Raw genomic sequence first — 57,671 nt, 5'->3', positions numbered from 1 at the left:
CCTGTGGCCGGGCCTGCAGCGCCTGTGCCAGCGCGGCAGCCGCGGCGCTCACAGGCGCGGGCGCGTGCCGGGCTGGGCTGGCCATCGGGCCACCTCGTTGCGTTCGGTGGTACGCAGCACGGTTTCGGTAAAGGAATTCACCGAGACATAGCGCGCGAAGAAGTGCCGCAGCACCGAAGCCAGCAGAAACGCGCCAGTGCCTTCGAAGGCGGCGTCCTCGCAGGTCAGCGTGATCTCCAGGCCGCGGCCGAAGGTGATCGGACCCGGCACCGGAATGCGCCGCACGATCGGTGTGCCGCTCACCTGCTTGACGCCTTCGATCTGCCGCTGCGCGGATGCGTCGAACGGGTCGCAATACAGGGTGAGGATCTCGCGTAGCGCAGCGGCGCCGTCGGGGCCATCTTCGAACAGCGACAGATAATTGAGCTGCAATTGACTGAGCAGGCGCCACGCAGTCTGCCCATCCGACAACGCCGGGCGCGGCTTGGTCGGCCCGGCCACGCAGCGCACGCTCCGTACCGGCACGCCGCTGTCCATGGTGAAATCGGTGGCGCCCTTGCCTACCGGCATATGCAGCGGCAGATCGCGGTTGCTGCACCACAGTTGCAGCCCAAGCTGCCGCAGGCGCGTGCTGTGGGCCTGATCGTCGGCATCGACCAGGCTGACGAAGACTTCGCTGCCCACATAGCTCGACCGCGCGCCATCGCGGCGCTGACGTGCCGATAGCATGCGCGGTTCACGGCGCATGCTGTAGAACGCGCCATGCCGTGCATGCCAGGTGCGTGCGTCGCCACCATAGAACGGGGTGAAGCATTGCTCGGGCTCCTGACGATCGCCGAAGCCTTCGACCTCGCCCAGGTGATGGATCTCGAAATCCATCGGCCGGGTGCGGTCGGCCAGCACGTGGTACTCGTGCAACCCGGCCTGCAGATGGATGCGATCGGCGCGGCGCGGGAACAGATTGATCGCCGGGGTGCAGAACAATTTGAAGTGCTCGGCGTCTACTGCCGCAGCCAGGCTGGGCAGGCTGCGTTGCAGCAACACCACCACCTCGAAGCTGCTGCCGTGCAACCGCCGCAATGGCGCGCGCAGCCCGGCGAGCTCTGCGAACAAAAAGCGCTCCGGGCAGGCGAAATACTCCTGCAGCAGGCGATAGCCACTGAACGAACGGCCGTCGTACGGAATCAATGCGTCGTCGTCGGCAAAGCCGCGCATCTGCACGGCATCGGCGTCCAGCGTCACCTCCAGCGTGCCACCGCGGGCATCGCTGCCACGCACCACCACGGCGGTGGTATCGGCATGCAGTTGTTCGTACAACCGCTTGGGCAGGCCGTCGGCGCCGGCCAGAAACAGCGGCAGCCGATCCAGCGCCAGCGCGTGCGTCTGCGCACCACCCACCAGCTCGAAGCGCAGCCGCACGCCGGCACGCACCACGCGCCCGGGCGGCAAAGCGATGCCGGCAGCGGCCAAGGCGGCTGGCGATTCCAGATACTTGGCCTCGGCCAGTTGCAACGGCCACAAGGTCACCGGATGCGCGGTGCGGAATTCGCAGGCGGTGCGCTCGCCGGGGCCGACCAGGCTGCGCAGCGCGCTGTGCCGCGACACGACGACGCCTGCTGCCAGCCCGCTGTCTTTCAGGTCCGGCTGCAATTGCACCACCGCCATCGACGGCAGCGGCGCTAGATAATGCGGGTAGACCATCTCCAGCAGGTGCTGGGTGAACACCGGGTACTGCGCGTCCAGCTTGAGTTGCACACGCGCGGCCAGAAACGCGAAGCCTTCCAGCAGCCGCTCGACATACGGGTCGGCGCATTCGAACGCGTCCAGGCCGAGCCGGCCGGCGATCTTGGGATACTCGCGCGCAAACTCCGCGCCCATGTCGCGCACGTGCTGCAACTCGCGGGTGTAGTACGGCAGCAGGCGCGGGTCCATGAGGTCAGCCGTTCCCTTCGACGACATCGAGCCGGCCTGTTTCCAGATCCAGTGCAGTCTTCAGATACAGGTTCAGTGGCAGCGGCTGCGCCCACATCTCCGATTCGATGGTGAACAGCAGCGAGCGCCGGTCCATGCGTGCGGCATCGGCATGCACGCTCACCCGCAGCGTCTCGGGAATCAGCCGCGGCTCGAAGGCCAGAATCGCCTGGCGAATGCGCTGTTGCAGCGCGGTCGCATCGATGCCGCTCACTGCGACGCCGGCCAGATCCGGGATGCCGTAATTCAGTACCGAGCTGCGCACCTGCGGATGCGCTTCCAGCGGGCGGCTGGTTTCCAGGTTCACGGCATTGAGCAACCACGACAGATCGCGAATGACGCACTCACGCAGGCGCGTGGCCGAAATCACGCATTGCTCGCGGCTCTCTTCGCGCTGACTGGGCGCTGCATCGGTGAGCCGGTCCAGCAGCGAAGGCTGCAAGCGTTCGGTGGTGGTGAGTTCGGCCATTGAAATCAGCCCGCGTCGAACCGCACATCGCGCACATCCAGCAGCGCAATCTCGCGCGACTCGGTGCTCCACATGCGCTGGCCCAGGCCGATCTCGCCTTGTGCGACATGGGTCCATTCGGTGCGGCGCGCCAGTTGCAGCTCGCCGGCATCCAGGTGCTCGCTGCCGGGGTAACGCACCGGCAGGTAGCCGAAGGCCTGGCCGCCGTTGCGCCACAGCACGCTCACCGGCGCCCACACGGTGTCGCGCAGATCCAGCGGCGCCTGCATGCGCAGCTGCTGGATCTGGCTGAGCGGGGCCCATGCATAGCCGCTGTCGAGCATGAGCTCGATACAGGGCCCGAAACGGGTGTCGGCATCTGCGAGCCATTGGAAGCGTTCGCCATCGAGCACGCCGGCACTGGCTGGTGCCCGTTCGAAGGCCTGCGCCCGCAACGCCGCTGCTTGTTCGCCATGCCCTTGCGCCGCCAGTTGCAGCGCCTGCAGATGCATTGCCAGCCACCCGGCCGGCTCACCCATCACGCGCGGTAACCGCTTACCGGCAAACACCTCGGCGCGCGTCTGCTCGCCCTGCAATACCGCCAGATAGGTGTGGACCAAGGGCTGCGTGGTGGCATCCAGTTCACCGCAAGCACGCAGCTGATCTGCGGCGCGCGACCACTGGCCGAGGACGGCCAGCAACTGAAACAGAAACACGCGCTGCGCTGCATCGGCCGGTTGCCGGCGCACCTGCTGGATCAGTTGCTGCAACGCCTGCGCCGGCTCGCCTTGGGCAAGCAGGGTCTGTGCGGTGGCATCCATCGCGCGGTTCCTTATCGAAGAAGGTGGCGGCGCCATGCGCGGCACCGCCAGTTATCGCATGACCGCCATCGGAGGCAGCCAACGTCACAGCGCCAACATCCGCTTGGCGCAGAGCAGCGTCTACACGCGCGCTGCGTGCCGCACCGCGTCGCCAAACGCACCTGCGTGGCGAAGGCGTCGTGGTTGCCTGCGTTCGCGTTAGGCCTTGGTCACACCCTGGATGTCGTAGGTGAATTCCTTCGCGCCACCCTGGGAGGCACCCTTGTCGTCCTGCGGCTGGAAGCCGTACTTGAACTTGCCGAAGTGCAGCGTCACGTTTTCGGTGAGGCGGTCTTCGCCACCGGAACCGCCGGTCGACAGCGAGGTAATCAGTACGCCTTCGCTCAACTCCAGGGTGAGAAAGTCGCTCTGCTCGCCGGTGGCGTTGGTGACGTACAGCCAGGCGTTTTCCACGCGCGCACCGGTGCACACCGCATCGAGCAATGCATTGGAGCAGCCATCCACGTACTTGGTGATGGAGATGTCCTGGACATGCGCCTTGCCACCGCTGGCCGAGCCGCCACCGGTGTGCAGGTCGCCGGAATTACTGGCGCCCCACGACCAGGCCAGGATCGGGATCTCGCCCTTGTGCTTCTTGTGGTTGGACGCGCCTTCGATCTTGACCTTGCCGCTGCCGAACTTGATATGCATGTCGAACGCCATGGAACCGCTCCTTCAATGAGAGTGACAACACGAGGTGGCGCGACGCGAAGACGTCCTCGCCATGACGCAGATGCGTCGGATCAGGCCTTGGCGGCCGAGGGCAACCGCGAGACCAACCGCAACGACACGGTCAGGCCCTCCAGCTGGTAATGCGGCTTGAGGAAGAACTTGGAGCTGTAGTAGCCCGGCGCGCCTTCCACTTCTTCCACCACCACCTCGGCGGCAGCCAGCGGCTTGCGCGCCTTGGTTTCTTCGCTGGAGTTGGACGGGTCGCCGTCGATGTATTGCGTCACCCAGCGCGTCAGCCAGCTCTGCATCTGCTCGCGATCGGAGAACGAACCGATCTTGTCGCGCACGATGCACTTGAGGTAATGCGCAAAGCGGCAGCACGCAAACATGTAGGGCAGGCGCGCGCCCAACGCTGCGTTGGCGGTGGCATCCGGGTCGTCGTATTCGTCGGGCTTGTTGAGCGACTGCGCGCTGATGAAGGCGGCCATGTCCGAGTTCTTGCGATGTACCAGCGGCATGAGGCCCATCTTGTCCAGTTCGGCGGAGCGACGGTCGGTGATCGCCACTTCGGTCGGGCACTTCATGTCCACGCCACCGTCGTCGGTGGGAAAGGTATGCGTGGGCAACCCTTCCACTGCGCCGCCGGACTCGATACCGCGAATGCGCGAGCACCAGCCGTACTGCTTGAACGAGCGGTTGATGTTCACCGCCATCGCATAGGCGGCGTTCTGCCAGGTGTACTTGTTGGAATCCGCGCCGGCGGTGTCTTCCTCGAAATCGAAGTCTTCCACCGGGCTGGTGGCCGCGCCGTAAGGTAGACGCGAGAGCGTGCGCGGCATGGCCAGACCGATGTACTTGGAGTCTTCGGATTCGCGCAGCGAGCGCCATGCAGCGTAATCGGGCGTGGAAAAAATCTTGGCCAGATCGCGCGGATTGGAGAGCTCGCTCCAGTTGTCCATGCCCATCAATTTGGGCGCGGCGGCGGCAATGAACGGTGCGTGCGCGGCAGCGGCCACCTGCGCAATGCCGTTGAGCAGTTCCACATCCGGCGGACTCTGGTCGAAGTAATAATCGCCGACCAGGCACCCATACGGCTCGCCGCCGAGCTGGCCATATTCCTGTTCGTAGACTTTCTTGAAGATGGGGCTCTGATCCCACGCGGTACCCTTGTAGCGTTTGAGTACCTTGCCCAACTCTTTCTTGCTGATATTCAGCACGCGGATCTTGAGCTGCTGGTCGGTCTCGGTGTTGTTGACCAGATAATGCAGGCCGCGCCAGGCGCCTTCGAGCTGTTGCAGATCGGCGTGATGCAGGATCTGGTTGAGCTGTTCGGTGAGCGTGCGGTCGATCTCGGCGATGTAGGCCTTGATGGTCTGCGATACGTCTTCGCCAACCACATCGCTTCGGTTGAGCACCTGCTCGGCGAGCGTGCGCACCGCCGATTCCACTTCTTCCTTGGCGCGCTCGCTCTTGGGACGGAACTCGCGATTGAGCAGCGCGGCAAAGTCGCCCCGCTCGGTTGTTTCGGTGCTACGGGTGGCCAGTGCGGCTTCGGTCGCGGACATGGCTCAGGTTCCTTCCGGTTCGGACGCGGGCTTGGCGGCCGACACCAGCGACTGCAGCAACGCCGGATCGCGGATGGCGTTGGCGATCAGCTGCTCTGCACCGGCCTTGCCGTCCATGTAGGTGTCCAGGTTGGCCAACTGCGTGCGCGCTTCCAGCAATTTGGCCAACGGCGCAACCTTGCGCGCGATGGCGGCCGGCGAAAAGTCGTCCATGCTTTCGAAGGTGATATCCACCGCCAGCTCGCCTTCGCCGGTGAGCGTGTTGGGCACCTTGAATTGCGCGCGCGGGCGCATCGACTGCAGACGGCTGTCGAAGTTGTCGACGTCGATCTCCAGTGCCTTGCGCTCATCCAGCGAGGGCAGCTCACCGGCGTTGGCGCCGGACAGATCCGACATCACCCCCATCACGAACGGAATCTGCACCTTCTTCTGCGCGCCGTAGACCTCCACGTCGTATTCGATCTGCACCCGTGGCGCCCGATTGCGGGCGATGAACTTCTGACTGCTGGCCATGCCTGATCTCCGATTGAGCTTGCCCGTTGCGCCAGCGTGCGGTGCACGTGCGCTGCGATGTGGCTTGGATGTCGCCGGCCCAGCCGAATGCCTGCAGCCTGCGTGCGACGCCGCTGCCGCGGGCTAGCCCGCAACCGCCGCGCACCACGCGGACCGAAGCGGCAGGCCGTGCGATGACGCTTTCTCAGCGCTGCGGCGAGGATAGGAATGCGCCTGTGGGCTCACCCGACAAATCGTCTCAATCGCCGCGATCGTGCAGACGCAGGCGCGGATGCGTGATCCAGCGCGTACTTTGTGAAAGAGGCGTGATGGGTTGGCGCTGCTTTTCTCGGTTGACCAGGGGACAGGCCCCGGGGAGTGGGCCGCAGGCAGCATCCGCATGAGCAGCAGCAGTCATTACAGCGCCATCGTTCCACGCGTATCCACGGCCGCGGAGGCGCACACGCCGCTGATGATCGATCTGCTGGCCTATATCGAGCAGCACATCGGCGAAGCGGAGCTGGGTACCGAGTCGTTGCAGCAAGCGTTCGCGTTATCGCGTGCATCGCTGTACCGCTTGTTTCAGTCGCGTGGAGGCGTGGCCAGCTATATCCGCGAACAGCGGCTAAGCACAGCGCACCGCTACCTGCAGGCCTACCCGGACTGCAGCCTGACCTGGTTGCTCTACGAAATGGGCTTTGCGTCCGAGCGCCAGTTTCAGCGTGCGTTTCAGCAGCGCTTCGGCATGCCGCCCATGCAGTGGCGTCGCCAGTGCCGCGCAGCACCGCATCTTCCTGCGCCACGGCGTGGTCACTACGTGCCGATGTGGCGCTTCATGCGCGAACTGAGTCAGCACGTACAACCCGAGTACGCGTCCACCCGCGGCGGCGCGGCCACGCCCACGCACGGCTCTCCGCTGGTGCATACCGAAGCACTGCGCCGGCTCGCCCGACCGGCACCGCGCTTTGCGGCACAACCGGAGCCGATGGAGAGCGAAGCACTTTGAGTTGCGTGGGAGCGCACCTGGGCGCGACGTGGATTACCTGGACGCCACAGCGCGCCCGGATACGCGCCTAGGCGAGACAAGGCAGTGGTCTCGGCATCAGCGAATGACCAGTACCGGAATCGCACTGTGGGTCAGCACTTCCACCGTCTGGCTGCCGAGCAGCATGCGCTGCATGCCGCGGCGGCCGTGCGAGGTCATGATGATCAGATCGCTCTTGCAGTCCTTGGCGGTCTGCACGATGCCCTCGGCCGCGAAGCGATCCAGCACATGCCGCGGCGTGGCCTTGATGTTGGCAGCGGCGGCCAACTCCAACGCCGGACGCAGGATCTTTTCAGCGGTCGCTTCGCGCTCGGCGCGGTATTCCGGGCTGGCCTCGTAGCCCACGCTCCAGCCCATTGCGTCGTACATGCCCATCGCCCACGGCTCGGACACGGTGACGATATCCACTTTGGCACCGGTCGCCTTGGCCAGCTCCAGGCCTTGAAACAGGCCGCGATGCGAGAGCTCGGATGCATCGATGGCGATCAGGATTCGTTTGTACATGATGACCTCCCGGATGGACCGGCAGCCTCGCCGGCGACTTGAGATTGACAGCACTCCGCAACGCAGACCTTGAGATGGATCAATCTTGCAGGTGACGGACTGTAGCGCTCGAAGCGGCTCAGCTGGTTGACGAGCGACCATCCCCGGCGCCAGTAACGCGTTCGATACTGCCCTGTTCGCGTATGCGCTGCATCGCACCGGCCGCGTCCGCCTGGCAGCTGCGCGATCGCTTTTGTAGCGGCTCTTCTTCGTTGCGTTCAGTCGGTGGGCGGCTCATCGGCAAGCCGGGGTGCGCGCACGCGCGCCGGATTGCCCACGGCGATCGCACCGGCCGGCACATCGCGCGTGACCACCGCACCGGCACCGATTACCGCATCGTCGCCGATGCTGACGCCCGGCAGGATGATCGCCCCGCCCCCAATCCACACATTGCGCCCGACGCGGATTGGCCGTCCGAACTCCAGTCCGCTGGCACGTCCGGCGGCATCGCGCGGATGGTCGGCAGCGTAGAACTGCACCGCTGGCCCCACCTGCGTGCCATCGCCGATGTACACCTGGCAGATATCCAGGATCACGCAATTGAAGTTGAGGAACACACCCGCGCCCAGATGGATGTTGTAGCCGTAATCGCAATGAAACGGCGGACGGATCACCGCATTCGCGCCCACTTCGGCGAGCCGCTCGACCAGCAATGCATGCCGCTGTGTGGATGGCTGCGCGCCAGTGGCGTTGTAGCGCTCCATCCACACCGCAGCTGCCGCCTGATCGGCCTGCAGCTGCGCATCGGCGGCGTTGTAGAGTTCGCCTGCCAGCATTTTCTGTTTTTCGGTCTGCATGCCGCCGGGTACCTATGCAATGAACTGCTGACAGGGTGGCATGGATGTAGCGCGGTATGCATCGAGCGATGCACCAATGGCCCCGATTGCCGGCTCAAAGTGGCTTAGGGAACCTCGCGATCTGGCCATGAGCTAAAGCTGCTGGCGCGCTCACCACCGGGGTGGAAGCGCCCAATGGAGATTTCGAGCACCGGCCTTGCCCGCGTGCGGCTATCTGGCCATTCCATTGCTTGCCGCATCCGTTGCAAGGCCGCGGCGCCAGCATCGATACTCCTGACCGTGCCCTTCCGGCACGACCACGGTCAAGGATGACGTCATGACACGATGTGTAGCCGCTTGCGTTGCGTTGTTGCTATGGGCATGCCTGAGCACCCCTGCGAGTGCGACTTCGTCGCTCTCGTTCGAAGGCGGCGCGACACGCGCGTGCCGCCCTTTACCCTGGTCGTGCTCGCGAACAGGTCGACACTGAGCGTGAACGGCAAGCAGATCAACGCAAGCTTCGGCTGGGAAATGTAAGCGCGCAACAGAGCAGCGCAGGCCACGCCTCATCCATCGATCATCTGTCGCAGATGATCACGCGATCTCGCTCGACGTGAGGTGCAGCAGCGGCCGGTTCCGCTTGCTGCATGCACAGTGCAACCGCACTACGCCCTGCTGCTGAAGAAAACGTAATCGCAGACGAGTGCAAACCTGACTAGACCACAGTCAGATTGGCGTAGGCCATCACCAGCCACTTGGCGCCGACCTCGTCGAACTGCACCTGCACGCGCGCATGCGCGCCAGCGCCTTCGTAATCGACGACCACGCCGCCGCCGAACTTGGGGTGTTCGACGTTGGCGCCGAGCTTGATCGGTGCCGTTTCCACGATGCCATGCACCGGGCCGCCGCGCGCCGCGCCCAGCGATGCGGTGCGCGAAACCTGCACCTTCGGGCGCACTTCGTTGAGCAGGTCGCGCGGAATCTCACGCAGGAAGCGCGAGGGCACGTTGTAATTGTCCTGGCCGTGGATACGGCGCGATTCGGCGTAGCACAGCACCAGCTTCTGCCGCGCGCGGGTGATGCCCACGTACGCCAGGCGACGCTCTTCTTCCAGCCGCCCGCTCTCTTCCAGCGAGCGCGCACTCGGAAACAGGCCGTCTTCCAGGCCGACCAGGAACACAATCGGAAATTCCAGGCCCTTGGCCGAATGCAGCGTCATCAGCTGCACACCTTCTTCGCCAGCCTGCGCCTGGCCTTCGCCGGCCTCCAGCGAGGCGTAAGCCAGGAAGGCGACCAGCTCGGTCATGCCCTGGCTGTCTTCATCGTCCGGGCGGGTGAAGCGCGAGGCGACCGACACCAGTTCGTCCAGGTTCTCGGTACGCGATTCCGAATCCAGCCCGCCGCGGCTTTCCTTGGCCCAATGCTCGCGCAGGCCCGAGCGCATCAGCACATGGTCGATGCGTTCGGCCAGTTCCATCTCGCCGGTTTCGGCATGCAGCTGGCCGATCAGGCTGAGGAAGGTGGCCAGGGCATTGCGTGCGCGCGCGGCCAGCGTGTTCTGCTGCGTGCACAGCATCGCCGCTTCCCACAACGACAGCGCACTGGCACGTGCCAGCCGGCGCACCTCATCCAGCGTCCGGTCGCCAATGCCGCGCGTGGGCGTGTTGACCGCGCGTTCGAACGCAGCGTCGTCGCTGCGATTGGTCAGCAGGCGCAAGTAAGCCAACGCGTCCTTGATTTCGGCACGTTCGAAGAAGCGCATGCCGCCATACACGCGGTACGGCAACTGCTCGGAAATCAGCGCTTCTTCCAGCGCGCGCGATTGCGCGTTGCTGCGGTAGAGCACCGCCACTTCGCCATAACTGCCGCCGTCGCGCACCCACTGCCGTGCACGCTCGACCACATAGCGCGCTTCGTCCACTTCGTTGTAGGCCGCATACAGATCGATCGGGTCGCCATTGCCTGAATCGGTCCACAGCTGTTTGCCGATACGGTCCGGGTTGTGCGCAATCACCGCATTGGCAGCGCCCAGAATATTCGCGCTGGAACGGTAGTTCTGCTCCAGCCGCACGGTCTGCGCACCGGGGAAATCCTTCAGAAAGCGCTGGACGTTTTCGACCTTGGCGCCGCGCCAGCCGTAGATGGCCTGGTCGTCGTCGCCGACCACGAACACATTGCCCGATTCGCCGGCCAGCACGCGCACGAAGGCGTACTGGATGGCGTTGGTGTCCTGGAACTCGTCCACCAGAATCTCGCGGAAGCGCGCGCGGTAATGCGCCAGCAATGCCGGCGTGTCGCGCAGCAACTCATGCGCGCGCAGCAGCAACTCGGCGAAATCCAGCAGCCCGGAGCGGTCGCAGCGTTCCTGGTAGGCCGCATACACCTGCCGGCGCACCTCGGTCCAATCGTCGTTGGGCTCGGGCTGGATATGCTGCGGACGGCGGCCCTCATCCTTCTGCTCGTTGATCCACCAGCTCATCTGCTTGGGAGGATACTTGCTCTCGTCCAGCTCCAGCGCCTGCACCACGCGCTTGACGAGCCGCAGCTGGTCGTCGCTGTCCATGACCTGGAAGCCTTCCGGCAGCCGCGCATCCTGCCAATGCAGACGCAACAGGCGATGTGCCAGCCCGTGAAATGTACCGATCCACATCCCGCGGCTGCCATTGCGCAGCTGCAGGTCGGTACGGTGACGCATTTCGCCGGCGGCCTTGTTGGTGAAGGTCACCGCGAAGATGCCGTGGTTGGGCACGCCCTGGACTTCATTGAGCCAGGCGATGCGATGGATCAGCACGCGCGTCTTGCCGGAGCCGGCGCCGGCCAGCACGAGGTAGTGCCCCGGCGGCGCAGAAACGGCCTCGCGCTGGGCGGGGTTTAAATGATCGAGTAAATGAGAGACATCCACCGGCACATTTTACCGGTTGTGGCGTCGTTGCGGCTGAGATTGCGATGAAGCGGTTGGGTAAGCCCCTCTCCCATCGGCAGAGGGGTTGGAGTGAGGGTACGGGGCGAAGCAGTCGGTGCATCACTTCCGAAGGCGCGTGGCGGCGCGTTTGTCACTGCAGGCACTGGCACATGCCTGAGGCTCCCTCATCCGGCGCGAGGCGCCCCCTTCTCCCGGGGGAGAAGGGAACAATGGGCCCCTCACCGCCCCAGCAATGCCAACACATCCCGCGCAATCGCCGCTGCCTGCTCACGCAACTCCGGCACTGCCAGGCTCTCCCACAGCGACCCGATCCGCAGGCTGCCTATCACCCGCAACCGCGGATTGGCGTGCCCCTCGGCATCGATCAGACAGCCATCGGCAGCGGTATCCACCCCGATCCCATGCGACCCGGCCACCGCAATGCCCTGTCCCAGCAGCTGCTGCAGCAGCGGGTTGCGCATCGCCTGCACGCGCATTTCCACGCCGGTGGCGTTGACCAGCGTCTGCACATCCAGCTGCAAGGCATGCCCAGCACTCGCGCCGGCACTGAGCCGCACGCAGGCGCCTGCCTGGAACGCCACATCCAGCCGCGCGCGATGCAGCTGCAACTGTCCGCGCGCGCGCATCGCCTGCAGTTGCGCATGCACCGGCGCGGCGATGCGGTGACGATGCACATCCCAATAGCGCACCACGTGGCGCAGGAAGCGGCGTTGGTCGGCAACCGACAGCGTTTGCCACAAGACCTGATTCAGCGGGCGCACACGCTCCATCACGCCCTGCCAGGACAGGCCTTGCGCCATCGCCACCCGCGCATGCTGCCGCAAGCTGCGCATGCGCGCACGCAGCGACAGCGCCAGCAACGGCTGCGGATCGAAGTCCGCCGCAACGCAGTGCGCCTGCGGCAACGGCAGCAGCCCATGCCGCGACACCACGTGCACCGCCCCGCGATGCGCCTGCGCGGCCAACGTCACCACCGTGTCGGCCATGCTCAGTCCCGAGCCGACGACGCACACCGCCGCGTCCTGCGGCAACGCGGCGACCGCCTCGGTATCCCAGGCTTCCAGCCGCTGGGTTGCCGACAGGCCGGTGGCTCCGCGCAGCGGCAACGGCCGCAACGCATTGCCCACCGCCAGCACCACGCTGGTGGCGTGCAGGGTCTGGCCATCGTCGAGCTGCAACAGCGCGCCATCGGCATCGGCGTGCAGCGTCTGCACGCGGGCGCTGTGCACGGTGAGCGTCGCCGGGCTCTGCACACGCGCGGTCTGCAGGCGATCGCGCAGGTAGGGCGCGTAGTGCCGGCGCCCCACGAAAGCCTGCGGCAGCCGTGCGTCTTCCAGCTCCGGGCAGCAGGCGTGCGCACGCAGATAATCGACGAAATCCTGCGGTGCCTCCACCAACGCACTCATCCGCGCGGCGGGCACATTGAGCAGATGTTCCGGCCGCGCGGTGGAGTAGGCCACGCCCTCGCCCAGCACCGCGTGCGGCTCGATCACCACGATCTGCACCGGCGCCACGGCCTGACGCAACAGCTGCAGCGCCACCAGCACCCCAGATGCGCCACCGCCAACGATGGCGATCACTGCATCGCCGGGATCACGCAATTCATTCATCCGGCAATTGTAGGCGATGCGTCGCGTCGCACCGGTGACAGCGGCCATGCCGCCGCGATGGCCGGGATAGCCCCGCGTACGCGCGCCGGCGCGACGCAGCCGTCCAACAAAGCGGTCACCGGACGCGTCCATTCGAGCGCGGGCGCGTTTGCATGCAGCGCGATCTTGCCGCCCCAGACGCGCCCCACTTCACCTCCCACCGCAGGCATCGCGCTGCGCCACAACGGGCACTGCGCGCGCATGGACCGCGCACGCCCTACATCAACGCATCGGCCAGCCGCGCAATGCCCTCGCGACTGCGGCGCCAGGCCGGGCGGCGACGCCACTGTTCCAACGTCAGTTGCCGCGCGTTGGCCAGATAGTCCTGCTCGATCTCGCGCAACCGCTGCACCACGCCATTGTCGTAGCAGAGCATGCCGATCTCGGCGTTGAGCGCGAACGAGCGGATGTCCAGATTGATCGAGCCCACCAGCGCGATGTCTTCATCCATGCTCAGGTGCTTGGCATGCAGAAAGTGCGGGCGATACAGCGCAATCTTCACCCCGCAACGCAGCAGCTCTTCGAAATAGGCCTCCTGCGCCCACGCGGCCAAGCGTTGGTTGTTGTGCTCGGACAGGATCAACTGCACATCCACTCCCGAGACTGCGGCGATGCGCAATGCGCTCAGCAAGGCTTCGTCGGGCACGAAGTACGGCGTGACCAGCACCACCTTGCGCCGCGCCAGATGGATCACCGCATTGATCGCATCGCGCGCATTTTCGAACGGATACGCCGGCCCGCTGGGCAGCAATTGCGTGGCGATATTGGCCTCGCACACCGGTGCATCGGGCCACACGTCCAGCCGCTCTCCGGTTTCGGTGAACCAGTCGCTGGCGAAGACCGCTTCCAGATGATTGACCACCGGCCCGCGCACGCGTGCCACCAACTCGCGATTGGGCACGCCATCAATGAAGCCGGCCTCGGCCAGATTCTGCGAACCGACAAACGCCACGCGGTTGTCGAGCACCGCAATCTTGCGATGGTTGCGCAGATCCATGCGGCCGCTGCGACGCCAGCGCAGGCCGCCCGGCAATACCGCCAGCACCTGCACGCCACCGTCCTGCAGGCGCTTGCGGTAGCGACGCAGGCCGCGCTTGGCGCCCACCGCATCCAGCAGCACGCGACAACGCACGCCCCGCGCGCTGGCGCGTTCCAGCGCCACGACCACCGCCTCGCCCACCGCATCGTCGAACATCAGGTAGTACAGCAAGTGCACACGTTTGTCGGCCGCGTCGATCGCCGCGATCAGGGCCTGCAACGACTGCGCATAGTCGTCGAGCAATTCCACCGCGTTGCCCAGCGTGGGCATGAAATCGCCTTCGCGTTCGATCAACGGCACCACTTCGGCACTGCTGGTGTCTGCCTGGGGCATCCAGCGCAACGCATGCAAGGGCAGTTGTTGTTCGCGAATCACCTGAGAGGCGGTGGCTTGCCGCTCCACCCGCAGCCGCGACAACCACGGGTGGCCGAACAACAGATACAGCGGCAGGCCGACCACCGGTACGAAGCCGATCAGCAGCAGCCAGCTGCGCGCCGCACCCGGCGTGGTGCGGGCGGGAATCCAGAGCAGCGCGGCCAGGCGGATCGCCCAGTCCAGTGCCAGCAGCCAAGTGCCTGTGACCCAATCGGGCAGCATCAGTGGTCCGTCTTCATCAGGAACCCGATTCTGACTTGGCCGCGCGTAAACGCAACGGCGGCTGCGCACAGGCAGCGGGGCAATAGCGAAACGGCCCGCCCTGGGCATCGGCAGGCTGCACGCGTTCGGCGCAGACCTGCCGCAACGTCTGCACGAAGGCCGACTGCATCCGGGTGGGATACCAGTCGCTGCGCGTGGTCATGCCGATCTGCCGGCGCAGCAGCGGCCCGGCGCTGCCGATCTCCTCCAGCAGGCCGGCGCGGCGCTCGAACAGGAACTGGTCGCGCGACATCAAGGTCAACCAGTCGCCCTCCAGCAGCAGGCCACGCACGGTCAGTTCGGCGCCGCATTCGATGCGCACCGGCGGCGGCTCCAGCTGGTGGTCGCCGAACAGCTGCTCCCAGCGCGCGCGCACCGGCGTGCCGGCGGCGGCGATCACCCAGGGATAATCGCGCAGTTGCGCAAACGCGTAGCCCTGCCCGGCCAAGGGGTGGCCGCTACGCGCCACGATCACCGGTTCGTCGTCGAACAGCGGCTCCTGCAGCACATCGCGTACCGGCAACGGGTCGCGCAGCGCACCGATCAACAGATCCAGGCCACCCTCGCGCAGATGCGCCAGCAATTGCTCGTACGGGCCCTCCACCACCTGGACGCTGGCGCCCGGGTGCGCATGCGCAAACCGCGCCAGCACCTGCGGCAACAGAATCGCGCGCGCCAGCGGCATCACCCCCAGGGTGAGGCGGCCGGCGTGCTGCGAACGCAATGCGGCCACCTCGTCCAGACCGGCGCGCAACTCGGCCAGCGCCAGCCGCACCTGCCGCAACAGCCGCAGCGCCACCGGCGTGGGCTGCATGGTCTTGCCGCGGCGTACCGTCAGCGGCACTTCGATCACATCGGCCAGCGCTTGCACCGCGCGATAGATCGCCGGCTGCGAAACGCCGGCGCGCACCGCCGCCAACGCGTAACTGCCTGCCACATCCACAGCCACCAGGGCCTGCAGCTGGCCCAGCGACACCCGCCGCTCCAGGCCAGCGCGCGCCGGCAGGCGCAGCGCGCGACGCGCGACCCCGATCCCCCGGCCCAGATGCGCCAGCGCCCGCTCGATACGCGGCACCAGCAACCCGGCAGCCTCGGTGGCCGACATGCCGCCTGGGTGCCGGTCGAACAGGCGCACGCCCAGTTGCTGCTCCAATCGCGCCACGGCCTGGGTCAGGGCCGGCTGCGACAAATTCACCCGCGGCGCCGCCGCGCTGACGCTTCCGGCCTGGTGCACCACGACCAGCGCGTAAAGGTGACGCAGATTCGGTTCCGGGCTCGGCTGCATGCTCTAACTATAAGCAAAACCAATATGCATACCTCAAATGAATCTTGAGCCAGCTCGCTCTGCCCGGCCAGACTCGGCGTACTCTTAACGAGGATGGATGGATGAGCCAGGTCGTTACCCGGATCGAGCGTACGCCGTTGGCCATCGTCGACGGGCTGGCGCAGGCCGGCGTGGCGACCGTGCACGAAGCGCAGGCCCGCAGCGGCCTGCTGCACCATCGGCTACGTCCCATCTACACCGGCTGCCGCATCGCCGGCACCGCGGTCACCGTGTCGATTCCGCCCGGCGACAACTGGATGATGCATGTAGCCATCGAGCAACTGCATGCAGGCGATGTGCTGGTGGTCGCGCCAACCAGCGACTGTTGCGACGGCTACTTCGGCGACCTGCTGGCCACCTCGGCGCAGGCGCGCGGATGTCGCGGCCTGATCATCGATGCCGGCGTGCGCGATGTGCGCGATCTCACCGCCATGCAGTTCCCTGCCTGGAGCCGCGCCATCTGCGCGCAGGGCACCATCAAGGAGACGCTCGGCTCGGTCAACGTGCCGCTGGTGTGCGCCGGGCAACTGATCCAGCCCGGCGATGTGGTGGTGGCCGACGACGATGGCGTCTGCGTGGTGCCGCGTGCCACCGCTGTCGATGTGCTGACCGAAGCGCAGGCGCGCGAGGCACGCGAACTGCTCAAGCGCGAACGTCTGGCACGCGGCGAACTGGGCCTGGACATCTATGCGATGCGCGAACGTTTGGCCGCCAAAGGCCTGCGTTATGTCTGAGCGCGTGCGCGCGATGTGGATGCGCGGCGGCACCTCCAAGGGTGGATTCTTTCTGGCCGACGAGTTGCCCGCCGACACCGCCGCGCGCGACGCGTTTTTACTGCGCGCCTACGGCTCGCCGGATGCGCGCCAGATCGACGGCATGGGCGGCGCGGACCCGCTGACTTCCAAGGTCGCCGTGGTATCGCGCTCCACGCATGCCGATGCCGACGTGGACTATCTGTTCCTGCAGGTGGCGGTAGAACATGCGCAGGTCAGCGATGCCCAGAACTGCGGCAACATGCTGGCCGGCGTTGCCCCGTTCGCGCTGGAACGCGGCTTGCTGCCCACACGCAATGGCCAGACCCAGGTGCGCATCTTCATGCGTAACACCGGCACCCTGGCCACCGCCACCGTGCAGACGCCCGATGGCCAGGTGCGTTACGACGGCGATGCCCGCATCGACGGCGTCCCCGGCACGGCCGCGCCGATCGCGCTGGCATTCGCCGATATCGCCGGTGCTTCGTGCGGCGCGCTGCTGCCGAGCGGGCATGCGGTGGACACGCTCGACGGTGTGCAGGTCACGCTGATCGACAACGGCATGCCCTGCGTGGTGCTACGCGCCAGCGATGTCGGCATCAGCGGTTACGAAGACCGCGCCACGCTCGACGCCGATGCTGCGCTACGGGCGCGCCTGGAAACGCTGCGTCTGCAGGCAGGTCCGTTGATGCAGCTCGGCGATGTGCGCGACGCCACGGTGCCGAAAATGATGCTGGTCGCCGCCCCGCGCGCCGGTGGTGCGATCAGCGCGCGCTCGTTCATCCCGCACCGCTGCCATGCCTCCATTGGCGTGCTGGGTGCGGTCACCGTCGCTACCGCCTGTCTGTTGCCCGGCTCGCCCGCACACGCGCTGGCGCAGGTGCCCGGCGGGCGCAGCCAGCGGCTGGACGTCGAACACCCCAGCGGCGCAAGCAGCTGCCTGATCGATCTCGATGCGCAGGGCGCCGTGGTCGGTGCCGCGGTGGTGCGCACCGCGCGCAAATTGTTCGATGGTGAGCTGTATGGCTGAGTATTCCGCTGCGTCGCCAAGCTGCGGCAACCGCCATCGCAGCGGCACGTGCGCGTGTGTGCCGTTCGAGCAAGCCATTGCTACGCAGTGCGCCGCGATCCGCGCCCATCTGCACATCGGGACCACCACATCCGCCGCGACCTGCAGCGTCCGTGCACCCGGCCGCCCCACCTTGCGCACAGGCAATCGCTGGCGCGCCGCTTCCGCTGCAACACACACACCATCGCCATGATCATCGACTGCCACGGCCACTACACCACCGCACCCGCCGCGCACGATGCGTTCCGCAAGGCGCAGATTGCGCATTACAACGATGCGCACGCACCTGTGCCGGTGTATCCGTATATCTGCGACGATGCGCTGCGCGAAAGTGTCGAGCTGCACCAACTGCGCCTGCTGCGCGAGCGCGGTGCCGACATGACGATTTTTTCGCCACGCGCCAGCACCATGGCGCATCACATCGGCGACGAAGCGGTGAGCCAGGTGTGGACGCGCCATTGCAACGACCTGATCGCACGCGTGGTACAGCTGTATCCACAGACCTTCATCGGCGTATGCCAGTTGCCGCAGTCGCCGGGCGTGCCGATCGCGCACGCGATCGCCGAACTGGAACGCTGCGTCAACGAACTGGGATTCGTCGGCTGCAATCTCAATCCCGACCCGTCCGGCGGGCACTGGAATGGTGTGCCGCTGACCGACCGCGCCTGGTATCCCTTCTTCGAAAAAATGGTTGAACTCGACGTCCCGGCGATGGTGCATGTCTCCGGCAGTTGCAATGCCAATTTCCATGCCACCGGCGCGCATTACCTCAATGCCGATACCACGGCCTTCATGCAGTTTCTCGAAGGCGATTTATTCACCGATTTTCCGCAGCTGCGCTTCATCATTCCGCACGGCGGCGGTGCCGTGCCGTATCACTGGGGCCGTTTCCGCGGCCTGGCCGACATGCTGGGCAAGCCTGCGCTGTCTACGCACGTGATGCGCAATGTGTTCTTCGACACCTGTGTGTATCACCAGCCCGGTATCGACCTGTTGTTCGAGGTGATCGACATCGACAACATCCTTTTTGGCTCGGAAATGGTGGGCGCAGTGCGCGGCATCGATCCGCAAACCGGCCACTACTTCGACGACACCAAACGCTACATCGATGCGCTGGCGATTTCCGACGCCGACAAGCGCAAGGTATTCGAAGGCAATGCGCGGCGGGTGTACCCACGGCTGGATGCGCAATTGCGTGCGCGTGGGCTGTGATCCCCTTCTCCCTCCGGGAGAAGGTGCCCGTAGGGCGGATGAGGGTACGGGCGAAGCCTCGTGCACTCAGAATAATTGCGTAGGCTTCGCCCCGTACCCTCACCCCAACCCCTCTCCCGAGGGGAGAGGGGCTTTGTCACGCACCTTTGTCTCTCTTGGGCTTGGCTGGCAACCCGATAGTGGAAATCACACTGCCATCGGCGCCTACACGCATCAAGACCATTCCCCAACCCCACAAACGCAAACACCCGCCTTGCGGCGGGTGTTTGCTTGGATGCAGATCGCGTAATCGGTGGATTACTTGATCTTGCCTTCCTTGTACATCACGTGCTTACGCACGACCGGGTCGTACTTCATCATTTCCATCTTCCCCGGCGTGTTCTTCTTGTTCTTGTCCGTGGTGTAGAAGTGGCCGGTAGCGGCCGAGGAAATCATACGAATCTTGTCACGCTTGCCTTTTGCCATGACTGCTTACTCCTCAGACCTTTTCGCCGCGCGCACGCAGCTCTTTCAGAACGGCATCGATGCCGTTCTTGTCGATGGTGCGCAGTGCATGCGCGGAAACACGGAGCTTCACCCAGCGGTTTTCGCTGGCAACCCAGAAGCGACGCTCGTGCAGGTTGGGCAGGAAGCGGCGACGGGTTCTGTTGTTTGCGTGGGAGACGTTGTTACCCGTCTGCACACGCTTGCCGGAGACTTGGCATACGCGGGACATTACGCACCTCGATAAATGAATTGCCACCCATAGCCTGGGGAGCGGCGGCCCCGACAGCGCCAGGGCTGTCACGCAACGTTGGGAATCAAGAACTTACGCTGGAACAGGCCGGCAACCCCATTGCGCTGGGTACCGCCATCCGGAGCGATCCGGGCACAGCGAGCCGCGCATTATGCACGGCTTTCCTATGTGCCGCAAGCACTTAGCGGACCCAGGACCGGGCCGGGCCACGCATCGGACCCAAGCCTGCCTGGTCGCGGACGATTGCAGGTCTGGCTCACTGCCTGATCGCCCGACCATCCGCATGGCGGCGTACACGGCCAACCACGCCGTGCACCCGCGTGACGCCCGCTACTCAGGCGCTCCACGCTCCCGACGGGGCGCCCGCTGCCGATGCAACCAGCGATACAGCACCGGCAACACCAGCAGGGTGAGCAGGGTGGAGGAGACGATGCCGCCGATCACCACCGTGGCGAGCGGGCGCTGCACTTCGGCACCGGCACCGACGTTGAAGGCCATCGGCACAAAGCCCAGCGCGGCCACCAGGGCGGTCATCAGCACCGGTCGCAACCGCGCCAGCGCGCCTTCGCGCAATGCCCGCTCCAGCGGCATGCCGTCAGCGCGCAGGCTGCGCACGAGGGCGATCATCACCAGGCCGTTGAGCACCGCCACGCCCGACAACGCAATAAAGCCTACGCCGGCGGAAATCGACAAGGCCAGCCCGCGCAGGGCCAAGGCCAGCACGCCGCCGGTCAGCGCCAGCGGCACGCCGCTGAACACCACCAGCGCATCGCGCAGCGAGCCGAAGGACCAATACAGCAGCGCGAAGATCAACACCAAGGTGCCCGGCACCACCCAGGCCAGGCGCTGGCTGGCGGAGATCAGCTGCTCGAAGGTGCCGCCGTAGCCGATCCAGTACCCGGTGGGCAGCTTGACCTGCGTCTGCACGCGCTGCCGCACCTCGGCCACGAAGCTCCCCAGATCGCGATCGCGCACGTTCGCGGTGATCACGATGCGGCGCTTGCCGTCTTCGCGGTTGATCTGGTTGGGCCCCAGCACGGTGTCGATCTTGGCGACCTCGCGCAGCGGCACGGTGATCGGCTCGCCACTGCGCCAGCCTGCCGCGCGGCTGGACTCGTCCGCATCGGCACGCTCGCCATCGCCACGCAGCGGGATCGGCAGATCGGCCAGCGCAGTGGGGTCCTGGCGCAGAGATTCCGGCAGGCGCACCACGATGTCGAAGCGCCGGTCGCCTTCGAACAATTGTCCGGCCTCCTGTCCGCCCACTGCCGCGGCCACGGTGTCCTGCACCACACCGGGATTGAGCCCGTAGCCGGCCAGCGCGGCGCGATCGGGTACCACCGCCAGCATCGGCAGGCCGGTGGCCTGTTCCAGGCTCACATCGGCCGCGCCCGGCACCGCGCTGGCGATTTCCTGCACGCGCTGCCCGAGCCTGACCAGCGTGTCCAGATCGTCGCCGTACACCTTGATCGCCACATCCGCACGCACGCCGGAAATCAGCTCGTTCATGCGCATCTGGATCGGCTGGGTGAACTCGTAATTGTTTCCCGGCAACTGCTTCACCGCCTCCTCGATTTCGGCCAGCAACTGCGCCTTGCGCTTGCGCGGATCCGGCCACTGCGCGCGCGGATGCATGATCAGGAACGTGTCGGCGACCGATGGCGGCATCGGGTCGGTGGCCACTTCGGCAGTACCGAGCTTGCCGAACACATGCGCCACCTCCGGAAACTGCTTGATGCGCTTTTCCAGCGTGGATTGCATGGTGATGGCCTGTTCCAGGCTGGTGCCGGGAATGCGCAAGGCATGCAGCGCAACATCGCCTTCGTCCAGGTTGGGGATGAACTCGCTCCCCAGACGCGTGGCCAGTACCGCGCACAGCGCCACCGTCGCAAGCGCTGCAATGCCCACCCAGCGGCTGTGCCGAAGCGCCCGATCGAGCAATGGCGCATAGACGCCGCGCGCCCAGCGCATCGCGCGGTTTTCGTGCTCGGCCACCTTGCCGCCGAGCAGCAACGCAATCGCTGCGGGCACGAAGGTCAGCGACAGCAGCATCGCGCCGGTCAGTGCCAGCACCACGGTGATCGCCATCGGGTGGAACATCTTGCCTTCGATACCGGTGAGCGCGAACACCGGCAGATACACCGCAGTGATGATGCCCAGGCCGAACAGGCTGGGGCGGATCACCTCGGCAGTGGCTTCGGCAGTGAGCTCGAAACGCTCGTCGCGTTCGAGTACGCGCCCGAGCCGACGTTGCGCGTCGCCAAAGCGGCGCAGGCAGTTCTCCACGATGATCACCGCGCCATCGACGATCAAACCGAAATCCAGCGCGCCAAGACTCATCAGATTGCCGGACACGCCACCACGCACCATGCCGGTGAGCGTGAACAGCATCGCCAACGGAATCACAGCAGCCGTGATCAACGCTGCGCGCACATTGCCCAGCAACAGGAACAACACCACGATCACCAGCAACGCGCCTTCGATCAGGTTCTTGGCGACGGTGACGATGGTCCGGTCCACCAACGCGGTGCGGTCGTACACCGGCACCGCCTGCACACCCGCCGGCAAGCTGGCGTTGGCCACTTCCAGCCGCTGCGCAGCGGCCTGCGCCACGGTACGACTATTGGCGCCGACGAGCATGAAGACCGTGCCGAGCACCACTTCGCTCCCGTCCTGGGTGGCGGCACCGGTGCGCAACTCGCGTCCCTCGCCAACCTGCGCCACATCGCGCACGCGGATCGGCACGCCGGCGCGCCGATCCAGCACAACCGCGCCGATCTGCGCGATGTCGTCCACCTGCCCCGGCACCCGCACCAGAAACTGTTGGCCGTTACGTTCGATATAGCCGGCGCCGATGTTGCGGTTGTTGGACTCGACCGCTCGGGCAACGTCGTCCAGGGTAAATCCCAACGCGACCAGGTGCGCCGGATCGGGCGTGATATGGATCTGCCGCGCATACCCGCCGATGGTGTTGACCTCGGTGACGCCCGGCACGTTGCGTAGCTGCGGGCGCACCACCCAATCCTGCAAGGTGCGCAGATCGGTCGCAGTCCATGCACTGCCATCGGGCTTGCGCGCATTCGGCTTGGCCTCGACCGTGTACATGAAGATCTCGCCCAGGCCGGTAGCGATCGGTCCCAGCTGCGGCTCCAGATCGGCGGGCAATTGCGACTTGACCTGCTGCAGACGTTCGGCCACCTGTTGCCGCGCGAAATACAGATCGGTGCCATCGGCGAAGACCGCGGTGACCTGCGACAAGCCATAGCGCGACAGCGAGCGCGTGGATTCCAGACCCGGCAAGCCCGCCAGCACCGTCTCCAACGGAAACGTTATCCTCTGCTCGGATTCCAGCGGCGAATAGCCCGGCGCTGCGGTATTGACCTGCACCTGGACGTTGGTGATGTCGGGTGTTGCATCGATCGGCAAGCGCGAAAAACTCCACGCCCCGATCGCAATCAGCACGCCCGTCAACGCCAGCATCAACCATCGCTGCGCGATCGCAAACCGGATGATGTTGGTCAGCATGGCACGCCCCTCCGTGCACACCCGGCACCGCACCGCGCCGGTCGGTGCCCTCGCCCTGCCCCCGACCGAGCGCGCCGCCTCCCTACCGCGCAGCCGCGCAACACGCCAAAGAAGCCACCACCCACGCACCAGCGTTGCTGTTGCTGTTGCTGTTGCTGTTGCTGTTGCTGTTGCTGTTGCTGTTGCTGTTGCTGTTGCTGTTGCTGTTGCTGTTGCTGTTGCTGTTGCTGTTGATGTTGATGTTGCTGTTGATGTTGATGTTGATGATGTTGGCTTTCGGGGCCCCATACCGCAGCGGCAAGGCCGGCAGAGACAACCCGCAGGGCGGCGCGCATGGATGCGCGAGGTTTTTGTAAGGGACATGGACGTCCCTTACAAAAATTTCTGCCGGACTTGCGCACCCGCAGCGCCGCAGGCGCGGAGGGCGCGAGGACGGGGTGTGCTTTCTTTTTGGTTACTTTTTCTTTGCACAAGCAAAGAAAAAGTGACTCGTGCCCGACAGGGCGCGAAAGCCTTTGCTCTAGCCCGACAGGGTTCAAAGGCCTTTGCTCTAGGTCGGAAGGGCGCGAACACCTTGAACGTGGCACATCCCCCTGCACCAAACAAACGCCCCCACTTAACGACGCAATGCCGCCCACCCCAACGCGCTCAATGATCATGCGAAGCCCCCGACTTTTCGATATCGGCCTTCACCAGGTAACTCTGCTCCACCACCACCGCATCACCTGCCACCAGGCCCGATACCACTTCCACCTGCTGCGCATCGCGCGCGCCCAGCTTTACCGGGCGCACTTCGTAGACATCGCCCACCCGCACAAACACCACATCCCAGTCGCGGAACCGCTGCAACGCACCCACTGGCACCACCATCGCCGCCGGTTGCTGCGCCACCGTGACCCGCGCCTTCACCGCAGATCCCGGCCGCCACAACCCATCGCTGTTGCGCAACACTGCGCGCGCCACGGTGCTCTGGCTCGCCGTAGCGGTGCCAGGCAACACCCGCTCCAAGGCGGTCTGCGCCACCACACCATCGCTGATACGCGTGACCGCCACCGGTGCGCCGGCGGTGATATGCCCGGCGTCGGCGCCGAAGATGTGCAGATCCACCCACAAGGTGGACAGGTCGGCGATTTCGAACAGTGCCTGACCTTCGCCTGCGTTGCTGCCGAGGCTGGCATTGCGGGCAAGCACGACGCCGCTGATCGGTGCGCTCACCGAATAGGTGGTCAGGCTCAGATTGCTCTCCACCGTGGCCAGCACCTGACCGGCACGCACCCGGTCGCCCACGTTGACGCGCAGGCTGCGTACCGGCCCGGGAAAACGCGCGGTCGCCTGCGCTTGCGCGCCTTCTGCCGGCGTCAGTAGCCCCTGCACTTCGTGCTGGTCGGCAATGCTGCCGGCGCCGACGGCGGCCACACGAATGCCTGCGTCCTGCGCGACCTTCGCCGCGATGGTGGTGCGTCCCTCGTAGCTGGGATAGCGCCAGCGATGGGCCTTGCCCTGCACGGTGGCACGCACTTCCACATCGAACGAATGCGGCTCGACGACCGTGCTGTCGGCCAGCAGGCTGCCGTCGTCGCGCGGCCGCAATTGGTGCACTTCATTGATGCCGCCGAGCCGCTTCAGATGCACCTCCACCTTGCCGGCGGTGGCCGGCAACGGTTTGCCATTGCGGTACAGCCAGGCCTGGTACGTAGGCGGCGTGCCTTCTTCGGCGATGGCCAGCTCCACGCTGTCGCCGTCCTGGCTAAGCAACCGCCCGCCGTGCGTGCCGGTCTGGGCTTCATCACCGTGCGCATCGGCGCCCGCCTCGCCTTCGGCGGCACGCCCGGTGCGGTCATCGTGCGCGGCGTCGCTGTTGCGGCCGCAGCCGCCGAGCGCCAGCGCCAGGAGCAGCGGCGCAATCATGAAACGTGTCATCGACGGTGGTCCTGGTTGGCGCCGACGCGTTGGGTCGGGCGAACGAATGGAGGTGGCTGCATCGAAGGCGCGCCTGGCGTGGGTATTGCTTGGCGAGCACTGGGCGCGGATGCGGATGCGGATGCGGATGCGGCAGATTCAAGCGGGCACGTGCACACGGCACGACAACGCAATACGGAAACCGCGTTCATGGCGTCACCTGCGCAGCAGGATCGCGTACGAACGGCTGCCCGGTCAGGCGCTGGATTTCGATCAACGCGGTCTGCGCTTCCGACGCAGCAGCCAGTTGCTGCCGACGTGCCTCGCTGCGTTGCGCCTGCAGCTGCGCCCAGTCCAGATAACTGGTGGCGCCAGCACGATAGGCGCGCTCGGCGGCGGTATCGGCGCGTGCGAGCGCGGGCAGTACATCCTCGCGCATGCGCGTCACTTCCAGCTGCGCAGCGCGGTAGCGGCCATGCGCATCGGCCAGGGTTGCGTAGAGCACCAACGCCTGCGATTGGCGTTCGATATCCAGCAACGCCAGCTCGGCTTCGGCAGCGCGAATCTCCGGTTGCGCGCGTGCAGCGCTACCCAATGGCAGCCAGACGCTGCCGAGCAACGCAGTGGCGTCATTGCCTTCGAGCCGGCGCACGCCCACCTGCCAGTCCAGATCCGGGCGCGCCTGGCTGCGCGCCAGCCGCACACGGGCTTCGCGCACGCGCTGCTCGCCGTTCAAGCGCGCCAGTTCCGGCGTGGCATCGAGCAGTTGTGCCAGCACCTCGAACTCGGGAATCGCCGGCAGCTGCAACGGGTCGCCGGTGATCGCGCCGAACTGCGGCGTGCGCTCGCCCCACAGCACGGCCAACTGGCGGCGTGCCGCGTGCAGTTCCTGCTGGGCGCGGTCGCGTTCGAGTTCTGCGCGCGCCTGCAGCGCCTGGGCGGTCAGCAGCACCGATTCGGGCGATGCGCCGGCCTGCAGCCGTTGGCGCGCAGCGCTGACGGTGCGCTGGCGCTGGATCAGCAGTTCCAGCGCCGCCGCGTGCCGCTGCGCGGCCATGCCGATGGCCAGGTAACGCCGCGCCACCTCGGCCAAGACGTCGAGCCGGGCCAGGGCGCGTTGCGGTGCCAGCGCATCGAGACGCGCTTGCGCCAGGGTGCGGCGCGCGTCGAGCTTGCCGCCGCGTTCCAGCACGCCGGCCAGGGTGACGGTGAGTTCGGCCTGGTCCAGCGCGTGGGTGGGACCGGTGCCGAAGACGTTTTCCAGTTCGGCGCCGACGCGCAACGGCGGACGCAGCGCGTCGCGCTCGGCTTCGGCGGTGAGGGCTGCGCGTTGGCCATCGGCCAGGCGCACATCGGGGTGCTGGCGGGCGACGCGCGCAATGGCGTCGTCCAGCGTCAGCGCGGGTTTGGGCGGCAGGTCCTGCGCCTTGGCGCACGGCACCACCGCGAAGACGGCAAGCGCCGTCAGTCGCAACCACATGAGGGTGTCTCCGGAATCGGGATCGATGGACAGGCCGGCAGCTGCCGGCGATGCATCAGGCCGCGATCGGAGGACGCAATCCGGTCTCGCTCAGATGCGAGCGGTAGGCGGTGGTCAGCACGGGCGGCTGCCCGTGCGTGCGCGCAGGCAACGGACCCCAGGCCAACGCCGGCAGCATGGCCGGGCTGTGCCCGTGGCAGTAGCCGCTGTGCATCAAGGCATGCAGCAAACCCGCACCGTCGCGCTCGCCGGCATCGCCTTCGTCGGCGCCGTCATGGCCATGCGGTGCGGTGTCGTCCAGGTGCGCCTGGTCGTGCGCCAGCGTATGCACATCGCCCAGTGCGCAGGCGACCGGTGCGACCAGTACGCCCATGACCAGCACCAGCAACGCCATCAGGCGCAGCAAGGGAGGCAATCGACGGGCGCGGCGGAGCAGCATGGGCGCAGCGTATAGAGGCCGGGGGAGTTACACAATCGCATGCACGGTCTGGCGCGCAGCATCGTAGAGCGGAACTGGCCGCGACGCCGTCCGGGTCAGCGCGATGGCACTCTGCCTACATCCTGGTTGTTCGCAGACAGCGACCGGGCAGGCGAAAAGCGGCCGACGATGACCTGGAACTGGGATCGAGGCCAGAACGGCGCCAGGAGCGGGACGGCAGCGCGGCCGGGTCCGCTCCTACAGGGAGCGGACCGTTGGCCAGGGTCAGGGCGCGGCGGCGCTGGGCTTGTTGGACGTTGCCGGGCGCGCCTTGCTTTCGGCGATGAAGGCGCGCACCTGCTGCTCCAGCACCGGCAGGGTGACCGAGCCCTGGCGCAGCACCACATCGTGGAAGGCCTTGATGTCGAAGCGGTCACCCAGCTCCTTTTCTGCCTCGGCGCGCAGCTTGACGATGGTGATCTCGCCCAGCTTGTAGCTCAGCGCCTGGCCGGGCCAGGAGATGTAGCGGTCCACTTCGGTGGTGACTTCGTGCTCGCTGAGCGCGGTGCGGTCGCGCAGATAGGCCAGCGCCTGCTCGCGGCTCCAGCCGTCATGGTGCACCCCGGTGTCGATCACCAACCGGCAGGCGCGCCACATCTCGTAGGTGAGCCGGCCGAATTCTTCGTATGGGGTTTCGTAGATGCCCATCTCCTGGCCGAGCTTTTCGGTGTACAGCGCCCAACCTTCGCCGTAGGCGGAAATGTAGTTCTCGCGCCGGAACGCCGGTTGCTCGCCCTGCTCCAGCGCCAGCGACCCCTGCAGCGAGTGACCGGGCGAGGACTCGTGCAGGGTCAGCGCCGGCAGGTTGTACAGCGGCCGCGACGGCAGGTTGTAGGTGTTGACCCAGTAGGTGGTGGCACCGCCGCGGCCGGCGGTCCAGAACGGGGCGATATCGTCGGGCACCGGCTTGATGGTGAAGCGCCCGCGCGGCAGCGTGCCGATGAACTTGCCCACCTGCCCGTCCACGCGCTTGGAAATCCATGCGGCGCGATCGAGCAACTCCTGCGGAGTCTTGGCGTAGAACTGCGGGTCGGTGCGCAGGAAGGCCAGGAACTGCGCGAAGCTGCCCTTGAAACCCACCTGCTGGATGATGGCGTTCATCTGGGTCTGGATGCGCGCCACTTCGTCCAGGCCGATCTGGTGGATCTGCTCGGGCGTCAGTTCCAGCGTGGTGTATTCGCGGATCTGCTGGCGATAGAACGCCTTGCCGTCGGGCAATGCTTCGGCCGCCAGCGTGGTGCGTGCCTTGGGCATGTAGTCGTTGCGGAAGAACGTCAGCAGCTTGCTGTACGCCGGAAGGACGGCGGTGCGCAACGCGGCCTTGGCCTGTTCGCGCAGTTGCGCCTGCTCGGCCGCCGGGATCTGCGCAGGCAGTTGCTTGAACGGCGCGTAGAAGGTCGATTCGGTGGGGTCTTTGACATCGGCCACGGTGGCGATGGAGACATCGCGCCCGTCGAGCACGGCACGCGGCACGCTGAATCCGCGTGCCAGGCCGGCGCGCATGTTGACCGTCTGCTGCTCGAAATAGCGCGGTACATCGTTCAGGCGCGCGATGTAGGCGCGGTACTCGGCCGCGGTCTTCATCGGCCGCTGCGCCATGAAACCCAGATTCGACCAGAACGAGCTATCCGAATTGAACGGCATTTCGTACAGGCGCAGACGCACTTCGGCCGCCAGGTTCTCCACCTGCGGGCGGTAGATGGCGAAGTTGATCTGGTTGGCGGGCGAGAGCTGCTTGGGGTCGATGCCGTCGAGCTGCTTGAGTACGCCGTCCCACACGGCCAGACGCGCCTGCTGCGCGGTTGCGCTGACATCGGGCAGATGGGTGTTGTCGCCGGTGGTGTCGCTGTCTTCGTCGGCCTGGCCGGTCTCGGCCTGGCGCCAGGCCCACTCTTTCTCGTAGATGGCGCGGAAGCGCGCGTCGGCCGTTGCCTCGGCGGTGAGCGTGGCCGGGGCGGGTGGGGTGGCGGCCTGCGCCGAGGTGGCGGCAAAGCCTGCGCCCAGCAGGGCGAGCGAGAGTGCGGCGGCGAGCGGAGAGGTCACGTGCGGAAAGCCTGATCTGGAGCGAACGCTCGATCATGGCAGCCGCCGGCCGCGCTGCCATGGGCCGGAAGTCCCAACACGGGCTGGTGCAGGGGCATGGCCGGAGTGTCGGTGCTGCCCCCATCCGCCCTGCGGGCACCTTCCCCCGCAGGCGGGGGAAGTGACTTGGTGTGCTCGTCGAGGCAGGGGTTGGTGTGCTTGTCGAGCGCGGGGGAAGGGGCTGGTGTGCTTATCCAGCGAAGGCAGGCGCTGAGCTTGTCGGGAGCGCTGCTCGCTCCCTCTCCCGCCCGCGGGAGAGGGTTGGGGTGAGGGCGCTTCGAGAACGAACGGCTCAGCCCTTACGCACCACCACCAGATGCCGCTCGCCCTCCAGGCCGGGCACCTGCAACGGGTGCACCTCGCCCACGGTCCAGCCGGCCGGCAATGCGGCGATTTCCTCGTGCGGGTACACACCCTTCATCGCCAACAAACTGCCGCCCGGCCGCAGCAGGTGGCCGCCGACGGCGATGATGCCGGCCAACGTGTCCAGCGCGCGCGCGGTGAGGTGGTCGTAGGCGGCCGGCTCGGCCAGCGCTTCGGCACGGGATTCGGCCACGCGCGCGTTGCCCAGCTCCAGATGGCGCAAGGCCTCGCGCATGAAGCGCGCCTTCTTGCCGTTGCTTTCCACCAGCGTCACCTGCAGCTGCGGGCGGGTGATGGCGAGCGGGATGCCGGGCAGGCCCGGGCCGGTGCCCAGGTCGGCCAGGGCGCCGCTGGCGATGTAGGGCTGCATGGCCAACGAATCGAGCAGATGGCGGGTGACCATCTCGCGCGGGTCGCGCACGGCGGTCAGGTTGTAGGTCTTGTTCCAGCGCACCAGCAAGGCCAGGTAGCGCAGCAGCGGTGCGGCGAAGGCCGCATCCAGGGATTGGGCCTGCAGGCCGCGCTCGAGCGCGGCGGAGACATCGGGGGCGAGTGCGGCATCGTTCATGGCGCGATTATCGCAGCTGGGCTGGCGGGCATGCGCGGACCGATCTCGGCATCGCGGCTGGAGATGGCGTGGTTGCCTCCGCAGGCCGTTCCCCTGCCACGTACTGTCCGTCCGCGCCGTGGCTACCTGTGCTGAACCACCCACAGTGACGCTGCAACACGCGACACAAAACGGACATGTCCTGGCCACAGCATGGTCGTGTCTGCTTGCCTGCCGTTTGTCCATGCCCGTGATCGACCCGCCTGCCGCCTCACCCCTGCCTGATTGCGCTGCCACGCTTGTGCCACCGGATCCGAGCCGGCGGCGCATCCTCATCGCCGGCGCCAGCCTGGCTGCGGCGGGGCTGCTGAGCCCGTTCGCACGCGCCAGCGGCAGTGCCGATCCCTTCACGCTGGGCGTGGCGGCCGGCGACCCGTTGGCCGATGGCTTTGTGATCTGGACGCGGCTGGCACCCCGCCCGCTGGACCCGGACGGACGCGGCGGCCTGCGCGCAGCGGTGCCGGTGCGCTGGCAGGTGGCCAGCGACCCGCAGATGCGCACCGTCGTGCGCCAGGGCGAGACCATCGCCAGCCCCGTCTGGGGCCACGCAGTGCACGTGGAGCTCACCGGTTTGATGGCCGATCGCCCCTACTGGTACTGCTTTCAGGCCCTGGGTGCACGCAGCCCGATCGGCAGCGCGCGCACCCTGCCGGCAGCGCATCAGACGCCGGACGCAGCGCGGTTCGGGTTTGTTTCCTGCTCGCACTGGGAACTGGGGTATTTCAGCGCCTACCGCCACCTCGCCGCCGAGCAGCCGGACCTGGTGTTCTTCCTGGGCGATTACATCTACGAGTACAGCAACCACGGCGAGGCGACGAACAAGATCGTGCGCCCGCACGGCAGCGGCGAATGCCTGGATCTGGCCGGCTACCGCAATCGCTATGCGCTGTACCGCACCGACCCGGACCTGCAGGCGCTGCATGCCGGCAGCGCCTGCGCGGCGACCTGGGACGATCACGAGGTACAGAACGATTACGCCAATCGCTGGTCGCAGGACCCGTCGATTCCGGTCGATACCTTTCTGGCCCGGCGCGCTGCCGCCTACCGCGCCTTCTACGAACATTTCCCGCTGCGTGCGCGGCATCGCCCGCACGGCGCGGACATGCGCATCTACCGCTCGTTCGATTACGGCCAGCTGGCGCGTTTCTACGTGCTCGATGGCCGCCAGTACCGCAGCGAGCAACCCTGCCCGCAGGCCAATGGCTGGCGCGGCGGCCATGTGGTGGCCGACAGTTGCCGCGAGCGCACCGACCCGCGGCGCACCATGCTCGGCTGGGAACAGGAGCGCTGGCTGCATGGCGGCTTCGCGCAGTCGCCCGCCCGCTGGAACGTGATTGCGCAGGATCTGCTGGTGGCACCGATGCGACAGGCGGGGCGCGACGGCGTGGTCGGGCACTGGACCGACGGTTGGGACGGCTACCCGGCCACGCGCGAACGCATGCTCGATGCGATTGCGAAGACGCGCCTGCGCAACCCGGTGTTCTGGGGCGGCGACATCCACTCGTACTGGGTCACCGACCTGAAGGCCGATCCGGCCGACGACGCGTCGGCAACGCTGGCCACCGAATTCGTCGGCACTTCGATCACCTCCGACGGCCAGAGCAACGACGAACTGCATGCGACCATGGCAGCCAACCCGCATGTGCATTACGTGGACGGGCAAACGCGCGGCTATGTGTCGGTGACGCTCACGCCGGGCCGGATGGAAACGCGGCTGCAGGGCATCTCCGATCGGCGCGACCGCAACGCCACGGTGTCGACCACCAAGCGCTTCGTGGTGGAGGACGGCAGGCCCGGCGCAGTGGAGGCGTGATCCATTGCGGCAGCGGCGGACGCACTGCCCCCGAGATGCGGCGCGCGGCATCCCTGATTGCGGCGCACTGTGCGGCCCATCGCGTTAACGCGGCCAGGCGTGGTCACGGACACGTAGCGGTAAGACGGCGGCGCTACACCTGCATGCAGCCGCAGCTGCCTGAAGGACACGCATGACCGCCTCCGATCCCGCCCGTCGCCGCGTCCTGCAAGGCTTGGGTGCCGGTGTGTTGCTGCCGGCCACTGCCGGTTGGCCCACGCGCAGCCTGGCCGCGCCGTCGGGACGACCCACCATCACCGACGGCGTGCAGAGCGGCGATGTGCTGGACGACCGCGCGATGCTGTGGAGCCGTGCCGATCGCCCAGCGCGGTTGCGGGTGGAATGGGACACGCGTCCAAGCCTGCGTCAGGCGCGGCGCGTGGACGGCACGATCGCGTCGGCGGCGCACGACTTCACCGCACGTGCGGACCTGAGCGGCCTGCCGCGCGACCAGGACATCTTCTATCGCGTGCGCTTCGAAGATGCCGACAGCGGCGTGTTGAGCGCGCCCGTCCACGGCCATCTGCGCAGTGCACCGCAGGCGCGCGGCGATGTGCGCTTTGTCTGGAGCGGCGACACGGTCGGCCAGGGCTTCGGCATCAACCCGGACATCGGCGGCATGCGTATCTACAGCGCGATGCGCGAGCGCAATCCGGATTTCTTCCTGCACAGCGGCGATACCATCTACGCCGACAGCCCGATCCCCGCCGAGCTGACGGTGGAAGACGGCAAGCGCTGGCGCAATCTCACCACCGCGGCCAAAAGCAAGGTGGCCGAAACGCTGGACGAATTTCGCGGCAACTATCGTTACAACCTGCTCGATGAGCACGTGCGCCGCTTCAACGCCGAGGTGTCGCAGCTCTGGCAATGGGACGACCATGAAACCACCAACAATTGGTCGCCCGGCAAGCAACTGGATGCGCGCTACCAGGTGCGCGACATCGATGTGCTGGCCAGGCGCGCCCGCCAGGCCTTCCTGGAATATGCGCCGATGCGCGGCGTGCGCGCCGATGGCAACGGGCGCATCTACCGCAAGATTGCCTATGGCCCCTTGCTGGATGTGTTCGTGCTGGACATGCGCAGTGACCGCGGCGCCAACAGCGACAACCTGCAACCGCAGCCCGGCCCCGATGCCGCGTTTCTCGGGCCGGAGCAATTGGCGTGGTTGCAACGCGAACTGGCCGGCTCGCGTGCGCAATGGAAGGTGATTGCTGCCGACATGCCGATCGGCCTGCAGGTGCCCGATGGCGAAGATGCGAACGGGCGCCCGCGCTGGGAAGCGATCGCCAATGGCGACCCCGGCGTGCCGCGTGGCCGCGAACAGGAAATCGCCACGCTGTTGCGCTTCATCAGCCGCGCACGCATCCGCAATACGGTGTGGCTCACCGCCGACGTGCATTACTGCGCGGCGCACTACTACCACCCCGATCGCGCAGCGTTTCAGCAGTTCGAACCGTTCTGGGAATTTGTCGGCGGCCCGCTCAATGCCGGCAGTTTCGGGCCCAATGCACTGGATGCCACGTTCGGCCCGAGCGTGGTGTTTCAAAAAGCGCCACCTGCGCCCAACGCCTCGCCGCTGGCCGGCTACCAGTTCTTTGGCGAAGTGGACATCGACGGCCGCAGCGGCGTGCTCACTGTGACGCTGCGCGACCTGGATGGGGTGGCGCAGTTCCGTCAACCGATTCTGCCGCACGGGGTGACGTAGAGGCCCACGCAGCGGACCGGTTACGCGCCCGGCAACGGATAGAACGCCAGCGCCGCGCGGCATTCCGGTGCCGCCCACCATTCGTGCAGCTGCCACTGCGCGGCCTGGCCAAGTTCCGGATCGCACCACTGCAGGTGCAGCGCGTCGTCGGGCGCGAGCGCATATGCCAGCCGGTGCAAGCCGAACGACAGGCCATGCCCATGGGCCTTGAGCAAGGCTTCCTTGGCGCACCACAGCCGAAAGAACAACGCGTGTTGTGCGTCCGGCGCCAGCGCAGCGAGCAAGGCGATTTCGTCGGGATGAAAGAAGCGTTGCGCGATCTCCAGCACACGTGGACGCGCACGAATGCGCTCCAGATCCACGCCCAGTCGCACGCCTTCGCCCAGCCCCACCAGCAGATACTCGCCGCTATGGCTCCAGCCGGTATCGCGGTCGGGCAGCGCCGGCTGCAGCGAGGGACGCCCGCGTGCATCGCGCTGCAATGGCACCGACGCCGGGTCGATACCCAACGCCGGGCCGAGCAGCTGACGCGCCTGCGGCTCGCCACGTTCGCCGGGGCGGTGCGGGCGTAGCCATAGCTGCACCGGGCCAACCCGCCAGCTCGCATGCACTGTCACGCGCCGTGCACCAAACCGAACAGTCGGCCACACCGTTCATCGCGTTCGACAGCTGCTTCACGTGCGGCTGCGTTGAATGGCGCCCATGCACCACTTCCGGTGCACGCGAACAAGGAGATCGGCAACATGGGCATCATCATCTGGTTGATCGTCGGCGGCATCGTGGGTTGGCTGGCCAGCATCATCATGCGCCGCGACGCGCAGCAGGGCATCATCCTCAATGTGGTGGTAGGCATCGTGGGCGCGCTGATCGCCGGTTTCCTGTTTGGTGGCGGCATCAACCAGGCCATTACGCTATGGACCTTCGTGTGGTCGCTGGTGGGTGCGGTGATTTTGCTGGCCATCGTCAACCTGGTGACCCGCGGCCGCCTGCGCTAACGCATCGCCTCACAGCTGTCGCATCACGCAACGCCCGGGCCTGCCCGGGCGTTGTCGTCTCAGCCTTTGGCGGCGATGCGATCGGCCGGATGGTGCACGCCGTCTTCCACCGGCACGGCAATGTTCAAGGCATACGGATTGACGCCTTCCAGGCAGCCGACGTTATAGCCGTATTCGTTGGGATTGGAGCGGCGCCGGTGATGCGTATAGATGCCGCACACGCCGCAGAAATAATGCGCTGCCGTCTGCGTATTGAACTGATACAGCTGCAGCACGTCTTCGCCCTGCACGACATGCAGGCCATCGAGGGTGACCGACGCGACGATGGCGCCGCGCCGGCGGCACATCGAGCAATCGCAGCGGCGTGGATCGAGCAGGCCATGCGGCAGATCCAGATCGATTTGCACTGCACCGCAGTGGCAACTCAGGCGATGCACCGGCCCCAGCGTGACATCGCCCACCTTGTGCGTGCTACGACGCAGATGCCGCTCGCTCATGCGCCGACCTCCGCCAGCCGCACCCACGCCGGTGCATGGTCACTGGGGCGCTCCCAGGTCCGCGGCTCGCGGTCGATGCCCGATTCCACCGTGCGCGTGCGCAAGGCATCCGACACCAGCGTCAGGTCGATACGCAGGCCCAGATTGCGGCGGAAACCGGCCTGGCGGTAATCCCACCAACTGAAGTGTTCGGCGTCCTGGTTGTGCAACCGGAAGGCGTCGTGCAAGCCCAGCGCCAGCAGTTTGTCCAACGCGGCACGTTCGTCGGTCGAGGTGAGGATGTGGTGCTCGTTCCACACCGTTGCGTCGTGCACGTCGCGCGCATCCGGTGCGATGTTGAAGTCGCCCAGCACCACCAGCTGCGGATACCGCTGCAGCTCCTGCGCGATCCAGTCGTGCGCTGCGGCGAGCCAGCGCAGTTTGTAGGCGTACTTGTCGGTGCCCACGTCCTGGCCGTTGACCACGTACAGGTTGATGATGCGCACGCCATCGACAGTGGCGGCGATGACGCGCTGCTGCACATCGTCCAGCCCAGGAATGCCCATCTGCACATCAATTGCCGGCGAGCGCGACAGGATCGCCACGCCGTTATAGGTTTTCTGCCCGCAGAACACGCTGCGGTAGCCCAGTGCCGCCAGCGCTGCATCGGGGAACTTGTGGTCTTCCAGCTTGGTTTCCTGGATGCCCACCACATCCGGCGCAAACGCAGCGAGCCACTGTTGCAGGTGCGGCAGGCGCACATTGAGCGAGTTGACGTTCCAGGAGGCAATCTTCATGGCGCGGACCGTGGTTCAAACCACCAATGGTACCGCGCCATGTGTCGCACTCAGGACGGTGAGCCATGCGTCCCCGCGCTGAGGCATTCCGCCGCGCGCTGCAGGTGTGTATTTGGGGAGGCACGTGCACCGTCCTGGCACCTGCGTCATCGGTGCCGCCCCATGAGCTGGCGTACCGGATCAGCGCAACTGACGCGCTTGCCGCCGAACGGCAGCGAGGGGCAAGCACCGACGCGCAGGCCCTGCCGGTCGTGCGACCGACGCCTGTGAGCCAGGGCACGAGGCAGGCACCTGTACCGGACAGGTACCATCAATTCAATCACTTACCGTGAAGCAATCCGATCGGTCGAAGTAGGTAAGCTAGCCCGACCCCTATGACACCGCTGGCCATGTCGTCATCCGCTGCAGTCGCGTTGCCACCGCAATCGCCTGCCTTCCCCAGTCTGAGCCTCAACGAGCGCGACATGCTCGACCGCCTGCGTCTGGCCGGCGTGCTCACCCGTGCCGACCTCAGCCGTGGTACCGGGCTGACCGTGCAGACCGCGGTGCGCCTGATCGAAGGTCTGCACGCGCGCGGCATGGTGCAAATGGGCGAGGCGGTGACGCGCCACGGACGTGGCAAGCCCGGGGTGGCGGTGTCGCTGAATCCGGCGCATGGGCACACGCTGGGTATCTCCATCGCCACCGATGCGCTGACCCTGGCGCTGGTGGATTTTTCCGGCGCCCTGCTCGCCTGCAGCGAGGTCGGGCTGACCGACACCACCTTGTACGGGGTGCTCACCCAACTGCAGGCCGCCGATGCGGCGCTGCTGGCACGTGTGGACACGGCCGGCGCACGCCTGGGCATCGGCGTGGCGCTGGGCGGGTTCTTCACCGGCGAGGATGCCTTCATCCATCCGCCCGAACCGCTGCGCGCCCTGGGCCAGATCGCACTGTGTCCGTGGCTGGCCGAGGCGTTCGGGCAACCGGTCTGGATGGATAACGACGGCAGCGTTGCCGCCGCCGGCGAAGCGATGCTGGGCGTTGGCCAGCGCCATCGCGACTTTGCCTATCTGTCCGTGGGGTACGGCCTGGGCGGCGGCCTGGTTATCGACGGCCAGGTGATGCGGGGGGCACGTGGCAACGCCGGCGCGTTCGCCGACATTTTGCCGGCGCGGCAGCTGGAACGGGCCACCCTGGAATTGCTGCGCGAACTGCTGGCCGAAGACGGCCTGGCGTTTGCCGATGTACGCAGCCTGCTGGCGGCCTACGATCCGGCCTGGCCGGCGATCGAGCGCTGGATTGCCCGCAGCGCACCGGGGATCGCGTTGATCGTCTCGGCCATCACTGCCGTGTGCGACCCCGACGCCATCGTATTCGGCGGTCGCCTGCCGGGCGATCTGGCGCAACGCCTGATCGCCGCAGTGCAGATCGCCACCCTGCCACGCGGCGAGCAGGCGCGCCTGCCGGTACTGCTCCCGGCCGAAGCACCTGCCGATGCCTGCGCGCTTGGCGCGGCCACCTTGCCGTTGAAGGCGCGTTATTTCGGTTGAGCGAGGCGCTGCCACGCATGGCAGGCGCGGCTAGCGTTCTTGCGGCGAAGACAGATGCGCACTCTGGTGAGCCGAAGCGGTGCTGTCATCTCCTAGTTGCCGCAGATGGCGGCAGCAATCGTCGAACAGCTCCACGGCCAAACTTCGTGCCTGTTGCTGCTGCTGTTGGGTCAGCGCGTCCAACACCTCCTCTTCGGCCTGCAGCGGCGTAGTTGCATCCAGCGGCTGCCCCGGCGGCTGGCGTGCTGCCAGTCGCCACGCGGCCGCATAGACCGGGTCGGGCGCATGCAGCAGAGGCGATTCCACCACTTGCGCCAAGGTCGCGATGGCATCGCGGTGACCTGCCAATGCCAGCGCTTCCAGGTCGCTCACGATGACAGCCACCTCGCGCTCCGCATCCGGCGACAACGTCGGCTGCGTGCCTGCAGGCGCAGCCGCCACGGCACGCTGCATCAGGTCGGCCGCGCGTTGTGCCAGCAGATAGCGCTGGGCATCCACATCGCCACGCGCGGCAGCTGTACGTAGCATCGCCTCGATCTGCAAGGGCGTGTCTGCCACGCATCCGGGACGACCAGACAATCCTGCAACACTCACCGCACCGCGCGCGATCTGCGCAGCCTGTTCGTGCTGGCGTTCGCGGCAGGCGAGTTGCTGCATGGCGGTATCGAACAAGCTGGGCGATGCGCTGTTGGATGGCTGGCGCGATCGGGCGGCGCCCGATGGCGCGCTTGGCGTCATGGGTCGATCCTGGATGCGCTGCGCGTCCGGTGCGTGCAACGCGTGCAGCGACCATGTAAACGCCAGCATCAGCACGATCGCAGCAACCGTGCCCGGCCATGGCCAGGTCGATCGATCGCCTGCCCCATGCGTCGTTTGCAGTCGGCGTGTCATCGCGCCCGGCGCCTCAACGCAGCGCCGCTTCCAGCGCGGCGCGATCGAAGCGCACCGGATTGGCCTGACGCAATTGCTCCAATGCGTTGGCAGCCGCTTGGTCGCGCAATTGCACCTCGATCTGTCCGCGTGCGCTGTCCAGGGTTGCCGGTCGCCGCGCATCGACACGGATCAGGTGGTAACCCTCCGGGCCACGTACCGGCGCCGACACCTGCCCCACCGCCAGGTCCTGCACCGGCGCGACAAACGCGTCCGCCACATTGCGCAGAAACATCGGCGACAGTTCGCCGCCCTCGGCCGCAGTACTGGCATCGTCGGACTGCCGCATCGCCAGTTCGGCAAACGGTGTGCCGGACTCCAGCTGTTGCTTGAGGCGCTGCGCCCGGGCAAGCGCCTGAGCATCGGTCAGGGGCGTCCCACGCCGCGCCTCGCCCTGCGGCTTCAACGCCACGAACACATGGCTCAAGTGCACTTCATCGTAATCGTGTGGATGCGCATCGAATTGCGCCTTGATCTGCGCAGCATCGATCTGCGCGCTTTCGCGCGCACGCGTCTGCACGGCCTTGGCCAGGATCGCATCGGTCGCCTGACGTATACGCGCGGCCACGACCGGGTCGTCCTGCAAATGCGCACGCCGGGCCTGCTCCACCAGCAACAGGCGATCGGCGAATTCGCGCACAAATTCCGGGTCGGCCGCACTGGCCGGATTGAAATCCTGTGGCAAGCCGGCCAGCGCAAGCGCGCGGTACTCCTGCGCATCGAGCGATTGTTTGCCGATCTGCAGCACCGTTGCCTGGTTGCTGCGGACATCGGATGCGGCAGTGGCGGCCTGCGCCGCTGCCACGCAGAAGATCAGGCTCGCCGCTAGCGCGGCAGGCAACACACGTGGGGAAACCATGAGACAACCTCCGTTAGACAAGAACCGACGGCGGTCAGCGCCGCCGTCGGGTTCGGCCCGTGGGCCAACCAGAGGCATCCGTTATTCGTGCTTGCCGCGCGCACGCAGATAAGCGATGGCGCCCTTCGGGTCATCGGTGGTGATCAGGCGGAAGTCCTCGTCGCGCGTAATGAAATCCAGACTGCCGCGATTGTCGGCGGTGTCGCGGCCACCGGAGTAGGAGAAATACAGGTCCGACAAGGCGTAGCAGCACGCGCCGCTGTTCTGATAGAACTTGCCGGCATACGGACCGTCGGGAATGGCCTGGAATACGCCGACGCGATAACCGCGCTCACGAATGAAGTCGGCATCGCTTTGCAACAAGCCACCGAGCTGCTTAACGTTGATCTCCATCGTCTGCTGGCCGTCGTTCATCCACGCCGAGATCGTCTGGCGCACGTTGATCTTGCCGAGCATGTTGGTGGTGAACACCGGAATGCCGACCATGCCGCTACCGTCGGCACGGTAGGCATCGCGACTGGTGTATAGCGTTGCATTGACCTTGGCGGCGACATAGCTGCCGGACGCCACCCCGAACGCGCCTTCGGCTGCCCTGCGGACGGCACGCACCGTGGCCGCATCCTTGATGTCGAACACCATCGGAGTGCGCAGGTTGTGCTGCTTGTAATAGGCGAACACGTCATCGACGCGCGGCACGTGATAGCCGGTAATGGTGGTGCGGTTCGGGCTCAACAGAAAGAGCGCGCTGACCTGCGACCAGGGCGTCACCAGGACTGATGGGTTCACGCCCTGGTTGGTGATGGGGTCGTATTTGACGCCGGGGTGCTGCTGCCACACCGTGGTGGTACGGCCAAGGTTGTAGTCGTGCAACAGGACCGGCACACCGTCGCTGGTGAGCTTGACGTCCAACTCCACGCCATCCATGCACTGGTCGTTGGCAGCCTGCAACGCGCCGCGCGAGTTCTCCGGCAGATCGGCGATCCCGGCGTATTTCCCCCCATAGGCCGCGATGCGCCAGAACCGTGGTCTTGTCGGCGCCATTGAACAGGATGGCATTCATTTTATTTGCGGTGGAGTCGTTACAGGCTGCCATCGCCAACTGTGGCAGGGCTGCCAATAGCGCAAGCGTTCCAACGAGCCTGCATGCACGGGCCAGCGGATGGGTCTTACAAGAAGTCGTCATGTCTCTCGTATCCAGAAGGAAGGAAGGTGCAGCACCAGTGACGAGGACCGATGAGTCGACACCATCGATGCATTCGCCGGACCGCGCCCTCACTCGACCGACCAAAGACGGAGAGCGAGGGCGAGCCGGCCGTGATCGGCGGTCGACTCGGCGGGAAATTTAGTCACTTTCGATGACTTAATTTCTGCGGGCAGATGGCGGTTTGCTACCAACACGCAGCGATGGCGCACGCAGCGAACGACATGTCGAACATGGGCATGCAATGCCGAGTGTCTGGCGTTTCTCAGCACAAAGAATGCGAAGACCAGGTGGCAGAAGCGGCACGATGCGCACGGCCTACACGGTGCAGCGCACCCGTGCTCGGGCATCACGACGAAGGCGCGGCTGCGCGGGCCAGGACCGCGGCGGTACCGTCGCGCGATCGTCCGGCTGCAGCATCACCAACGAAGCCGCCTCGCCCAAACGCAAAACGCCGGCACTGGGCCGGCGTCTGCGATCACACCAACAATGACGCTAATCGATCAGTGACCGGACGCACCACTGGCACCCAGGCCGGTTTCGGCACGGATCTGCTGCGCCTTGAAGGCGGCGCGTTCGTTGGCTGCCTGCGGGCTGCGATCCAGCACGGAGAACAACCAGATGCCCACAAAGCCAATCGTCATCGAGAACAGCGCCGGCGAGGTGTACGGGAACGGCGCCGAGCCGGCCGCGTTGCCCAGCGTGTCCACCCACACCGACGGCGACAGGATCGTCAGCACCAGCGAAGAGATCAGGCCGAGGAAACCGCCGATCACTGCGCCACGGGTGGTGCAGTTCTTCCACAACAACGACAGGATCAGCACCGGGAAGTTGGCCGAGGCCGCGATGGCGAACGCCAGCGACACCATGAAGGCCACATTCTGCTTCTCGAACACGATGCCCAGCAGCACCGCGATCACGCCCAGCACCAGGGTGGTGGCACGCGAGACCTTGAGCTCCGAGCCCGGCGCCGGGTTGCCCTTCTTGATCACCGTGGCGTACAGGTCATGCGACACCGCCGAGGCGCCGGACAGGGTCAGGCCCGCCACCACCGCCAGGATGGTGGCGAAGGCCACTGCCGAGATGAAGCCCATGAACACGTTGCCGCCCACGGCGTTACCGACCAGCACCGCCGCCATGTTGGCCGCACCCTTGCCGCCATGGATGGTGCCGGTGGCAACATCGGCGAACTGTGGGTTGGTCAGCACCAGTGCGATCGCACCGAAGCCGATGATGAAGATCAGGATGTAGAAGTAGCCGATCCAGGTGGTGGCCCACAGCACCGACTTACGCGCCTGCTTGGCATCGGGAACGGTGAAGAAGCGCATCAGGATGTGCGGCAGGCCGGCGGTACCGAACATCAGCGCCATGCCGAAGGAAATCGCCGAAATCGGGTCCTTGACGAAACCGCCCGGTCCCATGATCGACAGGCCTGCTTTTGCCGCATCCTCGGGCGAAGCGCCACCGCTGGCCGCGACCGCGGTTTTGACCCGCACGCCTTCGGCAAACAGCGCCTCGAAGCTGAAGTTGAAATGCCACATGATCGCCACGGCCATGAAGGTCACGCCGGTCAGCAGCAGCACGGCCTTGATGATCTGCACCCAGGTCGTTGCGGTCATGCCGCCGAACAACACGTAGATCATCATCAGCACGCCGACCAGGGTCACCGCCACCCAGTAGTCCAGGCCGAACAGCAACTTGATCAGCGCACCGGCACCGACCATCTGTGCGATCAGATAGAACAGCACCACCACCAACGTGCCCGACGCCGCAAAGCTGCGGATCGCCGTCGGCGCGAAGCGGTAACCGGCCACGTCGGCAAACGTGTACTTGCCGAGGTTGCGCAGGCGTTCGGCCATCAGGAAGGTCAGGATCGGCCAGCCCACCAAAAAACCGATCGCATAGATCAGGCCGTCGTAGCCGTTGGCCATCACCGCAGCGGTGATGCCCAGGAACGAGGCCGCCGACATGAAGTCGCCTGCGATCGCCAGGCCGTTCTGGAAACCGGTGATGCCACCGCCAGCGGTATAGAAGTCAGCGGCCGACTTGGTCTTGGCCGCTGCCCATTTGGTGATCCACAGGGTGGCCAGCACGAAGAAGCCGAACATGCCGATCGCCACCCAGTTGGTGGGCTGCTTGTCGACCTGACCCAGGTCGCCGCCGGCTGCCAGTGCGATGCCGGCGGGCATCAGGCCGGCCAGAATCAGGAGAAGGCGCGAAATCTTGCTCATTTGCGGGCTTCCTCCAGGATCTGCGCGGTCAGCTGGTCGTAAGTGCTGTTGGCGCGACGCACGTAGATGGCGGTGATGACGATGGTGAATACCATCACCCCGATCGCGATCGGGATGCCGATCGAGGTCACGCCGGCACCGATCGGCTTGGCGAGGAATTCCTTGTCGAAGGCAATCAGGCCGATGTAGCCGTAATAGGCCAGCAACATCAGTACGGTAAGCGTCCAGCCCAGCGTGTTGCGCTGACGCTTGAGTGCGTGGTACTTCGGATTGGCATCGATCTTGGCGATCAACGCGTCATTCGAGACGGTCATGGTCTGTCTCCTGATAGAGCGCTGGTAAGACATAAGGCGGCGATGCCCGCTCCACCGCAGTGGAGCAGGCCGCCAGTGGCAGAACGCTAGAAGCTGTACTTGGTGGTGAACTGCAACCGCGAGATGTCGCCGCTGTCGCCGTTTTCGGCTTCGCGACGGCCGTACATCAGCTCGGCGCCGACATCCACCTTCGGCAACGGCGAATAGAACACGTTGGCGCGAACGCTTTGCTGGGACTTGCTGGCGAGCCCACCGGTATTGGCCAGCGAATGGTCGTAATTCACGCGCGAGTACATGAGGGTGCTGCGCAGCTTGGCGTTGTAGTCGTGGCGCCACGCCACCCAACCGGCGACCGTGGTGACGGTCTGGATATTGCCGTCGATGTCGATTTCCACATCCGAGCCGTTACCCAGGCCCAGATAGCGTCCCAGGCCCTCGCCGTAGCTGAGCTGGTAACGCAGATCGTTTTTGGAGTTGATGATCCAGCGACCGCCGCCGGCGATGGCGCCGCCGAAGTCGGTGTCGTTGGTCAGCGCGCTGCGGGTGCGGTACTGACGCGCAATGGCCGACAGCCCGAACGTGCCCCAGGTGCCCTTCCAGTTGTAACGCGCGGTCAGGTCCGGCATCGCACCGTGATCCGAGGCCAGGATGGTGTTGCCGCCCTGGTACGGGGTGGTCAGCGTCTCGGGGTTTTCGGCCGACACGCTGAAGGCGCCGCGGGTGTAGCGGATCTGGGTCTGACGGCTGAACAACGCACCGTCGGTCGGTCCGACGATGTCGGCGGCCTCGGGCAGGATCGTGGAATCGATGAAGTTGGACCAGGTCTGGCCGGCCAGCCAGTTGTTCCAGCTCACGTAGGCGTGGCGCAAGGTGCCGCCGTACAGATTGTTGACCTGGTTGGCCAGCGCGTTGCCGAAGAAATCCAGTTCGATGAAGCCGGTGATCTTGTCGCCGTTCTCGGTAACCGTGTCCACGCCCAGGTTGAAGCGCGAGAACTTGGCATGGAAGTCGGTGTCGGTGCTCGAGGCCTGGCCACCGACCGGCGTCTGGGTCGGGATGTACAGGTAACGCCCCACCGCACCTTCAGGCAACGCGCCGTCGGAGGTACGGGTGGTCATGAAGTCGGCCTTGATGAAACCACCGTAACGGAACGTTGTCCCCGCCGCTGCGTTCGGTGTGATGCTGGTCAGCTGGATCGGTCGCTTGCCCGCCGGCACCGCAGGCGCGGCCGGTGCCTGCGCCTGCGCGGCACGCACCTCGGTCACCTGGGTCTGCGTCTGGGCGATCTGGCCCTGCTGTTGTTGCTGTGCAGAGACCAACAGCTGGACCTGACGCTCGAGCTCGGCAATACGGGCTTCCAGCGCCTTTTCCTTGGCCGTTTGCGCGAACGCCACGCCTGGCAGGATGCTGGCCACAAACAAGGCAGCCGCCAACGGATGGCGCACCAGCGGTGCAGTACGGTGTCTCATGAACCCTCTCCCCAATGAAGGCCTCGCGCTTGATGGCGATGCTGTGCGGAGCGTGAGGCAGTCCGCGCTTCGGAGCCTATTCGCCTTTGGTCGTAGCTGCAACGCAGCATTCCGCAAGATGACCGATGGTCGCACCGCAGCACGCCTGGCATGTGCGTTGGCGCACTCACCCCGGTTACGACCATGGTCTAAGGCGCCGTTGACCGCCGGGACAGAATGGATGCGGCACACTGATTGTCTACCGAGGGCAGCCGCAACGCCCTCTTCCGACAAGTTCATCGCAAGTGAGGGTGCCATGGCTGATGTTTATCCCGTCGATCCCGCGTTCGCCGCCGATGCGCGCGTGACGCGCGAGCAGTACGCCGCGCTGTACCGCGAATCGATCCAACACCCCGAGCAGTTCTGGGGCAAGGCCGCGCAGCGGCTCGAGTGGTTCAAGCAACCCACCCAGATCAAGGACGTCAGCTACGCGCTGGACGACTTCCATATCCGCTGGTTCGGCGATGGCGAGCTCAATGCCAGCGTCAACTGCCTGGACCGCCAGCTGGCCACGCGCGGCGACAAGACCGCGCTGCTGTTCGAACCCGACAGCCCGGACGCAGCGTCGTACCCGGTGACCTACCGCGAGTTGTACGAGCGCGTCTGCAAGCTGGGCAATGCGCTGCGCAACCTGGGCGTCAAGAAGGGCGACCGGGTCACCATCTATCTGCCGATGATCGTCGATGCTGCCGTGGCCATGCTCGCCTGCGCGCGCATCGGTGCGGTGCACTCGGTGGTGTTCGGCGGCTTTGCCGCCAACTCGATCGCCGACCGCGTGATCGATTGCCAGAGCAAGCTGATCATCACCGCCGACGAAGGCCTGCGTGGCGGCAAGAAGATTCCGCTCAAGGCCAATGTCGATGCAGCGCTGAAGATTCCCGGCACCAATACGGTGGAAACCGTGCTGGTGGTGCGTCATACCGGCGGCGCAGTGGAGATGCAGGCACCGCGCGACCGCTGGTTCCATGATGTGGTCGACGGCCAGCCGGCCGCGTGCGAACCCGAGCGCATGAACGCCGAAGACCCGCTCTTCATCCTCTACACCTCCGGCTCCACCGGCAAACCCAAGGGCGTGCTGCACACCACCGCCGGCTATCTGTTGTTTGCCAGTTACACGCATGAAGTAGTGTTCGACCTGCGCGAGGACGACATCTATTGGTGCACTGCGGACGTGGGCTGGGTCACCGGCCACAGCTACATCGTCTACGGCCCGCTCGCCAATGGCGCCACCGCGGTGATGTTCGAAGGTGTGCCCAATTACCCGAACGTGTCGCGCTTCTGGGAAGTGATCGACAAGCATCAGGTCACCATCTTCTACACCGCACCTACTGCGATTCGCGCGTTGATGCGCGACGGTGCGGACCCGGTCAAAAAGACCTCGCGCAGGAGCCTGCGCCTGCTCGGCAGCGTCGGCGAGCCGATCAATCCGGAAGCCTGGCGCTGGTATTACGAGGTGGTCGGCGACAGCCGTTGCCCGATCGTGGATACGTGGTGGCAGACCGAAACCGGCGGCATCCTGATCTCGCCGCTGGCCGGCGCGGTCGATCTCAAGCCGGGCTCGGCCACCTTGCCGTTCTTCGGCGTGCAGCCGGCGCTGGTCGATGCCGAAGGCAAGATTCTGGAAGGCGCCACCGAAGGCAACCTGGTGCTGCTCGATTCCTGGCCGGGCCAGATGCGTAGCGTGTATGGCGACCACCAGCGTTTCATCGACACCTACTTCCGCACCTATCCGGGCAGCTACTTCACCGGCGACGGCTGCCGCCGCGATGCCGACGGCTACTACTGGATCACCGGCCGCGTGGACGATGTGATCAACGTCTCCGGGCACCGCATCGGCACCGCCGAAGTGGAAAGCGCGCTGGTCTCGCACCCCAAGGTCGCCGAAGCGGCCGTGGTGGGCTTCCCGCATGACGTCAAGGGCCAGGGCATCTATGCCTACGTCACCCTGATCGCGGGGCAGACCCCGAGCGAGGACCTGCACAAGGAATTGGTCAGCTGGGTGCGCAAGGAGATCGGCCCGATCGCCTCGCCCGATCACCTGCAGTGGGCGCCCGGCCTGCCCAAGACCCGCTCGGGCAAGATCATGCGCCGCATCCTGCGCAAGATCGCCGAAAACGCCCCTGACCAGTTGGGCGATACCTCCACGCTGGCAGATCCGTCGGTGGTGGATTCGCTGGTCAATGAGCGTCTGGCGCGCTGACGGGCTGGGAATGGGGAATCGGGAGCAGGGAATCGGTAGAGCGATTCCCTGGTTGCTGATAGTGCAATTGGGATGGGGACTGGTTGGAAGCGAATCTCCTCTCCGCGCTGCCATCGGCATCAACTGATTTCCTTCAACGCCGTCCCACTCAGTTCGTTCTTATCTTCTTTTGCTGTCGTTTGCTGTCTGTGCCTTCGTTAGTTGTTGCTTGCTTGCCTGCTTCTGGCCTCGCGTTTGATTTTGCGATTCCCGATTCCCCACTCCCGATTCCCGGCCCCACCATGACCACCCTGCTAATCGCCGACGACCATCCCCTGTTCCGCGAAGCCTTGCGCGGGGCGGTGCAGCGTGTGATGCCGGGGGTAGAACTGTTCGAAGCCGATAACGTGGATGCGCTGTATAGCCTGGCCGATGCGCAGCCGGACGCCGATCTGTTGCTGATGGATCTCAACATGCCCGGCGCACAGGGGTTCAGCGCGTTGGTGCACATGCGCTCGCTGCATCCGCAGTTGCCGGTGGTGGTGGTCTCCGCACGCGAAGAACCCACCGTGATGCGGCGCGCGATCGACCACGGCGCGTTCGGCTTCATTCCCAAATCCGCCGATTCGGACACCATCGGGCGGGCGCTGGCCACCGTGCTCGATGGCGAGCGCTGGATCCCGGCCGAAGCGCAAAACCTGCCGCCCACCGACAGCGAGGAACGCGAGGTTGGCCAGCGTCTGCGCGATCTCACGCCACAGCAATTTCGCGTGCTGCAGATGCTGGGCGCTGGACGCCTCAACAAACAGATCGCCTACGACCTGGGCGTGTCCGAAGCCACCATCAAGGCGCATGTCACCGCGATCTTGCGCAAGCTCGGCGTCACCAATCGCACCCAGGCAGTGCTGATGGCCGGCAGGCTCGCCATCGATGCCGACGGCATCGTGCTGCCGCCGCCGGAAGAAGACTGACGCGTGCAGGTGTAGGTCTGCGTGCGTTGGGGTTGATCGGTGACGCTTGGTCGCGTCATGGCGCGCTCCTGCCTGTGATCCCGCTACCTCGGCCGTCATCGGTGGTGGGCAATCGACGGACTTGCCATGCAACGCAGCGTGGCGCCAACGTAGGAACGCACCTGGGCGCGATGCGCGTTCTCGGCAGCGTTTCATTTGCAGAAGACAACCGATGCGCGTTGGCGCCTACGATCGTGATGGGCGTTGCAGGTAACGCTTCGTCGCGCCCGGGTGCGCTCCTACGCTTGCTGCTTGTCGGGTTCATTCCGGTGCGCGCACGAACAGGATGTTCAGATCGCGCATCGGCACGAAGTTGGCCTGTTTGAACTGGAAGGTCAGCGGGTCGATCTTTTTCAGTTCGCCATCGAAGCACAGGCTCAGGATGTCGCTGGCCGCCTGCTTGCGGATGGTCAGCTGGAAGTCCTTGATCGGGCCGTTCCAGTTTTTGCCGGTCGTGAGCACATAACGCAGGTTGGCCCATCCCAACCCGTAGTTGCCTTCACGACGCTGCATGCTGGCTTTGGTGGCCGGCTCGATGCAGGTGTCTTTCGCGTACGACTCCAGCAGGTAACTGCTGGGCTGCGGGACGCCGGTAGACAGGCTGGGTGTGTAGGTGTGACGGATCTGCACGCTTGCCTTGGCAGGAAACTTCTGCTGCCAGACGAAGTAGGCATTGAGCGTGAAGCGCGGCTGCCCATCGCCATCGACCCAGCGCGCGGGCAGCGGCTTGCGCCCCTTCGGTCGCGTGGCCGATTCGGTGAAGGCGGCGACATCGTCCTGGGTCCAGCCGGTGGCGGCGAACGCCGTGGAGATGTCGCTACCGTCATCCAGCAGCACCACCAGCTTGCGCGTGGTGGCAACCGGGTTGCCGTCGGCCCAGAGTTTGAAATCGGTCAGCGCATTGTGGTCGGCCATTCCGAAGTACATCGGCGGCATCGGGAAGGCCACCGGCACGCTCAGGTCGCGCTCGCTGGCGTTGGTGAACACATAGTCCACTTGCACGCGTTCCTCGCTGAGCAGCAGCGCTTCGCGATCCATGCTGATGTCGGGCTGATGCAGCAGGCGGATGGTGCCGTTGTCGTCCCCGAAACTGCTGTCATTGGCCTGTGCAGCACTGCAGGCAAGCAATGCCAGCACACACAGCCGGACGGAAAACGCCATTGCGCGCATGAGGTGATCCTTGTAAGGCCGGCACGGGACCCACGCGCCTGGCCATACAGCATGCCACGCGCGGGCACGGCTGGATGTTGGACAGCGCGTCGCGCGACGCGTGCGGCAATCGCGCTGCGTCTGACATTTTTGCGGTTCTGTCGTGCTTGCTGGTGGCGTCCGCCTCGACCGCAGATCCTCTCGCTCGCCTTGATGGCGGTGTTGTCGCGGGGTCCGCTCAGCGTACTGGGTGGTTTGACGTGCGCCTGCGCTCACAACCTCATCCCATCCCTGCGTGCGCTTGTGCATCCACGCTGATGCTGCATGCACGCTCCCACGATGCACTGATTGCGCAAATGCCAATCGCGACACCACCCATCAGTGACAAGCCCAAGCGCGGGGGCGTGATCGCATCCACAACCGCATCCCGTGCGACATCGCAGTTGTCGATATCACCATTGACCATGAGCTGATGCCTGGGCAAGGCTCGAGCACCGCGGACGCTTTGGAGCTGGCATGGCGCGACGTTTCCCCTGGCTCTGGATGGGCCTGCTGGTGGCCTGTGCATTGATTGCGATGCTGGCGTGGCAGAACCGGCAGCTGCGCGTGCAGCAGCAGTGGCTGCAGACGCGCATCAGCGCGCCATATGACGGCATGTACGTACCGCGTATCGAAGCGACCGATGGCGATGGCCGGCGGCACCTGCTCGGTGCGCCGCATGGGCCGGCGCAGGTGCTGTTCTTCTTTACCACCACCTGCCCGTACTGCCAGCGCTCGGCACCGACCGTGCTGCGGGCAGCGCGGGAGCTGCAGGCCAACCTTCCTGGCCGGCCGCAGCTGTTGGGCGTGTGCCATTGCGATACCGCGCAGGCCGCGCGCTACGCACATGTGCACGGTTTCGATTTCCCGGTGGTCACGTTGACCGATCGTCGCGCGTTGATGCTGTTCCGCGCACGCAACGTGCCGCTGCTGATGGCCATCGATGCGGAGGGGCGCGTGCGTCATTCGCATCTTGGCGTTTTCGATACCACGGAGCGGGTGCAGGACCTCGTTGCCGCCTTGCGCCGCACGGACGCGCCAGCGGCTTTTGCAACGGTGAAGGAGTAATGCATGAAGAAGCGTTGGGTAAGCTTGCGTAGTGCGTTGGTGGCAGCGACCTTTCTGGCCAGCACCGGCTTCGGTGCCTTCCAGGTGATGGCGGTCGATAACGCACAGCCGAAAGTCGAATCGTGTAGTGCATGGGCCTGCAAAGCCGAGTGTCCGGAATTCGGCGGCGACCTGGGCCAGGGCAACGTCTGCTACTGCTGCGGTTAACTGCGATCGATAGAGCGATTGCGTCGCTATCAGATGGAGCAGGCCGGCGTATGGAATCGGCATGTAGCACATACACATTCCGATTCCTCGCGCCGTCCGCATCCCGTTGACGCGGTGCGCGACGTCGATGGTCGCTGTTACGCCTGACGGCGAGGTCTCCCCGGGCCTCGCCGTTTGACTGCAGCGCTGCGTGGCGCGCCGCGTCCTTACGTCAGCGCGCGATAGCGGAAATCGCGCAAGACCACTTCGCCTTGCTGCGCGGCATACACGCCCAATTGCAGGCTCAGAAACCCGCCGAACACGTTGTGATGGAATCCGGACACTTCCATGCGGGTGGGGTGCCGCGTCCACTGCTGGCCTGCATCGACCGAATACTCGAACCCTACGACCTGGTGATCGTTGGTCAGCCGCACGCGAATGCGTCGATGCGTATTGGGTGCGCGTGCCCACACCAGTTCCTCCGAGTATTCGTAGGTTTTCATGGTGTCGGCAGTGAAGCCGATGCCGACGAAGGCCTTATGGTTATAGAACAACACGATGCCGCCTTCGGCATCGCCGACCAGTTCCAGCGTCACCTCTGCCATGTAGGCGCGGTCGGGCACGCCGCAGGTCAGTGGCGTGCTGTCGATCGGCGAGCTGCCCGCACAGGCCAGCGTCAGTGCCTTGTTCGCGCGCCGCACCCGCGCCTGCTCGCCGGGCCTGGGCGCATGCAGGCTCCATTGCGTACCGAACCTGTCGCCGGAGAAATCGTCGGACAACGCCAACCCCGTCGCCGGCGCCATGCTGCCGGCAGGCACGCGTGCCGGGGTGCGCAATGGTTTGGACAGATCGCCGCCAATGGCGCGAAACCAGCCGTCGGCCGTCCACTCGATCGGCTCCAGCAAGGTCTGCCGCCCCAGCGTGCGAAAGCCGTTTTCGTAGCCGTGATAGACCATCCACCAGTCGCCGCGCGGCCCTTCCACCAGCGTGGCATGCCCGCGCGACCACCACGGCTCCTGGTCCGATTGGGTGCGCACCAGCGGATTGCGCGGGCAATGCTCCCACGGCCCATGCACCGAGCGCGAACGCGCGGCGATGACCATGTGCCCGGTCACCGGCCCGGCAGTGCCGCCAACGGCGGTGACCAGGTACAGCCACCCATCGTGCCAGGTCAGCTTGGGGCCTTCGGGCGCGAAATTCTCCACGACCCAGTGGTCGGGATAGCGCCACGGCGCATAGGCCGGTTCCAGCTGCCCGTCGGTGGCCAGGCCGTCATCGCGCAGGCGCACCTTGCGGATGCCGTTGACGAACAGATAGCGCTTGCCGTCTTCGCCGACCACGTGACCGGGATCGATGCAGCCGGCGATCTTCAGATCGATCGGTGCGCTCCACGGCCCGCGGATGTCGTCGGCCCAGATCACGAAGATCGACCAGCCGGTGTCGTCCGGATTGGCCGGGATGTAGATGTAGTAGCGATCGTGGTGCTTGCACAGGTCCAGCGCCCAGATCGTGCCCAGCCCCTGATGCAACGCCGGGCCGATCGGGGTCCAGTTGACCAGATCGGTGGAATGCCACAGCACGATGCCCGGGTAGGAAAAGAACGACGAAAACGTCATGTAGTAGTCGTCGCCATCCTTGAGGATGGTGGGGTCGGGGTGATCGCCGGCCACGATGGGATTGAGATACGTGCCGTTGCCCAGATCCGCCTTGCGCTGCCCCTCCACGCCGCGCGCCCACTGCGGCGTGCCCGCGCGCTGCGTCGCCGACGCCTGGGCCGCAGCCGCCAGCGGCGCGACCAGTGCGCCGGCGGCCAGCCCCTTGAACACATCCCGCCGTGTCGTGTCTGCCATGCATCAGCTTCGTCGAAGAAGGCAGGTATCTAGCCGCACCGGCTTGCATGCCGCAACCGCCAGCAGGGCGTTATAGGAACTGGTCATGCCATCTGCGAAATCCGACATAGCGCCGCCCGCCTAACCGACCATGCGCACGCCCAGACCAGGGCGATGCTGCACTGCAGCGTGATCTGTTCATTGATGATTGCCATATTCATATGCGAACAGTCCGGCACCTACCGGATGGTGGACGTTGCAATGCTCAGCTTCTGTTCTACGGATTCTCCAGGCACCCGCTCATGCGCCCTGCTCGCGGAGCGGCGCGCATGAGCAGCGTGGCGCGGCAGCGGCTGGGAGGCACCGACGTGCAGCTTTCCGCACTGGGCTTCGGTGCTGCCCCGATCGGCAACCTGTATACGGAAGTGGATGAAGCGGACGCACTGGCAGCGGTCGCAGGCGCGTTCGAGGCCGGCATTCGTCATTTCGATACCGCGCCTTATTACGGCTACGGGCTGAGCGAAGCGCGCCTGGGTCGTGGGCTGGCCGGCGTGCCGCGCGCGGACTACACGTTGTCGACCAAGGTTGGCCGTTGCGTCTACGACGACGCCCACGCCGCTGCCGGCCGCGATGGTTTTGCGGTGGCCGGGCGGCGTGCCGAGTTCGACTACAGCGCCGACGGTGTGCGGCGCGCGTTCGCCTCCAGCCTGGGACGCCTGGGCACCGACTACATCGACGTGCTGCTGCTGCACGACATCGGTGCGCTGACCCACGGCGACAACCACGCCAACGTCCTGCGCCAGGCCTTGGAGGAGGCCTTGCCGGCGATGGCGGAGTTGAAGGCGGCCGGCGCGTGCGGGGCGATCGGGCTGGGCGTCAACGAGCAGGACGTGGCACTGGAGGTGTTGCCGCGCTTTCCGCTCGACTGCGTGATGCTGGCCGGCCGCTACACCCTGCTGGAACAGCACGGCGCGCGCGCGCTGCTGCAGCAGGCGCAGCAACGCAATGTGGCGATCCTGTCGGCTGGCCCGTACAGCTCTGGCCTGCTCAGCGACGCACGCGGCCCCGGCGCCACCTATAACTACGCCCCGGTCGACACCGCCACGCTGCAGCATGCGCAGCGGCTGTACGCGGCCTGCGCGGCGTTTGGGGTGGATATCGGTGCGGCCGCATTGCAGTTCCCGCTGGCGCACCCGGCAGTGACCACGGTGGTGGCCGGCATGCGCAGCGTGGCCGAAGTGCGCTCGGCTGCCACGCGGCTTGCGGCCCCGGTGCCATCCGCATTGTGGCAACGCCTGTGCGATGAGGGTCTGCTCGCTGCGGAGTTGCCCACGCCATGAGCCGGGTCGACGCGCACCTGCATTTCTGGCACTTGGCCCGTGGCGATTACCACTGGCTGACGCCCGAGCTGGCGCCGCTGTACCGCGACTTCGGCCCCGATGACGTCAGCGCTGCGCTGGACGCGGCCGCTGTCGATCAGGTGGTGGTGGTGCAGGCGGCCGCCACCGAGGCGGAAACCTGCTACCTGTTCGAGCTGGCCCGCGACGATGCGCGCATTGCCGGCGTGGTGGGCTGGGTGGACTTCGCTGCGCCCGATGCCGCTGCACGCATCGGCGCACTGGTGCGCGCCGGCGGCGGCGTGCTCAAGGGCCTGCGCCCGATGGTGCAGGACATCGCCGACGTGCACTGGCTGGCCAGCCCCGCATTGGATGCCGCCTTCGATGCGCTGCTGGCGCATGACCTGGCCTTCGATGCGTTGATCCGTGCCGTGCACGTACCGGCACTGCAGGCGCGCTTGAAGCGCCATCCGGCATTGCGTGTGGTGCTCGATCACGGCGGCAAACCGCAGATTGCGGCCGGCGAATTCGTTGCCTGGGCCGCCGGCATGGCCGCCCTGGCGCAGCATCCCAATCTGCATTGCAAACTCTCCGGGCTGCTGACCGAAGCCGCGCGCGGCGCTGGCATCGACGCGCTGGAGCCGTATGTGGCCCACCTGTTCGCCCGCTTCGGCGCGCAGCGGCTGCTATGGGGCAGCGACTGGCCGGTGCTGCGCTTGCGCGCCGATTACGCGCAATGGTTCGCGCTCGCCCAGCAACTCGTCACCCGGCATGCCGCCGAGCACGCGGCAGCCATCTTCGGCGACAACGCACTCACGTTCTATCGTCTGCCACGGCCGGCGGCCCCCACCCACGGAACCTCATCGGTATGACTGTCTCGATTCCCACCACTCCCAATAACCGCCTGCAGGGCAAGCGTTGCCTGATCACCGCCGCCGGCGCCGGCATCGGGCGCGAAAGCGCGCTGGCCTGCGCACGCGCCGGTGCACAGGTGATCGCCACCGACATCGACGCCGCGGCCTTGCAAGCGCTGGCCGCCGAATCCGATGCCATCACCACCCAGCTGCTCGACGTCACCGACGCCGCGGCGATCAACGCATTGATCGCCGCACACGGCCCGTTCGATGTGCTGTTCAACTGCGCCGGCTTCGTGCATCAGGGCAGCATTCTCGACTGCGACGAGCCGGCGTGGCGCCGCTCGTTCTCGATCAACGTCGATGCGATGTACTACACCTGCAAGGCGGTGTTGCCGGGCATGCTCGAACGCGGCCGCGGCAGCATCATCAACATGTCCTCGGTGGCTTCCAGCATCAAGGGCGTGCCGAACCGCTTCGTGTACGGGGTGACCAAGGCCGCGGTGATCGGCCTGAGCAAGGCGATCGCGGCCGACTACGTGGCGCAGGGCGTACGTTGCAACGCGATCTGCCCGGGCACCATCAAGACGCCGTCGCTGGGCGAGCGCGTCAAGGCCCTGGGTGGCGACGAACAGGCGGTGTGGAAGAGCTTCACCGACCGTCAGCCGATGGGCCGCCTGGGCGACCCACGCGAGATTGCGCAGCTGGTGGTGTACCTGGCTTCGGACGAATCCTCCTTCACCACCGGCCAGACCCACATCATCGATGGCGGCTGGTCCAACTGAGTGCGGCAACGACGCATGCTGCGATCTGTCGCATGTGCCCGCCTCGAGATGCGCACACCGTCCCTACCCACCCGATGCATGCGCGCTAGGTTTGCTAGCCGCTCCCCTTCTCATCTGCAAAGGAAGACCGCATGAAACTCGTACGCATTGGCGCCGAAGGCCACGAACGCCCTGGCCTGATCGATCGCCAAGGCCGCATCCGCGACCTCAGCGGTGTGATCGACGATGTGGCCGGCGAACACATCACCGCCGCCGGCCTGGAAAAACTGCGCGCACTGGATGTGGCCACGCTGCCGTTGATCGAAGGCGAGGTGCGTTACGGCGCTGCGGTGGGCCGCATCGGTAAATTCATCTGCGTTGGCTTGAACTACGCCGACCACGCCGCCGAATCGGGCATGGAAGTGCCCAAGATGCCGATTCTTTTCATGAAAGCCACCACGGCGGTGTGCGGCCCCAACGACACGGTGATCATCCCGCGCGGCTCGGTGAAGAGCGACTGGGAAGTGGAGCTGGGCGTGGTGATCGGCGACGTGGCGCGCGATGTATCGGTGGAGCAAGCGCTGAACCATGTGGCTGGCTACGCCGTGATCAACGACCTGTCCGAGCGCGAATTCCAGCTCGAACATGGCGGCCAGTGGGTCAAGGGCAAGAGCGCGGACACGTTCGGTCCGATCGGCCCGTGGCTGGTCACCCGCGACGAAATCGCCGACCCGCAGAACCTGTCGATGTGGCTGGAGGTCAACGGCCACCGCTACCAGAACGGCAGCACGCGCACGATGGTGTTCGGCGTGGCCGAGCTGGTCAGCCACATCAGCCGCTACATGACGCTGATGCCGGGCGATGTGATCAGCACCGGTACGCCGCCGGGCGTGGGCCTGGGCCAGAAGCCGCCGGTCTACCTCAAGCCGGGCGATGTGATGGAACTGGAGATCGAAGGCCTGGGTCGTCAGCGTCAGCCGGTCGTGGCGCATCCGCGCGATGGGGGTTGAGGCTTTACGTGTGGAAGAATTGAGGTCGTACTGCAGTGTATTGCGTCCACCTCCAAGAATTTTTCTTGCGCGAAAGCCGAAGTACTCACGCAACTCGAATCGCGCGACAACGCAAAGCCCCTCTCCCATCGGGGCGCCAAGGCACAGCTTGCGCGCCATTGGCGCGCGTGCCTTGAAGCGCCCGCGTTGCTGGCGCGGGCCGGGGCGCGGAGCGGGGGTTAGGTTGAGGGTACGTAGCCACGGAGTCGCGCAACTCGACCTCATGCCGTCTGTGGTTTGGTCTGACATTTCGACGCGCGTACTGACGCAGCACAAGCACATTGTTTTACCCAGCGTGTCGCCGTATTGAATGTCCAACGCTGTAGCACGTCCATCGCAACGCACAGTTGGTCGTGCAATCGATGCATTGGGCTGAGTTGCAAACGCATGAGTCACTGCAGCGCCTCAACGCACTCGGCGCTACGCGTTCGTACCCTCACCCCAACCCTCTCCCGGTGGGAGGGGCTCAAGCGCAGCTCCCCGTTTTCGTATTTCTTCATCGCTTCGTATTTCGTCATCGCTTCATTCCAGCCATTTTTCTTTCATCCGTTTTATTTTCCGCCTTCCATCGCCAGGACTTTCATGAGCACCATCGTCGCCCTCGATACCCACGACGTCCGCTTCCCCACCTCGCGCGAGCTGGATGGATCGGATGCGATGAATCCCGATCCCGATTACTCGGCGGCCTACGTCGTGCTGCGCACCGATGCGGCCGATGACCTGGCCGGTTACGGCCTGGTGTTCACCATCGGCCGCGGTAACGACGTACAGACCGCTGCGGTGGCGGCACTGGCCGAGCATGTGGTCGGCCTGCGCGTAGAAGACGTCATCGCCGATCTGGGCGCATTCGCGCGCCGGCTCACCAACGACTCGCAGCTGCGCTGGCTCGGCCCGGAGAAGGGCGTGATGCACATGGCCATCGGCGCGGTGATCAACGCCGCGTGGGATCTGGCCGCACGCGCGGCGAAAAAGCCGCTGTGGCGCTTCATCGCCGAACTCACGCCCGAGCAGTTGGTCGACACCATCGACTTCCGCTACCTCACCGACGCGCTCACCCGCGACGAGGCGCTGACGATCCTGCGCGCTGCGCAGCCGCAGCGCGCGCAGCGCATCGCCACGCTGATTGAGCAAGGCTACCCCGCCTACACCACCTCGCCCGGCTGGCTCGGCTACTCGGACGAGAAGCTGGTGCGGCTGGCCAAGGAAGCGGTGGCCGACGGCTTCCGCACCATCAAGCTCAAGGTCGGCGCCAACGTGCGCGACGACATTCGTCGCTGCCGCCTCGCGCGCGAAGCCATTGGCCCGGACATCGCCATGGCAGTCGATGCCAATCAGCGCTGGGACGTGGGCCCGGCGATCGACTGGATGCGCCAGCTGGCCGAATTCGACATCGCCTGGATCGAAGAACCCACCAGCCCGGACGACGTGCTCGGCCATGCCGCCATCCGTCAGGGCATCGCTCCGGTGCCGGTCTCCACGGGCGAGCACACGCAGAACCGGGTGGTGTTCAAGCAGTTGCTGCAGGCCGGTGCGGTGGACCTGATCCAGATCGATGCCGCGCGCGTGGGCGGGGTCAACGAAAATCTCGCCATCCTGCTGCTGGCCGCCAAGTTCAACGTGCGCGTCTTCCCGCATGCCGGCGGTGTGGGTCTGTGCGAGTT

The 57,671-nt window shown here is 65.9% G+C and carries 50 protein-coding genes and 2 pseudogenes (2 of these 52 cut by a window edge); 20 read left to right on the top strand and 32 right to left on the bottom strand.

The window, feature by feature from the left end:
- The 7 genes from tssG to tssB all read right to left on the bottom strand — a co-directional run.
- Positions 1–85 carry the start of a type VI secretion system baseplate subunit TssG gene (tssG, locus tag EO156_RS16215; protein WP_029829650.1) on the bottom strand. 956 nt of this gene lie to the left of the window's left edge, so the window shows 85 of its 1,041 coding nt (coding positions 1–85); the start codon lies at positions 83–85; the stop codon falls past the left edge of the window.
- Positions 49–1,932 (bottom strand): type VI secretion system baseplate subunit TssF, encoded by a 1,884-nt coding sequence (gene tssF, locus EO156_RS16210; RefSeq protein WP_029829651.1) that lies wholly within the window; start codon positions 1,930–1,932, stop codon positions 49–51. Before tssF ends, tssG begins: the two co-directional genes overlap by 37 nt.
- Positions 1,933–1,936: 4 nt before the next feature.
- Positions 1,937–2,440 carry a type VI secretion system baseplate subunit TssE gene (gene tssE / locus EO156_RS16205; protein WP_016849786.1) on the bottom strand — a complete coding sequence of 168 codons (504 nt, stop codon included), beginning with the start codon at positions 2,438–2,440 and terminating at the stop codon, positions 1,937–1,939.
- A gap of 5 nt (positions 2,441–2,445) precedes the next feature.
- On the bottom strand, positions 2,446–3,240 hold the full coding sequence (locus EO156_RS16200; protein ID WP_016849787.1) for a type VI secretion system accessory protein TagJ: 795 nt from the start codon (positions 3,238–3,240) through the stop codon (positions 2,446–2,448).
- 198 nt (positions 3,241–3,438) lie between these two features.
- Positions 3,439–3,942, bottom strand: coding sequence for a type VI secretion system tube protein Hcp (locus tag EO156_RS16195; protein WP_016849788.1), 504 nt, complete (start codon positions 3,940–3,942; stop codon positions 3,439–3,441).
- Between the two features lie 80 nt (positions 3,943–4,022).
- Complete coding sequence (gene tssC, locus EO156_RS16190; RefSeq protein ID WP_003489892.1) at positions 4,023–5,516, bottom strand: type VI secretion system contractile sheath large subunit; 1,494 nt, start codon at positions 5,514–5,516, stop codon at positions 4,023–4,025.
- Between the two features lie 3 nt (positions 5,517–5,519).
- Positions 5,520–6,029 (bottom strand): type VI secretion system contractile sheath small subunit, encoded by a 510-nt coding sequence (gene tssB, locus EO156_RS16185; protein ID WP_003489891.1) that lies wholly within the window; start codon positions 6,027–6,029, stop codon positions 5,520–5,522.
- Between the two features lie 313 nt (positions 6,030–6,342).
- On the opposite strand from tssB, the gene tagK reads away from it, so the two are divergent.
- Complete coding sequence (gene tagK / locus EO156_RS16180; RefSeq protein WP_016849789.1) at positions 6,343–7,014, top strand: transcriptional regulator TagK; 672 nt, start codon at positions 6,343–6,345, stop codon at positions 7,012–7,014.
- 96 nt (positions 7,015–7,110) lie between these two features.
- On the opposite strand, the gene EO156_RS16175 is transcribed toward tagK, so the two are convergent.
- Both EO156_RS16175 and EO156_RS16170 read right to left on the bottom strand, forming a co-directional pair.
- Complete coding sequence (locus tag EO156_RS16175; RefSeq protein WP_005914614.1) at positions 7,111–7,557, bottom strand: universal stress protein; 447 nt, start codon at positions 7,555–7,557, stop codon at positions 7,111–7,113.
- A gap of 257 nt (positions 7,558–7,814) precedes the next feature.
- Complete coding sequence (locus tag EO156_RS16170; RefSeq protein ID WP_016849790.1) at positions 7,815–8,393, bottom strand: sugar O-acetyltransferase; 579 nt, start codon at positions 8,391–8,393, stop codon at positions 7,815–7,817.
- Between the two features lie 316 nt (positions 8,394–8,709).
- Here EO156_RS16170 and EO156_RS24175 point away from each other — a divergent pair.
- Positions 8,710–8,909, top strand: a pseudogene (locus EO156_RS24175) (hypothetical protein).
- A gap of 178 nt (positions 8,910–9,087) precedes the next feature.
- Here EO156_RS24175 and uvrD read toward each other — a convergent pair.
- From uvrD to EO156_RS16145, 4 genes are all read right to left on the bottom strand, one after another.
- Positions 9,088–11,274 (bottom strand): DNA helicase II, encoded by a 2,187-nt coding sequence (gene uvrD, locus EO156_RS16165; protein WP_005914611.1) that lies wholly within the window; start codon positions 11,272–11,274, stop codon positions 9,088–9,090.
- A 239-nt stretch (positions 11,275–11,513) separates the two neighbouring features.
- Positions 11,514–12,905, bottom strand: a complete 1,392-nt coding sequence (locus EO156_RS16160) for an FAD/NAD(P)-binding protein (protein ID WP_016849793.1) — start codon at positions 12,903–12,905, stop codon at positions 11,514–11,516.
- A gap of 256 nt (positions 12,906–13,161) precedes the next feature.
- Positions 13,162–14,580, bottom strand: coding sequence for a cardiolipin synthase (gene cls / locus EO156_RS16150; RefSeq protein WP_016849795.1), 1,419 nt, complete (start codon positions 14,578–14,580; stop codon positions 13,162–13,164).
- 16 nt (positions 14,581–14,596) lie between these two features.
- Positions 14,597–15,904, bottom strand: a complete 1,308-nt coding sequence (locus tag EO156_RS16145) for a LysR substrate-binding domain-containing protein (protein WP_029829657.1) — start codon at positions 15,902–15,904, stop codon at positions 14,597–14,599.
- Positions 15,905–16,005: 101 nt separating this feature from the next.
- Between EO156_RS16145 and EO156_RS16140 the strand changes: the two genes are divergently transcribed.
- The 3 genes from EO156_RS16140 (at position 16,006) to EO156_RS16125 (ending at position 18,976) form a co-directional block, all read left to right on the top strand.
- Positions 16,006–16,677 (top strand): 4-carboxy-4-hydroxy-2-oxoadipate aldolase/oxaloacetate decarboxylase, encoded by a 672-nt coding sequence (locus tag EO156_RS16140; RefSeq protein ID WP_003489876.1) that lies wholly within the window; start codon positions 16,006–16,008, stop codon positions 16,675–16,677.
- Entirely contained in the window at positions 16,670–17,725 is a 1,056-nt protein-coding gene (locus EO156_RS16135) for a 4-oxalomesaconate tautomerase (protein ID WP_011052773.1), read from the top strand. The genes EO156_RS16140 and EO156_RS16135 overlap by 8 nt, the downstream gene beginning before the upstream one ends.
- A 228-nt stretch (positions 17,726–17,953) precedes the next feature.
- Positions 17,954–18,976, top strand: a complete 1,023-nt coding sequence (locus tag EO156_RS16125) for an amidohydrolase family protein (protein ID WP_005914604.1) — start codon at positions 17,954–17,956, stop codon at positions 18,974–18,976.
- A 297-nt stretch (positions 18,977–19,273) separates the two neighbouring features.
- Here EO156_RS16125 and rpmG read toward each other — a convergent pair whose 3' ends face one another.
- The 3 genes from rpmG to EO156_RS16110 all read right to left on the bottom strand — a co-directional run bounded on the left by rpmG (position 19,274) and on the right by EO156_RS16110 (position 23,237).
- A complete protein-coding gene (rpmG, locus tag EO156_RS16120; protein ID WP_002809462.1) occupies positions 19,274–19,441 on the bottom strand; it encodes a 50S ribosomal protein L33 in 168 nt (55 codons plus the stop codon).
- Between the two features lie 13 nt (positions 19,442–19,454).
- Positions 19,455–19,691, bottom strand: coding sequence for a 50S ribosomal protein L28 (gene rpmB / locus EO156_RS16115; protein WP_002809459.1), 237 nt, complete (start codon positions 19,689–19,691; stop codon positions 19,455–19,457).
- 351 nt (positions 19,692–20,042) lie between these two features.
- Positions 20,043–23,237 carry a CusA/CzcA family heavy metal efflux RND transporter gene (locus EO156_RS16110; RefSeq protein WP_016849665.1) on the bottom strand — a complete coding sequence of 1,065 codons (3,195 nt, stop codon included), beginning with the start codon at positions 23,235–23,237 and terminating at the stop codon, positions 20,043–20,045.
- Positions 23,238–23,371: 134 nt separating this feature from the next.
- On the opposite strand from EO156_RS16110, the gene EO156_RS24170 reads away from it, so the two are divergent.
- Positions 23,372–23,593, top strand: coding sequence for a hypothetical protein (locus EO156_RS24170; protein WP_206513889.1), 222 nt, complete (start codon positions 23,372–23,374; stop codon positions 23,591–23,593).
- Between the two features lie 292 nt (positions 23,594–23,885).
- Here the strand turns inward: EO156_RS24170 and EO156_RS16100 are convergent, their stop codons facing one another.
- From EO156_RS16100 to rsmG, 5 genes are all read right to left on the bottom strand, one after another.
- Complete coding sequence (locus EO156_RS16100) at positions 23,886–25,157, bottom strand: efflux RND transporter periplasmic adaptor subunit (protein WP_016849663.1); 1,272 nt, start codon at positions 25,155–25,157, stop codon at positions 23,886–23,888.
- A gap of 187 nt (positions 25,158–25,344) precedes the next feature.
- A complete protein-coding gene (locus tag EO156_RS16095) occupies positions 25,345–26,616 on the bottom strand; it encodes a TolC family protein (RefSeq protein WP_029829659.1) in 1,272 nt (423 codons plus the stop codon).
- 55 nt (positions 26,617–26,671) lie between these two features.
- Positions 26,672–27,055 (bottom strand): DUF2946 family protein, encoded by a 384-nt coding sequence (locus EO156_RS16090; RefSeq protein ID WP_011052777.1) that lies wholly within the window; start codon positions 27,053–27,055, stop codon positions 26,672–26,674.
- Between the two features lie 264 nt (positions 27,056–27,319).
- On the bottom strand, positions 27,320–29,137 hold the full coding sequence (locus EO156_RS16085) for a DUF885 family protein (RefSeq protein WP_003487710.1): 1,818 nt from the start codon (positions 29,135–29,137) through the stop codon (positions 27,320–27,322).
- 331 nt (positions 29,138–29,468) lie between these two features.
- Entirely contained in the window at positions 29,469–30,107 is a 639-nt protein-coding gene (rsmG, locus tag EO156_RS16080; RefSeq protein WP_003487708.1) for a 16S rRNA (guanine(527)-N(7))-methyltransferase RsmG, read from the bottom strand.
- A 223-nt stretch (positions 30,108–30,330) separates the two neighbouring features.
- Between rsmG and EO156_RS16075 the strand changes: the two genes are divergently transcribed.
- Together EO156_RS16075 and EO156_RS16070 are read left to right on the top strand one after the other, a co-directional pair.
- The gene (locus EO156_RS16075) at positions 30,331–31,959 is read left to right on the top strand and encodes an alkaline phosphatase D family protein (RefSeq protein ID WP_029829662.1); all 1,629 of its coding nucleotides are present in this window, start codon (positions 30,331–30,333) and stop codon (positions 31,957–31,959) included.
- A gap of 172 nt (positions 31,960–32,131) precedes the next feature.
- Positions 32,132–33,703, top strand: coding sequence for an alkaline phosphatase D family protein (locus tag EO156_RS16070; protein WP_016849167.1), 1,572 nt, complete (start codon positions 32,132–32,134; stop codon positions 33,701–33,703).
- Positions 33,704–33,723: 20 nt separating this feature from the next.
- Here EO156_RS16070 and EO156_RS16065 read toward each other — a convergent pair whose 3' ends face one another.
- Positions 33,724–34,320 (bottom strand): 4'-phosphopantetheinyl transferase superfamily protein, encoded by a 597-nt coding sequence (locus tag EO156_RS16065; protein ID WP_026006857.1) that lies wholly within the window; start codon positions 34,318–34,320, stop codon positions 33,724–33,726.
- A 126-nt stretch (positions 34,321–34,446) separates the two neighbouring features.
- On the opposite strand from EO156_RS16065, the gene EO156_RS16060 reads away from it, so the two are divergent.
- Positions 34,447–34,698 (top strand): GlsB/YeaQ/YmgE family stress response membrane protein, encoded by a 252-nt coding sequence (locus EO156_RS16060; RefSeq protein ID WP_005914591.1) that lies wholly within the window; start codon positions 34,447–34,449, stop codon positions 34,696–34,698.
- 59 nt (positions 34,699–34,757) lie between these two features.
- Here the strand turns inward: EO156_RS16060 and EO156_RS16055 are convergent, their stop codons facing one another.
- Positions 34,758–35,195 carry a GFA family protein gene (locus EO156_RS16055; protein ID WP_003487696.1) on the bottom strand — a complete coding sequence of 146 codons (438 nt, stop codon included), beginning with the start codon at positions 35,193–35,195 and terminating at the stop codon, positions 34,758–34,760.
- A complete protein-coding gene (xth, locus tag EO156_RS16050) occupies positions 35,192–35,971 on the bottom strand; it encodes an exodeoxyribonuclease III (protein ID WP_016849169.1) in 780 nt (259 codons plus the stop codon). Before xth ends, EO156_RS16055 begins: the two co-directional genes overlap by 4 nt.
- 389 nt (positions 35,972–36,360) lie before the next feature.
- On the opposite strand from xth, the gene EO156_RS16045 reads away from it, so the two are divergent.
- A complete protein-coding gene (locus EO156_RS16045; RefSeq protein WP_026006858.1) occupies positions 36,361–37,503 on the top strand; it encodes an ROK family transcriptional regulator in 1,143 nt (380 codons plus the stop codon).
- Positions 37,504–37,533: 30 nt separating this feature from the next.
- On the opposite strand, the gene EO156_RS16040 is transcribed toward EO156_RS16045, so the two are convergent.
- From EO156_RS16040 to EO156_RS16015, 6 genes and pseudogenes are all read right to left on the bottom strand, one after another.
- Complete coding sequence (locus tag EO156_RS16040; protein ID WP_026006859.1) at positions 37,534–38,241, bottom strand: hypothetical protein; 708 nt, start codon at positions 38,239–38,241, stop codon at positions 37,534–37,536.
- 166 nt (positions 38,242–38,407) lie between these two features.
- Positions 38,408–39,292, bottom strand: coding sequence for a peptidylprolyl isomerase (locus tag EO156_RS16035; RefSeq protein WP_026006860.1), 885 nt, complete (start codon positions 39,290–39,292; stop codon positions 38,408–38,410).
- An 81-nt stretch (positions 39,293–39,373) separates the two neighbouring features.
- Positions 39,374–40,385 (bottom strand): annotated as a pseudogene (locus EO156_RS16030) (glycerophosphodiester phosphodiesterase family protein).
- A 611-nt stretch (positions 40,386–40,996) separates the two neighbouring features.
- The gene (locus tag EO156_RS16025; protein WP_003487681.1) at positions 40,997–42,724 is read right to left on the bottom strand and encodes a cation acetate symporter; all 1,728 of its coding nucleotides are present in this window, start codon (positions 42,722–42,724) and stop codon (positions 40,997–40,999) included.
- A complete protein-coding gene (locus EO156_RS16020; RefSeq protein ID WP_003487678.1) occupies positions 42,721–43,038 on the bottom strand; it encodes a DUF485 domain-containing protein in 318 nt (105 codons plus the stop codon). The genes EO156_RS16025 and EO156_RS16020 overlap by 4 nt, the downstream gene beginning before the upstream one ends.
- Positions 43,039–43,124: 86 nt before the next feature.
- Entirely contained in the window at positions 43,125–44,507 is a 1,383-nt protein-coding gene (locus EO156_RS16015) for a DcaP family trimeric outer membrane transporter (RefSeq protein WP_003487677.1), read from the bottom strand.
- Positions 44,508–44,802: 295 nt separating this feature from the next.
- On the opposite strand from EO156_RS16015, the gene acs reads away from it, so the two are divergent.
- Both acs and EO156_RS16005 read left to right on the top strand, forming a co-directional pair.
- The gene (acs, locus tag EO156_RS16010) at positions 44,803–46,746 is read left to right on the top strand and encodes an acetate--CoA ligase (RefSeq protein ID WP_033483054.1); all 1,944 of its coding nucleotides are present in this window, start codon (positions 44,803–44,805) and stop codon (positions 46,744–46,746) included.
- Positions 46,747–47,027: 281 nt separating this feature from the next.
- Entirely contained in the window at positions 47,028–47,696 is a 669-nt protein-coding gene (locus tag EO156_RS16005; RefSeq protein WP_016849173.1) for a response regulator transcription factor, read from the top strand.
- Between the two features lie 300 nt (positions 47,697–47,996).
- Here EO156_RS16005 and EO156_RS16000 read toward each other — a convergent pair whose 3' ends face one another.
- The gene (locus EO156_RS16000; protein ID WP_005930637.1) at positions 47,997–48,905 is read right to left on the bottom strand and encodes a DUF4424 domain-containing protein; all 909 of its coding nucleotides are present in this window, start codon (positions 48,903–48,905) and stop codon (positions 47,997–47,999) included.
- Positions 48,906–49,427: 522 nt separating this feature from the next.
- On the opposite strand from EO156_RS16000, the gene EO156_RS15990 reads away from it, so the two are divergent.
- Together EO156_RS15990 and EO156_RS15985 are read left to right on the top strand one after the other, a co-directional pair.
- Positions 49,428–49,991 carry a TlpA disulfide reductase family protein gene (locus EO156_RS15990; RefSeq protein ID WP_016849176.1) on the top strand — a complete coding sequence of 188 codons (564 nt, stop codon included), beginning with the start codon at positions 49,428–49,430 and terminating at the stop codon, positions 49,989–49,991.
- A gap of 3 nt (positions 49,992–49,994) precedes the next feature.
- Entirely contained in the window at positions 49,995–50,198 is a 204-nt protein-coding gene (locus EO156_RS15985) for a hypothetical protein (protein WP_016849177.1), read from the top strand.
- Between the two features lie 206 nt (positions 50,199–50,404).
- Here EO156_RS15985 and EO156_RS15980 read toward each other — a convergent pair whose 3' ends face one another.
- Entirely contained in the window at positions 50,405–52,027 is a 1,623-nt protein-coding gene (locus tag EO156_RS15980) for a family 43 glycosylhydrolase (RefSeq protein ID WP_029829664.1), read from the bottom strand.
- A 90-nt stretch (positions 52,028–52,117) separates the two neighbouring features.
- Here EO156_RS15980 and EO156_RS15975 point away from each other — a divergent pair, with 90 nt between their 5' ends.
- The 6 genes from EO156_RS15975 to EO156_RS15945 form a co-directional block, all read left to right on the top strand.
- Positions 52,118–52,339 (top strand): hypothetical protein, encoded by a 222-nt coding sequence (locus EO156_RS15975; protein ID WP_026007070.1) that lies wholly within the window; start codon positions 52,118–52,120, stop codon positions 52,337–52,339.
- On the top strand, positions 52,336–53,346 hold the full coding sequence (locus tag EO156_RS15970) for an aldo/keto reductase (RefSeq protein WP_016850366.1): 1,011 nt from the start codon (positions 52,336–52,338) through the stop codon (positions 53,344–53,346). The genes EO156_RS15975 and EO156_RS15970 overlap by 4 nt, the downstream gene beginning before the upstream one ends.
- On the top strand, positions 53,343–54,215 hold the full coding sequence (locus tag EO156_RS15965) for an amidohydrolase family protein (RefSeq protein ID WP_016850365.1): 873 nt from the start codon (positions 53,343–53,345) through the stop codon (positions 54,213–54,215). The genes EO156_RS15970 and EO156_RS15965 overlap by 4 nt, the downstream gene beginning before the upstream one ends.
- Positions 54,212–54,982, top strand: a complete 771-nt coding sequence (locus EO156_RS15960; RefSeq protein WP_005922072.1) for an SDR family oxidoreductase — start codon at positions 54,212–54,214, stop codon at positions 54,980–54,982. The genes EO156_RS15965 and EO156_RS15960 overlap by 4 nt, the downstream gene beginning before the upstream one ends.
- A 131-nt stretch (positions 54,983–55,113) precedes the next feature.
- Entirely contained in the window at positions 55,114–55,971 is an 858-nt protein-coding gene (locus EO156_RS15955; RefSeq protein ID WP_003487651.1) for a fumarylacetoacetate hydrolase family protein, read from the top strand.
- Between the two features lie 621 nt (positions 55,972–56,592).
- Positions 56,593–57,671, top strand: partial view of an L-fuconate dehydratase gene (locus tag EO156_RS15945; protein ID WP_016850363.1) — the 5' portion only. The gene runs 244 nt beyond the window's last position; the window shows 1,079 of its 1,323 coding nt (coding positions 1–1,079); its start codon is at positions 56,593–56,595; the stop codon falls past the right edge of the window.

Origin of the sequence: Xanthomonas sp. DAR33341, from assembly GCF_003992815.1 — a bacterium.
GTDB classification, from domain to species: Bacteria; Pseudomonadota; Gammaproteobacteria; order Xanthomonadales; family Xanthomonadaceae; genus Xanthomonas; species Xanthomonas cissicola.
This window is presented reverse-complemented; position numbering and strand designations above follow the sequence as displayed.

Coding starts and splice junctions, on each gene's coding strand:
- tssF (WP_029829651.1), bottom strand. CDS start 1,932: ATGGACCCGCGCCTGCTGCCGTACTACACCCGCGAGTTGCAGCACGTG.
- tssE (WP_016849786.1), bottom strand. CDS start 2,440: ATGGCCGAACTCACCACCACCGAACGCTTGCAGCCTTCGCTGCTGGAC.
- EO156_RS16200 (WP_016849787.1), bottom strand. CDS start 3,240: ATGGATGCCACCGCACAGACCCTGCTTGCCCAAGGCGAGCCGGCGCAG.
- EO156_RS16195 (WP_016849788.1), bottom strand. CDS start 3,942: ATGGCGTTCGACATGCATATCAAGTTCGGCAGCGGCAAGGTCAAGATC.
- tssC (WP_003489892.1), bottom strand. CDS start 5,516: ATGTCCGCGACCGAAGCCGCACTGGCCACCCGTAGCACCGAAACAACC.
- tssB (WP_003489891.1), bottom strand. CDS start 6,029: ATGGCCAGCAGTCAGAAGTTCATCGCCCGCAATCGGGCGCCACGGGTG.
- EO156_RS16175 (WP_005914614.1), bottom strand. CDS start 7,557: ATGTACAAACGAATCCTGATCGCCATCGATGCATCCGAGCTCTCGCAT.
- EO156_RS16170 (WP_016849790.1), bottom strand. CDS start 8,393: ATGCAGACCGAAAAACAGAAAATGCTGGCAGGCGAACTCTACAACGCC.
- EO156_RS16160 (WP_016849793.1), bottom strand. CDS start 12,905: ATGAATGAATTGCGTGATCCCGGCGATGCAGTGATCGCCATCGTTGGC.
- cls (WP_016849795.1), bottom strand. CDS start 14,580: ATGCTGCCCGATTGGGTCACAGGCACTTGGCTGCTGGCACTGGACTGG.
- EO156_RS16145 (WP_029829657.1), bottom strand. CDS start 15,904: ATGCAGCCGAGCCCGGAACCGAATCTGCGTCACCTTTACGCGCTGGTC.
- EO156_RS16140 (WP_003489876.1), top strand. CDS start 16,006: ATGAGCCAGGTCGTTACCCGGATCGAGCGTACGCCGTTGGCCATCGTC.
- EO156_RS16135 (WP_011052773.1), top strand. CDS start 16,670: ATGTCTGAGCGCGTGCGCGCGATGTGGATGCGCGGCGGCACCTCCAAG.
- EO156_RS16125 (WP_005914604.1), top strand. CDS start 17,954: ATGATCATCGACTGCCACGGCCACTACACCACCGCACCCGCCGCGCAC.
- rpmG (WP_002809462.1), bottom strand. CDS start 19,441: ATGGCAAAAGGCAAGCGTGACAAGATTCGTATGATTTCCTCGGCCGCT.
- rpmB (WP_002809459.1), bottom strand. CDS start 19,691: ATGTCCCGCGTATGCCAAGTCTCCGGCAAGCGTGTGCAGACGGGTAAC.
- EO156_RS16110 (WP_016849665.1), bottom strand. CDS start 23,237: ATGCTGACCAACATCATCCGGTTTGCGATCGCGCAGCGATGGTTGATG.
- EO156_RS16100 (WP_016849663.1), bottom strand. CDS start 25,157: ATGACACGTTTCATGATTGCGCCGCTGCTCCTGGCGCTGGCGCTCGGC.
- EO156_RS16095 (WP_029829659.1), bottom strand. CDS start 26,616: ATGTGGTTGCGACTGACGGCGCTTGCCGTCTTCGCGGTGGTGCCGTGC.
- EO156_RS16090 (WP_011052777.1), bottom strand. CDS start 27,055: ATGCTGCTCCGCCGCGCCCGTCGATTGCCTCCCTTGCTGCGCCTGATG.
- rsmG (WP_003487708.1), bottom strand. CDS start 30,107: ATGAACGATGCCGCACTCGCCCCCGATGTCTCCGCCGCGCTCGAGCGC.
- EO156_RS16075 (WP_029829662.1), top strand. CDS start 30,331: ATGCCCGTGATCGACCCGCCTGCCGCCTCACCCCTGCCTGATTGCGCT.
- EO156_RS16070 (WP_016849167.1), top strand. CDS start 32,132: ATGACCGCCTCCGATCCCGCCCGTCGCCGCGTCCTGCAAGGCTTGGGT.
- EO156_RS16060 (WP_005914591.1), top strand. CDS start 34,447: ATGGGCATCATCATCTGGTTGATCGTCGGCGGCATCGTGGGTTGGCTG.
- EO156_RS16055 (WP_003487696.1), bottom strand. CDS start 35,195: ATGAGCGAGCGGCATCTGCGTCGTAGCACGCACAAGGTGGGCGATGTC.
- xth (WP_016849169.1), bottom strand. CDS start 35,971: ATGAAGATTGCCTCCTGGAACGTCAACTCGCTCAATGTGCGCCTGCCG.
- EO156_RS16045 (WP_026006858.1), top strand. CDS start 36,361: ATGTCGTCATCCGCTGCAGTCGCGTTGCCACCGCAATCGCCTGCCTTC.
- EO156_RS16040 (WP_026006859.1), bottom strand. CDS start 38,241: ATGACGCCAAGCGCGCCATCGGGCGCCGCCCGATCGCGCCAGCCATCC.
- EO156_RS16035 (WP_026006860.1), bottom strand. CDS start 39,292: ATGGTTTCCCCACGTGTGTTGCCTGCCGCGCTAGCGGCGAGCCTGATC.
- EO156_RS16025 (WP_003487681.1), bottom strand. CDS start 42,724: ATGAGCAAGATTTCGCGCCTTCTCCTGATTCTGGCCGGCCTGATGCCC.
- EO156_RS16020 (WP_003487678.1), bottom strand. CDS start 43,038: ATGACCGTCTCGAATGACGCGTTGATCGCCAAGATCGATGCCAATCCG.
- EO156_RS16015 (WP_003487677.1), bottom strand. CDS start 44,507: ATGAGACACCGTACTGCACCGCTGGTGCGCCATCCGTTGGCGGCTGCC.
- acs (WP_033483054.1), top strand. CDS start 44,803: ATGGCTGATGTTTATCCCGTCGATCCCGCGTTCGCCGCCGATGCGCGC.
- EO156_RS16005 (WP_016849173.1), top strand. CDS start 47,028: ATGACCACCCTGCTAATCGCCGACGACCATCCCCTGTTCCGCGAAGCC.
- EO156_RS16000 (WP_005930637.1), bottom strand. CDS start 48,905: ATGCGCGCAATGGCGTTTTCCGTCCGGCTGTGTGTGCTGGCATTGCTT.
- EO156_RS15990 (WP_016849176.1), top strand. CDS start 49,428: ATGGGCCTGCTGGTGGCCTGTGCATTGATTGCGATGCTGGCGTGGCAG.
- EO156_RS15985 (WP_016849177.1), top strand. CDS start 49,995: ATGAAGAAGCGTTGGGTAAGCTTGCGTAGTGCGTTGGTGGCAGCGACC.
- EO156_RS15980 (WP_029829664.1), bottom strand. CDS start 52,027: ATGGCAGACACGACACGGCGGGATGTGTTCAAGGGGCTGGCCGCCGGC.
- EO156_RS15970 (WP_016850366.1), top strand. CDS start 52,336: ATGAGCAGCGTGGCGCGGCAGCGGCTGGGAGGCACCGACGTGCAGCTT.
- EO156_RS15965 (WP_016850365.1), top strand. CDS start 53,343: ATGAGCCGGGTCGACGCGCACCTGCATTTCTGGCACTTGGCCCGTGGC.
- EO156_RS15960 (WP_005922072.1), top strand. CDS start 54,212: ATGACTGTCTCGATTCCCACCACTCCCAATAACCGCCTGCAGGGCAAG.
- EO156_RS15955 (WP_003487651.1), top strand. CDS start 55,114: ATGAAACTCGTACGCATTGGCGCCGAAGGCCACGAACGCCCTGGCCTG.